Genomic DNA, 55411 nt, shown 5'->3' with positions numbered 1-55411 from the left:
TCGAAGGGGCCTTCCTTCTGCTCGATGATCTTCTGGGCGATCTGGATCATCGCCGCGTCGGGCTTCTTGTCGGGGATGGAGTCGAAGTAGCTGGCGGCGTCGCGGACCTCGCGGCGCGAGCGCAGCGACCAGGCGACCATGCCCTCGTCGCGCGGCTCGATGGCCAGCAGGCGCTCGCGCTGGTGCATGACCACGCGGCCCAGCGCGACCTGACCCTCCTTGGTCATGGCCTCGCGGATCACGCCATAGGCCTCGGCCGCCAGCTTGCCGTCGGGGACCAGGAAGTAGGGATTGTCCCAGTAGAGCCGGTCGATCTCGGCGGCGGGCACGAAGCGCTCGATGTCGATGGTGCGGGTGCTTTCCAGCCGCACGCTGTCGATCTCGTCCTGGGTGATGACGACGTACTCGCCCTTCTCGTACTCGTAGCCCTTGACGATGTCCGAGCGCTCGATGGGCCCCAGGTCCGGATCGGTCGGGATCATCCGGATCCGGTTGTGCGTCTTCTTGTGCAGCATGTTGAAGTGCACGTCGCCGCGCGCGTCGGTGGCGGTGTAGAGCGCGACGGGGCAGGTCACGAGCGACAGGCGCAGGTGGCCCTGCCAGGTGGGACGTCCGGCGGCCATGGGCGGTTCTCCGTTAGCGCCGACTCAACGACCCCTGGCCGCAGCCGTTCCCTAAGCGGCTTGGTACGAGGCCTTGGCCGCCTCCAGGAAGCGGATCACCGCCAGCTCGAAGGCGCGCTCGGACCGACCCGGCTTCAGCGGCAGTACGCCTTGCTGATAGGCCTCCAGCACCAGCGGATGGATGTAGGAGCCCCGGCAGACGGCGGCCGTGTTGCCCAGCAGGCCCGCGACCGCCTTCACGCAGGTGTTGACGTTGCGCTTGGCCTCGGTGGCGCTGCCGGCCTTGGGAATCAGGCACAGGGCGCGGGCGGCGGCCAGCGTGCCGGCCCAGGTGCGGAAGTCCTTGGCGGAGAAGTCCTCACCGATCGCGGCTCGGATATAGGCGTTGACGTCGGCGCTCTCGATCGAGCGCCGCTGGCCGTCGTCGTCGAGGTACTGGAACAGGCGCTGGCCCGGCACGTCCTGGCAGGCCTTGACGATCCTGGCCAGGCGCCGGTCGCGGAAGCCGGTCTTGTGGACCTTGCCGCTCTTGCCGCGAAACTCGAACACGCCGCCCAGGCTGGACAGCTTGGCGTGGCGATCGCGCAGGGTGGTGAGGCCGAAGCTCTTGTTGGCCTGGGCGTATTCCTCATTGCCGACCCGGATCAGGGTCAGCTCCATCAGGCGGATGACGGCGGCGACCACCTTCTCGCGGGGCAGGCCGCGCCGGGCCATGTCGGCCTCGACCCGCGCGCGCAGGCGGGGCAGGGCGCGGCCGAAGGCGATCATGCGGGTGAACTTCAGCCCGTCGCGGTCGCGTCGCCAGGCGTCGTGATAGCGGTACTGCTTGCGCCCCTTCTGATCGCGGCCGGTGGCCTGGATGTGGCCGCGCGCCGAGGGGCAGATCCAGACCTCGGTCCAGGCCGGCGGGATCGCCAGGGCGCGGATGCGGTCGAGGGTCTCGGCGTCCTTGACCGCGCGGCCGGCGGGGTCGCGATAGGCGAAGCCGTCGCCGGCCGCTACGCGGCCTATGCCGGGATCGTCGTCATTGACGTAGGCGAGGCCGGAGGTCTCCGGCTGAAGCTCGATCGTGTCGCGCGGCATGACGCCAGCCCTCGTCGCAGGTCCGTTGGCGGATCAACGGGGCGCGAGAGCGGCGGGTTCCGAGGGGCGTGGCGGCTAGCCTAGGGCGCTTCGTCGTCCACCATGGCGCGGACCAGGTCGACGACCCGTCGGCGCAGGCGGCGGTCTTCCAGGCGCGGGAACAGGCCGGCCAGCTCCAGGCCCTCCGGCGTCGAGACGAATTCGGTCATGCGCTGGGCGAAGCCGTCGTCCATGCCGCCGTCGGTCTCTTCGAGGCCCTCGTAGAAGTAGGACACCGGGGCCTGCAGCAGCTTGGCGGCGTCATAGAGCTTGCTGGCGCTGATGCGGTTTGCGCCGCGCTCGTACTTCTGGATCTGCTGGAAGGTGATGCCGAGGGCGTCGGCGACCTGGGTCTGGCTGAGGCCCATCAGCTTCCGACGAATTCTCAGCCGCGCGCCCACGTACAGGTCGACGGGGTGGGCCTGCTCGGCCACGGGGCGATCGTTCATCCGACTCAAATCCCTCAACGCCGCGACGCGGCTTAAATGCGAGTATTAACGGTATAGACCGAGCGTCGCGGAGTCGTCACGTCCGCCCGTACACGGAACGGGTCTGTCACGACATTATGGCTTCGCCCGGACTTGACGTAGACGACACGGGGAGGTGTTTGCCCCCAATGTATTCTGAAAAAGGCGCAAAAATCGCGGTGGCCGGCGCCGGGGCCTTCGGCTTGGCGGTGGCGTTACGTCTGGCGCGAGCCGGACGCTCCGTGACAGTGTTCGATCCGGCGCCGCCCGGTGACAACGCTTCGGGCGTCGCGGCCGGCATGCTGGCCCCGGTCAGCGAGGCGCTGTTCGATCCCGCCTCGCGCGACCACCTTCCGCTGATGCGCCGGGCGCGAGACCTTTGGCCCGACTTCGCGCGAGACCTGGACATCCCGCTGTCGCGGGCCGGCGTGCGCATCGAAGGGTCTGACGCCTGGCGGGCCGAGGTGGCCCAGCGGCTGGAGCGCCTCGGAGTCACGGACGACGGGACCATCCTCGAGGACTGGCGGCTGGAGGCCCGCTCGGCCTTGATGACGCTGCGCGCCGCGGCGGAAGAGGCTGGCGTGGTTTTCGAGACGGGTGCGGTCACGGGGTTCGAGCCCGGCGTCCTGAGCCTGGTCGACGGCCGGCGCGAACCCTTCGACGTGTTGGTGCTGGCGACCGGCCCGGGCGTCCGCGAGGGCCGTATCGCGCCGGAGACGGCGGCCCTGGCGCCGATCAAGGGCCAGCTCCTGCGCGTGACGGCGCTCGATGACGATCCGGCGGTGGTGCGCGGCGAAGGGGTCTACCTGGCGCCGGGCGAAGCCCTGGCCGTCGGCGCGACCATGGAGGCCGGCCGTGACGACCTCGCGCCCGACGCCTCGGCGACCGAGGCTCTGCGCCGGGCCGCAAAGGCCCTGCGTCCGGCCTTGGATCTCGACGCGGCGAAGGTCGAGGTCGGCGTGCGGGCCACCACGCCCGACGGCCTGCCGCTGGTTGGCTGGAGCCAGGCGCCCGGCGTCATGCTGGCGGTCGGGGCCCGACGTAACGGATGGCTGTTCGCGCCGCTTGTGGCGGCTATGGTGGCGGCTTATCTGACGGGCGATAACCCAGGCCCCGAGGCCGCCGCCTTCGACGCGCGGCGCTTCGAGAAGGCCTAAAGGGACGACGCACAGCGCAGGGGAGTGGACTGGATGTCCGGATTCTGGTTGACCGAAGAGCAGGAAGCCATTCGCGAGGGCGTCGCCAAGGTGTGCGCGGCCTTCGACGACGAGTATTGGCGGCGCACCGACGAGACCGGCAATTTCCCCGAGGAGTTCGTCGCCGCCATCGCCGAGGGCGGCTGGCTGGGCGTGGCCATGCCCGAAAGCGTCGGCGGCGCGGGCCTGGGCCTGACCGAGGCGGCGATCATGATGCAGACCGTGGCCCAGTCGGGCGCGGGCTTCTCGGGCGCTTCGGCCATCCACCTCAACATCTTCGGCCCGATGCCGCTGGTGAAGTTCGGGTCTGACGCGCAGCGCGAGCGCCTGCTGCCCCGGATCATCTCGGGCGAGGACAAGATGTGCTTCGCCGTGACCGAGCCGAACTCGGGCCTCGACACCTCCAGCCTCGAGACCCGGGCAGAGAAGATCGACGGCGGCTATCGGCTCAACGGCCGGAAAATCTGGACCACCGGCGCCCAGCGCGCCAACAAGATCCTGATCATCGCCCGCACGACGCCCAAGGATCAGTGCGCCAAGCCGACCCAGGGCCTCAGCCTGTTCTACACCGACCGCGAGAAGATCGAGGCCAAGCCGATCCCGAAGATGGGCCGCAAGGCCGTCGAATGTAACATGCTCTTCATCGAGGACCTGTTCGTCCCGGCCGAGGATCTGGTCGGCGAGGAGGGCAAGGGCTTCCAGTACCTGCTGCACGGCCTCAATCCCGAGCGCGTGCTGTTCGCCGCCGAGGCCATCGGCCTGGGCCGCGCCGCCCTGGCCAAGGCTTCGACCTACGCCAAGGAGCGCGTGGTGTTCGGCCGGCCGATCGGCCAGAACCAGGGCGTGGCCCATCCGCTGGCCAAGTCGTGGGCCGAGCTGGAGGCCGCCAACCTCCTGGCCTTCAAGGCCGCCGCCCTCTACGACGCGGGCCAGGAATGCGGTGCGGAAGCCAACGCCGCCAAGTATCTGGGCGCCGAGGCCGGTTTCCATGCCTGCGAGGCCTCGGTGCTGGCGCACGGCGGCATGGGCTACGCCAAGGAATACGACGTCGAGCGCTACTTCCGCGAGGCGATGATCGCCCGCATCGCGCCGATCAGCCGCGAAATGATCCTCAATTACATCGCAGAGCGCGTGCTGGGCCTGCCCAAGAGCTACTAGGTCTAATCAAGGGGGATGGCCGGGCCGCTGGAAGGCGCGACCCGGCCGCCGGTTCAACGCCGGAGGAGGGCTGTCAGCCCGCGTTGAACCGGATCGGGATGCTGACGGTGGCGCCGTCGATCGGCTCGCCGTTCTCCATCTGCGGCTTCATCTTGAAGAAGCGCGAAATCTTCAGGGCCGCGGCGCCGAAGCCTTGGCCGGTCGGCGTCTCCGAGATCACCGAGCAGTCGCGCACCGTCCCGTTCACCGCCACCGTGCAGCTCAGCGTCGCCGAGCCCGAGACGCCCAGCTGCTGCGGCCTTTCCGGATAGTAGCGCGCCATCTCGTCGCCCGAAGGAATGCGCAGCCAGTTCGCGCGGGTGATCACCTTGGGCTGTGGCCCCGGCGGCGTTGTCGGCGCGGCCGGAGCCGTCGGCAGGACGACCGGTCCTGGCTGGGGCGGCCCCTCGACGTCCACCGGCTTGATCGGCAGCGGCTCGGGCGTCGGCTGGGCCGTCGGCGCGGGCGTGTGCAGCCGAAGCTGATTCTTCGGGGGCGCGCTCTGCGGCGGCGGGGGAGGCGGCGGCTTGGGCGTATAGACCTGCTCGATAACGAACGGGTTTTCGGGTTCGGCCGGGGGCAGCGGCTGCGTCCACTTCTGATAGGCCAGATAGCCGATCAGCATCAGGTGCGCGGCGGCCGAGACGCCGAGGCCGAGGATCAGCACGCGGGACGGCTTGCGCGGCGCTTCGTCGAGGCCGGGAATGCCGGAGCCATTGGGATTCAGGGCCAGAGCCATAACGATCTCCCTAATGAATTTACATTCGTAGGATCAGATCAGCACGCGGCTCGGCCTCTGTAAATTGACAATCGTAATCCTGAGTGAAATTTCTCTTACGCCTGTAAGATCGCCTGCGGCGTCTTGTCTCCGGACGCGCGGCGCGGAACGTGGTTAATTGGGAATTAACCATGATCGCCGAGTCATGAGACCCATGCCCGCCGTAGGTTCCATTCGCAGCGTCGTCGAGTCGGCGATCCAGCGCGCCTCAAACGCGACGGGCGTCGACTTCTCGTTCCTGATGGGCGCCGCCAAGCGCGAGAGCGGGTTCAACCCCGCCGCCAAGGCGCGGACCTCGTCGGCCTCGGGCTTGTTCCAGTTCGTCGACCAGACCTGGCTGGCCACGCTGAAGAAGCACGGCTCGAAGTACGGCTATGACCGTTACGCCAACCTGATCAGCCAGGGTTCGGACGGCCGCTACCGCGTCGAGGGCGACGAGGCCCGCAAGGCCGTGCTGGGCCTGAAGATGGATCCGCACGCCGCGTCGCTTATGGCGGGTGAGCTGACCTCGGACCACGCCTCCTATCTGCGGGGGCGGGTGGGGCGTTCGCCCACGGCCGGCGAGCTTTACGCCGCTCACTTCCTGGGTCCGCAGGGCTCGGCCAGGCTCATCCAGGCGGCGAACAGCTCGCCCGGCGCCAATGCGGCGGCGATGTTCCCGGAGGCGGCCCAGGCCAACCGCTCGATCTTCTATCGCGAAGGCCGGCCTGCGACGGTGGGCGAGCTCTACGCCAACCTGACCAAGACCGGCGGCGCGAACCCGGTCGCCGATCCGGCCCCGTCGCGCGCGGACGGGGAACAGGGCTTCGTGCAGTACGCCAGCAGCCGTCGCCTCGAGCACATCCAGCAGCAGGAAGCGGTGATGAATCTGATCCTGCGCGGTTCGCAGGATGTCGGCGACCCCTTCGGCGGGACCGGCGGCGCGTCCGGCGTAGGCGCGGGCCAGCGCCTGGCCAGTTCGATGTTCTCGGCCGAGATGCTGCGCGTGCTCGCCGACGCCAACGACAAGGTCAAGCGGACCTGACCACCGTCAGCGCGGCCACCTTTTCCGCGTCCCAACCCAGTTCGCGAAACACGGCCGCCGTGTCGGCGCCCAGCGCGGGGGCCGGGCCGCGCGGCCCATCCTCCGCGCCCGGAAAACGCGCGGGCGCGGCTGGAGCTCGAAAGGTCCCGCCGCGCCCGTCCGGCGTCTCGACGAAGCAGCCAGCCGCCTCGGCCTGGGGGTCTTCGGCCAGCTCGCGCGGCGTCTGGTAAGGGGCCCAGGTGATATCGCCGGCGTCGAGCACCTGCGCCGCCTCGTCATAGGTCATCGCCCCGAAGGCGGCGTCCAGGATGTCGACCAGCGCCTCGCCGTGCTCGCGCCGGGCCTTGGCGGAGGCGAAGCGCGGGTCGTCGACCAGTTCGGGTCGGCCAGCGGCGGCGGCGATCCGCGGCCAGTCCACCGAGCCCTGGCGCGGTAACAGGCAGATCCAGCGGCCGTCGGCGGTCTTGTAGAAGTTGGCGAGGGGCTGAACGGCCTCACGCCGGCCGCGGGTGGAGGCCAATTTTCCCAGCCGCAACTGGATCGCCATGTCCGATCCGATCGCATAGACGCCGGTCCGTAGCAGGGAGGTCTCGACCAGACGGCCGACGCCGGTGCGGTGGCGCTCGTGGACCGCCGCCAGGATCGCCGAGACGGTCGCCAGCGAGGTCACGTGGTCGCCCATGCCGGTGCGGATCGGGAAGGGCTCGGCGCCCTTCGGCGCGGTGATCGCCCCGACGCCCGCGCGCGACCAGAAGGCGGCGACGTCCATGCCCGGCTTGTCGGCGTCCGGACCCGTCAGGCCGTAGCCGGTCAGGCTGGCGTAGATCAGGCGCGGATTGACGGCCTTCAGAGCCTCATAGTCGAGGCCCGCGCGCGCCAGGGCGGCAGGACGGACATTGGTCAGGAAGATGTCGGCCGTGGCGACCAGCGCCTTCAGCGCCTCGCGACCCAGGTCGCTGCGGATATCCAGCACCACGGCCCGCTTGCCGCGATTGTCGAGTTCGAACACCGGATTGGCGTCCTGGTCCGAGCCGATGGTGTCGAAGAACCGCCGCATCGGATCGCCCTCCGGCGACTCGACCTTGATCACGTCCGCGCCCCAGTCGGCCATGATCCCCGCCGCCCCCGGCGCGGCGATATAGGTCGCCAGCTCAACGACCCGCAGACCTTCCAGCATCGCGTCCTCCCATCATGTTCTTTTGACGAACCATGGGGGAGGGCGGCGGACCGTGAAAGGCTTACCTTACGGCAGATCTGTGCAGGCCGCTGCGGACACGGCCCGGGCGGCGGCGCTGAGCTGCGGCGAAACGCCCAGACGCGCCGCGCTACGGCGGATCGTTAATTCCTGGCTTAAAGGTGCAAACAATCGTTAAGCCTAACAACTGATGATCGTGACTCGCGACGCTCTCGAAAGGGGGCTCGCGCAGACGCACGACGGGTTTCGACACACACACGCAACGGTCCGGATGGACGCCCCATGGCCATGACGCGCGCAGCCCTGACGGAAGCCGATCTTCGGATGCTCGTGAAGGGCCCGACGGCGGACGAGCGCGCCATGGCGGCCTACAAGCTCTGCCGCAGCATCGACCGCGAGGACCTCAGCGAAGAGGACCGCCAGGTCGCTCACGACATCTTGCGGGTGATGGCCGCCGACGCGGCTGAACTGGTGCGTCGGGCGCTGGCGGTCACGCTGAAGGGCTCGAAGATCGTCCCGCACGACGTCGCCATGCGGCTGGCGCGTGACGTCGAGACGGTCAGCCTGCCGATCATCAGCTTCTCGCCGGTGTTCACCGACGCCGACCTGGCCGAGATCCTCCGCGTGGGCGGTCCCGCCCGCCAGTTGGCGGTCGCTCAGCGGCCCAAGCTGTCCAGCCGGATCACCACGCAGCTCGTCGAGGAGGCCGGGGAGGAGGCGGTCGCCATCGCCTGCGCCAACGATAACGCTCGCTTTTCCGAGGTGTCGCTGAAGAAGGCCCTGTCCCGGTTCGCCAAGTCCGAGCAGGTGCTGCAGGCTGTGGCCTATCGCGCCGCCCTGCCGCTGGCGGTGGCCGAGCGCCTGGTCGACATGGTGGGCGACCAGCTGCGCGACCATATCCTGACCCATCATGCCCTGTCGGCTGAGCTCACGCTCGAGCTGATCGTCGACGCCAAGGAGCGGGCGACGGTCGACCTGGTCGACCAGGCTGGTCGGACCGCCGACCCCAAGGCTTTCGTCGCGCACCTGCACAGCGCCGGCCGCCTGACGCCCTCGCTGCTGCTGCGCGCCCTGGCGCACGGGCACATGACCTTCTTCGAGTGGGGCGTGGCCGAGCTGGCGGGTATCCCACATCACCGCGCCTGGCTGATGGTCCACGACGCCGGTCCCCTGGGCCTGAAGGCCATCTGCGAGCGCGCCGGCTTGCCGCCGCGGCTCTACTCGGCCTTTCGGGCCGGGGTGGATGCGTTCCACAGCCTCGAATTCGACGGCGGCGACCACGACCGCGAGCGTTTCCAGGAGCACATGATCCAGCGCTTCCTGACCTCGCCGCATGCCGCGTCGCGTGACGACACCGACTACCTGCTGGAACGCATGGATCGCAGCGCCGAGAAACGGCGACGATCTGCCTCAGCCTGAGATCGAACAGTCGTTCGAAATCGATCTGGCGGCGACCTGTGGCTGGCGCCAAAGTGCAAGGATGTCCGACTCCTCAAACGGCGAGATCCGCCCCGCCGCCACCATACTGCTGCTTCGAGACGCCCCCGATTTCGAAGTCCTGATGGTCAAGCGCCATCATCAGATCGACTTCGCGGCCGGCGCCCTCGTATTTCCCGGCGGCAAGAGCCACCAGGGCGACAGCGATCCGCGCTGGCGAGACCACGCCCTGGGGTTCGATGGCGTCCAGGCGGGCGACGCGGCCTTGCGGATCGCGGCCATTCGCGAGGCCTATGAAGAGGCCGGGGTGCTGCTGGCCCGCGACCCCGACGGGGCGTTCTATGCGGGCGAGGCGGCCAAGGATATCCGGGCCGCTGTCGCGGACGACAAGGTCCCGTTTCTCGAGGTCGTGGCGGACCTGGGCCTGCGCCTAGACCTTGCGGCCCTGACCGTCTTCGCGCGCTGGATCACGCCGAAGCTGATGCCCAAGCGGTTCGACACCTGGTTCTACGTCGCCCACGCGCCGCTGGCGCAGCAGGCGATCTGCGACGGGCACGAGGCGGTCGACGCCGAGTGGATCGCGCCGCGCCGCGCGCTGGAGCTGGCGGCTTCCGGCGCGCGCAAGGTGATCTTCCCCACGCGGATGAATCTGCAGCTGCTGGCCGAGAGCGTCGATCCGGCGGACGCCGTCCAGCGCGCGGCGGAGCGGCCGCTGGTCACGGTCGAGCCCTGGGTGGACGGCGCCGTCCTGCGTATCCCGCCGGAGGCGGGCTATGGGCCCGTGACCGAGCCCTTGGCCGCGCTCAGCTAGCGATCGCCGGCCCGGCCGCGTTGGCCCAGGCGACGATCTCGCCCAGGACCTTGGCGACGGCCTTGTCATAGGCGGGCACGATCGCCGAGACGCGGTTGTCGGCGGCCTTGACGCGGGCCTCGAAGACTTGGTCGCCGACCAGGGCCCGATCGCTGTTGCGGGTCATCACGCCGCGCACCCGCACGACGACTTCCGGCGCGGCCTTGGGGCCGTTGACGTAGTCGGTCTCGAAGGTGCGGACCTCGAGCCGCAGCACGAGATCGGCCTTGCCCACCTCGCCGCGACCGATCAGGCGCGCGCGGCCAGGATCGTTTTCGAAAGCGCGGGCCACCGCCTCCTCGAACAGCACGAAGGCCGGCGAGACCCAGCGGGCGTCGGCGATGTAGGCCATCTGGCCGTCCGTGCTGGTCAGGATCCGGTCGCTGGCGGCGGCGCGGGTGAAGGTCGAGGGGGCCTTCAGCACGCCGATCATGCCGCCGGGCGGTCCCTTGGGCGCGCTGACCTCGGCCTCGCCGAAGCGATAGAGGCCCACGGGCTTGGTCTTCGGGAAGACGCTGATGCAGGCCGAGAGGCCCATGGCGAGCGCAGCGACCGCCGTGAGGCGGGCGAGGTTGCGGATGCGGCTCATGGTTTGACCTCCACTTCCTTGGCGGGCGCCTTGCTGAACGCGCCGCGGGGGTTCTGTTCGACCTCGCCGACCAGGCGGTCCAGCGACTCGGCGGCCGACTGCAGGGTGACGATGGCCGCCGACAGCTGCGGCAGGCCGGTGGCCGCGAAGTCGCTGGTCGGGCCCTCGAGCTTTCCGACCATGCCGCGGGCGTCCTTGGCGGCGGCCTTCAGCTCGGCGGCCGCGTCGCCCAGCTCCTTCAGCGTGCGCTTGGCGTCGCCGTTGACCACGCCGTCCGCGCTGTTGGCCAGCTGGGTGATCGACTGGGCGGTCTGGTCGATGCTCTGCAGCGCCTTCTGGGCGTCGGCGATCACTTCCTTGCGCTCGCGCAGCTCGGCGGTGACGGCCTGGACGTCGGTCAGCGTGGCGCTGAAGGTCTTGATGTTCTTGTCGGACAGCACGCGGTTGACGCGGTCCAGCGCCTCGATCGTGCGCGTCAACACCGTGCCGCCGCCTTCCAGAAGGTCGGAGAGGGCGCTGCGCTGGCTGCGCAGGACCGGCACGTGGCCGCCCTTGACGGTGTCCTTCAAGAGCTCCTTGTTCGGCGAGCCGGCGGTGATCTGGATGTAGTTGACCCCGGTGATGCCCTGCGGCTCCAGCGTCGCGTAGCTGTCGACCTTGATCGGCACGTCCGAGGTGACGCGGATCCGGGCGATCACGCGGTTGGGGTCGCTCTTGTCGAGCTCGATGCGCGTGACCTCGCCGACCTTGATGCCGTTGAAATGGGCCTCGCCGCCCTGCGACAGGCCGCGCACCGGACCGACGAACAGCACGTCGTAGAGGTCGTAGTCGCGATTGAAGCTGATCTTGGCCAGCCAGACAGCGAAGACGATCAGCCCCATGAACAGGGCCAGCGTGACCGCGCCGACCACCGCGTAGTTGGCGTTTCTTTCCATCAGTCGATCCTCGCCTCGGCCAGGGACTCGGCGGACGCGGCGGCGCGTCCTCGCGGGCCCAGGAAGTACTTCTTGATCCAGGGATGATCCGAACGCTCCAGTTCGTGAACCGGCGCCACGGCGACCACCTTCTTGTCGGCCAGCACCGCCACGCGATCGGTGATCGCATAGAGGCTGTCCAGATCGTGGGTGATCATGAAAACGGTCAGGTCCAGGCTCTCGGACAGGTCCTTGATCAGCTCGTCGAACGCCGCGGCGCTGATCGGATCGAGGCCGGCGGTCGGCTCGTCCAGGAACAGGAGCTCCGGATCCATGGCCAGGGCTCGCGCCAGGCCGGCGCGCTTGCGCATGCCGCCGGACAGTTCGGCCGGCTTCAGCAAGGCGGCGTGGGCGGCAAGGCCGACCATGGCGATCTTCAGGTCGGCGATCTCGTCGATCTCGCGGCGGGGCAACTCGGTGTGCTCGTGCAGCGGCGCGGCGACGTTCTCGCGAACCGTCAGGTTCGAGAACAGGGCCCCCTGCTGGAACAGCACCCCCCAACGGCGCTCGATCGAGGACCAGCGGCGGCGCGAGGCCGTGCGCATGTCGCCGCCAAACAGCCGCACGTGTCCGCCGTCCGGCGCCTTCAGGCCAATGACGGTGTTGAGCAGCACCGACTTGCCGGTGCCCGAGCCGCCGACCACGCCCAGCACCTCGCCGCGCTCGACCTTCAGGTCCAAGCCGTCGTGGACGACATGCTCGCCGAATCGCGAGACCAGGCCTCGCACCTCGATCGGGTACTTTTCGCTGTCGGCCGTCTCGACGGCGGGAGGATCAATAGCGGGCCCGGTCATATGTCCAGCTTCATGTAGAGCAGGGCGAACACCGCATCGATCAGGATGATCGCGAAGATGGCGTGCACCACCGCGGCGGTGACGCGACGGCCCAGCGCCTCGACGTCCTGGCCGACCTCCATGCCCTGGCGGCAGCCGATGGCGGCGATCACCGCGGCCATGACCGGCGCCTTGGACATGCCGATCCAGAAATGGGTGGCGCCGACATAGTCGACGATCCGCTGCAGGAAGAAGGTGGGCGACAGGTCCAAGACGATCCAGACGACAAGGATGCCGCCCGCCAGGCCCGCGATGGTGGCCACGAAGGTCAGGATGGGGATGGTCAGCAGCAGGGCGGCGAACCTTGGCAGCACCAGCGCTTCGTAGGGATCGACGCCCATGACCTGCATGGCGTCGATCTCCTGGTTCATCTTCATCGAGCCGATCTCGGCCGCGAAGCTGGAGGCCGAGCGGCCGGCCAGCAGGATTGCGGTGATCAGGATGTTGAACTCGCGCATCACCGAGATGCCGATCAGCTCGACCGAATAGACCTGGGCCCCGAAGTCGGTGAGCATGTTGGCGCCCAGCAGGGCCACCACCGCGCCGATGAAGAAGGTCGTGGTCGCCACGATCGGCATGGCGTCCAGGCCGGCGCGCTCGGAGAGGGCGACGATCGGCGCCCAGCGGATTCGCTTGGGGTTGACGAGGCTGCGGCCAAAGGCGGTCAGCAGATGGCCCAGGAAGACCATGGTGCTGTAAGCGTCGGAGAACAGGCCGAAGACGCCGCGGCCGATCCGCTCCAGCAGGGCCTTGAAGCCGCCGGGGCGCACGGTCGGCTCGGTCTGGACCTTGATGGCGGCCGAGACCAGCTCAAGCAGGCGCAGCACGCCCTGCCGGGCCTGGACGTCCACCCGCTGCAGGTCGTCGCCGGCGGCGCGCAGGATCGCATAGGCGCCGGCGGTGTCGCAGCGATTGACGCCGGTCAGGTCGAACAGGGGGCGCTCGACCCCATCCAGGGCCTTGGCCAGGCGCAGGCCGGCGTCGAGCAGGCCGCGAGCCGTCCAGTCCCCCGACAGCACCGCCGTCGGGCGGCCATCCTGGTCGGCCAAGGTGAAGTCCGCAGGAAGCGCCATGGGGTCCTTGAGGGTGTGCTCTCGGCTATATCCAAGCCCCGCCATGGACCTGACAAGTGCAAAACGCGCCAAGGCGCAGCTTGTTTCGCACGGGCGTGAAGTCGTAGGCGGCTGCGGGCTAAATCCCTCGATCCGGGAACCGGATTCAAGTCCCGAGGGGTTAGCCGCCGTTGCGGTTTTCGCCGCGCCGGCCGTCGAAAGGATCCCCTAGCGGGGCGGCGGGGCGGTGGAGGCGCGATGGATCAGCTCGAACGGCAGGAGGATGTCCTGCGGACGCTCTGCGGGCTCGCTGGACCGGGCCTGGGAGATCAGCAGCCGGGCCGCGACCGAGGACATCTCGGCCACCGGTTGGCGGACGGTGGTGAGCTGCGGCCGGCTGAAACGGGCGCTGGGGCTGTCGTCGAACCCGGCGACGGAGATGTCCCCGGGGGTCATCAGCCCCGCCTCGGCGATCGCGGCCACGCAGCCAAGCGCCATGTCGTCGTTGCTGGCGAAGATCGCGGTGGGCCGGTCGGGCAAGGCCAGCAGCGCCTTGGCCTCGGCCATGCCGGACTGGAACGTGAAGTCGCCCTGGCGCACCCAGCCGTCGGACACCGGCAGGCCGCGCGCCTTCATGGCGTCCAGATAGCCCTCGCGACGGGCCTGGCTGGCGCCGTAGCGCGGCTCGCCGACGATGAAGCCGATCCGCTGGTGTCCAAGGCCGATCAGGTGCTCGGTCATCTCGCGGGCGGCGGCGACGTCGTCCATGTGGACGCGGGGGCCAAGGCCCTCGGGGCGTTCGGGGCCAACCCGGACATAGGGCGTGCGCGAGCTGGCCAGCAGTTCCAGCACCACCGCATTGTCCGAGGAGGGCGGCGTCAGGATCACGCCGTCGGGCTTTAGCGCCGCCAGCAGCGCCGCGACCTCCTGCCGGACCTGGGGCGCTTCATGGTCGATCAGCTCGACTAGCAGGTGATAGCCTTCCTGGCGGCACTCGAGCGTGGCGCCCAGCTGGATCCGGCTGAGATAGTCCGCGCCGCGCTCGCTGCGCCAGTGGTCGATCGTCAGGGCCGCGTCGACGAACACCGCGATGACGAAGGAGCGCGAGCCGGCCAGGCTGCGGGCCGACAGGTTGGGGCTGTAGCCCAGCTCGCCGGCAGCCTGCAGGACGCGGTCGCGCATGGCGGGCCGGACGTTCGGCTCCTTGTTCATCACCCGCGAGACCGTCTTGATCGAGACGCCCGCGCGGGCGGCGACGTCATAGATCGTCACCGAAGCCATGTTTTGTCCCGCCCCTCGAGAGACTCACGCCAATTCCCGCACCCTAGAGCTTGCCGCCGCGGAATGGAAACCTCTGGACGACAGCAGGGTGGCCCTTGTGCGGCAAGGCGGCCCCGGCCACTGTGCGGACAAACGCGGCATAGACCGCGGGGCTCCGCCCGGGCCCTGATCAATAAGGGCCGAGCGGAGGAATACCGTCGGCTAGGGGGAGAGTGGATTATGCGGCCAGACGACAGGGCCCGGCCCAAGGAGCCGGTGCGCGCCGGCTTCATCGCCGCCTACACCTTGGCGCAGATCGGGGCGTTCGTATCCTTCCAGCCGCTGCTTCAGGTCCTGCTGCCCCTGAAAGCCCAGGCTATCGATCCGGCCGGCAAGGCGGTGGTGCTCAGCCAGGTGGCCTTCTACGGCGCGATCGTCGCCAGCATCGCCAATCTGCTCGCGGGCGCCATCAGCGATCGGACGACCTCGCGGTTCGGCCGTCGACGGCCCTGGATCGTGGTGGGGGCGGTGGGGGCGTCCCTGGCCTATCTGGCGATCATGCGCGCCACGACGCCGATGGCGCTGGTCGGCGGCATGATCCTGTTCCAGCTCACCTTCAACCTCTGTTTCTCGGCCCTGGTCGCCGTGATGCCCGATCGGGTGCCAGACGGCCAGAAGGGCCTGGTGGCCGCGTTCCAGAGCCTGGGCAATCCGCTGGGCACGGCCGCGGGCGCGGTGCTGATCGGCGGCGTCCTGGTCGTCGAGGGCCAGCGCTATGCGGCGATCTCGGCGGCGCTGCTGCTCGGGCTGCTGCCGCTGGTGGTCAGTCTGCGCGACCCGCCCTTGCCCAAGGGCAGCGTGCCGCCGTTCAAGCTGGGCGCCTTCCTGTCGGGGCTTTGGGTGAACCCGCGGCGACATCCGGACTTCGCCTTCGCCTGGGCCGGGCGGTTCATGGTGCTGGTCGCCCTGTGCCTGACCCAGAACTACATGCTCTACTTCCTGCAGGACGTGCTGGACTATCCGCGCCTGTTCCCCGGTCATCGGGCGGAGGAGGGGCTGGCGATCCTGACGACGGTGTCCACCCTCTCGAACGTCGCCTTCGCCCTGCTGGGCGGCGTGCTGTCGGATCGGCTGAAGCGGCGCAAGCTGTTCGCCCTGGGCGCGGCCCTGATGATCGCCTTGACCATGGCCGTGTTCTCGCTGTCGCCGAGCTGGCCGCTGCTGCTGGCGACCTATGTGGTGCTGGGCTGCGGCGCGGGCTGCTACTACGCGGTCGACATCGCCCTGGTCACCCAGGTGCTGCCGTCGCAGCGCGACGCGGGCAAGGACCTGGGCGTCATCAACCTGGCCAACACGCTGCCGCAAGCGCTGGCGCCCGGCCTGGCGGTCTGGGCCCTGGGCCCCAGCCAGATGAACTACCAGGTCTTCTTCCTGACGGCGGCGGCGCTGGCCTTGGCTGGCGGTCTGGCGATCCTGCCGATACGAGGGGTTCGCTAACCCACGTCGAGGCCGCCTTGCCAGAGTTCCGCGTCGTCACCGATCCCGACGATCCCGCCGTCGCTCCGTTCCGCGCGATCAAGGAGCGCGATCTGGTCGGGCGCGAGGGCCTGTTCATCGCCGAGGGCGAGACGGTGCTGCGGGCCTTCGTGCGCGATGCGCCGGGCCGCGTGGTCTCGCTGCTGATCGACCCCAAGCGTCGGGACAAGCTGGAGGACGTCTTCGCGGGGCTACCCGAGGACGTCCCGGTCTACTTCGCCGACCAGGCCGTGGTCGACGCCATCGCCGGCTTCCACCTGCACCGCGGGGTGCTGGCGGTGGGACGCAAGCCCGCGCCGGTCGCGGCGGCGGATATGCTGGCCAAGCTGCCGGCCCGCGCGGTGGTGCTGGTGCTGTGCGGCGTCGCCAACCACGACAACATCGGCGGCATCTACCGCAACGCCGCCGCCTTCGGCGCCGACGCGGTCATCCTGGACGCCGACTGCTGCGATCCTCTGTACCGCAAGGCCATCCGCGTCTCGGTCGGCGCGGCGCTGTCGGTCCCGACCGCGCGGCTCGACCGTGGCGAGGACATCGCCGACCTGCTGGCGGGGGCGGGCTTCGAGGCCCTGGCGCTCAGCCCTTCGGCGCCCGAGGTCCTGGCGCGCCTGAGGCCGGCGCCGCGCACCGCCGTGCTGCTGGGGGCGGAGGGGCCCGGCCTGTCGCCGCAGGTGATGGCGCGCGCCCGGACGGTCGGCATCCCGATGGCGAATGGCTTCGACTCGCTGAACGTCGCCACCACCAGCGGGATCGTGCTGCATCACCTGCGGTTCGCCGACGCCTAATCCAGGCTGGAAACCGGTTTCCAAATCGCCGCAAGCCGCTTTAGGGTCCCGCCACAACATCCCGTCAGAAGGCTTCGATCCCATGCTGAACCGTCGCGGCGCCCTTGCGGCCTTTGTCACTGGCGTCCTGGGATCCCTGGCGGCGCGAAGGACGGAGGCGGCGGTCGTGGAACAGCCCAAGTCGGCGCCGGCCGATCCCACCGAGGTCATCATCCTTTGGCCGAACGGCGCGCCGGGCGGGGAGGGCGTCACGGCCGAGGAGCAGATCATCGACCGCACCGCGACCGGCGGCCCGCGCGACCGGGCCCAGGTCCACACGCGCAAGCCGACCCTAGTGGTCTTCCGCCCGAAGAAGCCCAACGGCGCGGCGGTGCTGCTGATCCCCGGTGGCGGCTACGAGCGGGTGGTGCTGGACAAGGAAGGTTACGAGACCGCCCGGCGGCTGAACGACAGCGGCTACACCTGCTTTGTCCTATTCTATCGGATGCCCGGCGACGGCTGGACGGCGGGCGGCGACGCGCCGCTGCAGGACGCCCAGCGGGCCATCCGCCTGATCCGCGCCAAGGCCGCCGCCATGGGCTTCTCCGCCGACCGCGTGGCGATCATGGGCTTCTCGGCCGGCGGCCACCTGGCGGCCAATCTGACGGTGCGGTTCGATGCGCCGACCTATGCGCCGATCGACGCCGCCGACCAGCTGCCGGCCAAGCCGAACCTCTCGGCCCTGATCTATCCAGTCATCAGCCTCGACACCGCGATCGCTCACGGCGGCTCGCGCAAGCAGCTGCTGACCCGCGACGCCTCGCCCGAGCGCGAAGCCGTCCTGTCCCCGGAAAAGCAGGTGCGCGAAGGCCTGTCGCCGGTGTTCCTGCTGCACGCGGCCGACGACAAGACCGTGCCGGTCGCCAATTCCCTGGCCATGTTCACGGCGCTGAAGGCCAAGGCCGTCCCGGCCGAGTTGCACGTCTTTGAAGAGGGCGGCCACGGCTTTGGCCTGCGCTTCACGCCGGACAAGCCGGTCGCCGCCTGGCCCCGCCTGTTCGAGGCCTTCGCCAAACGGCACGGGATCTAGGGCGACTTCAAGCTGGATAGTTCTGAGAACGAGCCTCAAATCCGTGTCATCCCGGAAGCCTCGCAGAGGCTATCCGGGACCTAGGGGCTAGCGGCAGTGCGGTTGCCCCTGGGTCCCGGCTCTTCCCCCGGCTCAAGGCCGGGGTTCGGCCGGGATGACACGAGAGGAGGCGATGAAGCAGTCCAGGCGCTCGCTCAGCAGGCTTCTTTTTGCCGGGCGTTCCAGGCGGCGATCTCGGCGTCGCGGAACTTGATCCACTCGGCCCGCAGCACCGCCGGCCGCTTGCCGTGGCGCTCGTCCAGGAACTCGGCGCCGACCACCCGGTCGGTGCGGAAGGTGCGGAACGCCTCGCGCAACTCGCACCAGGCGATGATCATGCGGATGGTCTCGCGATAGCCGACCGTCACCGGCCAGATCACCCGGTTGCTGACCGCGCCGGCCTCGTCGCTGTAGTCGAGGCGGATCTTGCGGCCGGCGTGGATCCAGGCGCGGACCTGAGCGACGTCGATGCGGTCGGTCTGCGGCTTCCAGGCGGGCGCGGCGGCCGCCGCCGGCTCCAGCACATAGGGCCGCAGGCGATCGGGCACGGCCGAGGCGATCTTGCTGATCAGGTCCTTGGCGGCCTTGGCGAGCACTGGATCGCCGCGGCCAGCCACCCATTGGGCGCCCAGCACCGCCGCCTCGATCTCGTCGGGCGTCAGCATCAGCGGCGGCATGTCGAAGCCGGCCTCAAGGACATAACCGACGCCGGCCTCGCCACGGATCGGCGCGCGCTGTCCCACCAGGGCGGCGATGTCGCGATAGACGCTGCGCTTGGAGGTCTCCAGCTCGGCGGCGATGGCGTCGGCCGTCACCGGCGCGCGGCTGCGGCGCAGGATCTGGATGATCTGGAAAAGGCGTTCGGCGCGTCTCATGACCTCAGCTATCGGCGATCGCTACTGACAGCATGCTGGCAGTAGGGTGGCGGTAGCAAGTGGTCATCACGACATTCGGGATCGGAGAGGGACCATGATCACGCTGTTCGCCGCCGGAGCCGGGTTCGGGCTGCCCGAGATCAGCCCCTATGTAACCAAGACCGAGGTCCAGCTGATGATGGCGGGTCTCGACTATCGCAAGACGGTCGGCAGCCGCGAGACCGCGCCGAAGGGCCAGCTCCCGTGGATCGAGGACGCCGCCCAGGCGATCGGCGACTCCACCTTCATCCGCGCCCACATCGAGCAGAAGTACGGCGTCGATCTGGACATGGGCCTGACAGGCAAGGAGCGGGCGCAGGCCTGGGCGATCGAGCGCATGGTCGAGAACCAGCTGGGCTGGGTGTCCAGCTATTTCCGCTTCCTGGAGCCCGCCAACTTCGCCAAGGGGCCGGCGCGCTGGTTCGACCAGGCGCCCGAACACCTGCGCGAGGGTCTCCGAAAGGGACTGCTGGAGGCGGTGAGCGCCAATGTGCGCGCCGTCGGCGTCGGGCGTCACCTGCGCGAGGAGGTCGCCTGGCTGGGCGGCCTGTCTCTGCGCTCGCTGGACGAACTGCTGGAGGACAAGACCTACCTGATGCGTGACAGCCATCCGGTCGGCGTGGACGCGATCGCCTTTTCCATGCTGGCGGCGATCCTGACGCCGTTCTTCGACTCGCCGCTGCGGCGCGAGGCCGAAAGTTATCCGCGCCTGGTCGCCTATGTCGGCCGCATGATGGCCCAGTTCTATCCGGCCCATCCCTGGGGGCTGCGGCAGGCGGCGTGAGGAGCTTACCTATCCTTAGCGCCTTCTAGACTAAGCCTCGCCAGGTGACGATCAGCCGTCGCAGCGCATCTCGATCTGACGTTGTTGACGGCCTTTGACCTTGCTTTGGCGCGATCATTGGCCGCACGTGTCCGGGTCTTGCCCCTCGCCGGGAGCGTGTGCTGTTTTGCGGCCTTTAATGCAGGGGGTTTTGGATGTCTGAGAAACTGGCGCCGGTGGGCGTTGAAACGGTGCTGGAGGCGATCTCGGCCGAGATGTCGATCGCGGCGGTGGCGTGCGGACATCTGGACGTGGCGCTGGGCAAGATCCTGGAAGTCGTGGCGGCCGAGCATCGTCTGGCGGTGATGCACGAACTGCACACCGTCGACCTCCTGGCCCAGCACATCACCGCCATCACCGACTTCACCGGCCGCGTGCTGCACGAAAGCCACCACACCGGCCAGCTCGAGGTCAATGACGCCCTGTCGGCGATCACCCTCGGCGACGTCGCCGCCCGCCTGCGCGCGGCCCTGGAGCCGAAGGCCGAGTAGGCCCGCCCCGTCTTCAATGCGAGGGCCGGACGGCGTCCGCGGACACCGCGTGCGCCGACGGCCGGCCGGCCTCGACATCGGCCAGATTGCCGAGCGTCGTCTCCGCGATCGCGATCAGGGCCTCTTCCGTCAGGAAGGCCTGGTGGCCGGTCACCAGCACGTTCGGGAAGGTCAGCAGGCGCTGGAACAGGTCGTCTTGGATGATCTCGTTCGACAGGTCCTCGAAGAACAGGTCCGCCTCCTGCTCGTAGACGTCAAGCGCCACGCCGCCCACCTGCCGTGACTTCAGGCCGGCGATCAGGGCGGTGGTGTCGATCAGCGCGCCGCGGCTGGTGTTGACGATCAGGACGCCGGGCTTGGCCGCCGCGATCGCCGCCTCGTCGATCAGGTGACGCGTCTCGGGCGTCAGCGGGCAGTGCAGCGAGATGAGTTCGGCCTCGCGCAGCAAGGTTTTGACCGGAACATAGCGCACGCCCGCGGCGACCAGCGCCGGGTCCTGGACCACGTCGCTGGCCAGCACCTCGCAGCCGAAGCCCAGGCGCAGCATTCGCGCCACCAACGCGCCGATGCGGCCCGTGCCGACGACGCCGGCCGTGCGTCCGGCCAGGTTGCGCCCGATCAGGCCGTCGAGGGCGAAGTTGTTTTCGCGGACCCGGGCGTAGGCGCGGGGAATGTTGCGGTCCAGCGCCAGCAGGAGGCCCAGGGTGAACTCCGCCACCGCCTCGGGCGAGTAGGCCGGGACGCGCACGACAGTGACGCCCAGCCGTTGCGCCGCCGCCAGGTCGACATTGTTGAAGCCGGCGCAGCGCAAGGCCACGGCGTGGGTGCCGCCGGTCGCCAGCGCCTCGAGGGTGGCGGCGTCCAGGCGATCGTTCACGAAGACGCATACCGCCGGATAGCCGGCCGCCAGAGGGGCGGAGGAGGCGTCGAGGCGGGCCTCGAAATAGTCGATGCGGTGGCCGAACGCGCCGTTGGCGCTGTCGAAGAACCGCTTGTCGTAGGCCTTGGCCGAGAACATCGCCACGCGCATGCCCGCTCCTCCATGATCGCCGCAGCGGTAGCAGATCGGGGGCGGCGCGCGCAGCGCGGGCGGCTACGGAGGTTCAGCCCGCCCTCACCAGGGTATGGGCGCGCCGTCGTAGTCGAAGAAGCCGCCGCTGTCGGCCGCCTCCAGCCGGTGCACGACCTTCAGGAGCTTGGCGGCGGCGTCCCGGGGCGCGGCGACGGGCCGGCCGCCGCGCGCGAACGGCGCGCTCAGGGGCGTATCGACCGTGCCCGGGTGCAGGGCGGCGCAGACGGCCAGCGGGCGTTCCCGCGACAGCTCGATCGCCTGGCAACGGATCAGCATGTTCAGCGCCGCCTTGCTGGCGCGATAGGCGTGCCAGCCGCCCAGCCGGTTGTCGCCGACGCTGCCGACCCGGGCGGAGAGGGCGGCGATCACGCTGCGCTCGTGGCGGGGCAGCAGCGGCGCCAGATGCTTGCAGACCAGGGCCGGCAGGACGGCGTTGACCTCGAACAGGCGCGCCAGGCTGGCCCCCGTCACCGCCTTCATGGCCTTCTCGGGCGCCAGGTCCGGCGCATGCAGCAGGCCCGTGGCGATCAGGATCAGGCCGGGTCGACCAAGCTCTGTGATGTCGGTCGCCAGGCCGGCCAAGGCGTCTTCGTCCAGCAGGTCGGCCGTCAGGAAGGGCTGGCGCGGGGCCTCGGGCCAGTCGGCGGGGCGGCGGCGACCGACCCCGACCACCTGGGCCCAGCCGGGCTCGGTGCGGAGCTCCTCGACGAAGGCGCGGCCCAAGCCGCCGCCCGCGCCGACCACAATGGCGAGGCGGCGGCCAGGCGTTTCATCGGGCTCCATCTCAGCCGCCCGCCGCGGCGGCGCCGATCACAAGGCCCACGCAGGCGATGGCGGTCAGCGGCAGGCGCAGCTGGCGGTACCAGTCCGGCAGGGCGCTGGAGGTGACGTCCCAAACGCCTTGAGCGACCAGGGCGGCGGCCATACCCAGGAGGGCGTTCGCCGCTAGTCCGGGGTTGCTCTGGCCCATGACGCCGATGGCGGCGAGCGTCCAGCCGACCAGGGGAGGGGCCATGGCCAGCACCAGGGTGCTACGGCGGCAGTCGTCGCTGAAGACCGCCTGGGCGGCGCGCACCCCGCCCAGGAACGACAGGATGGCGGCGGCGTAGACGATCTGCAGGCTGCTCCAGGCCAGCAGGGGCTCGAACCAGTCGATCCGCAGCACCGGCGGCGTCAGGAACGGGATAAGGCCCAAGCCGCCAAGCCAGGTCATCAACGGGGCCTGGGATCGCCCCTGGCCGATTTCCTGCGCGCGCGACATGCTTCCGCTCCCGTGCCGAGCGCTGTCGACGCGCTCGGCGTCCGATACGCGGCGCTTGGGCGAACGGATGCGACGATCGAGCCGATTGAGCGTGATCAGTAGGAGCGCGGCAGCCCCAGGACATGCTCGGCCACATAGGCCAGGATCAGGTTCGTCGAGATCGGCGCCACCTGGTAGAGGCGCGTCTCGCGGAACTTGCGCTCGATGTCGTACTCCTCGGCGAAGCCGAAGCCGCCGTGGGTCTGCAGGCACATGTCGGCGGCGGCCCACGAGGCCTCCGAGGCCAGCATCTTGCCGATATTGGCCTGCTCGCCGCACGGCTGGCCCGCGTCGTAGCGGGCCGCGGCGTCGTAGATCGTCAGGCGGGCGGCGTGGGCCTGGGCGTAGGCCCGCGCGATCGGGAACTGCACGCCCTGGTTCTGGCCGATCGGGCGACCGAACACCACGCGGCTGGACGCATAGTCCCGGGCCTTGCCGATCAGCCAGGCGGCGTCGCCCAGGCACTCGGCCCCGATCAGGATCCGCTCGGCGTTCATGCCGTCGAGGATGTAGCGGAAGCCCTGGCCTTCCTGGCCGATCAGGCTGTTGGCCGGGATGACGAGGTTGTCGAAGAAGATCTCGGTCGTGGCGTGGTTCAGCATGGTGGCGATCGGCTTGATCGTCATGCCGTTCCCCTTGGCCGCGCGCATGTCGACCAGGAAGACCGAGAGGCCGTCGGCCTTGCGCGCCACCTCGGCCTTGGGCGTGGTGCGGGCCAGCAGGACCATCAGGTCGGAGTGCTCCGCCCGGCTGGTCCAGACCTTCTGGCCGTTGATCACATAGGTGTCCCCCTCGCGCCGGGCGAAGGTCGAGATCGAGGTGGTGTCCGTGCCCGCCGTCGGCTCGGTGACGCCGAAGGCCTGCAGCCGGATCGAGCCGTCGGCGATCCTGGGCAGCCAGGTCTCTTTCTGCGTCTGGGAGCCGTGCCGCAGGACCGTGCCCATGGTGTACATCTGGGCGTGCAGGGCCGCCGCGTTGCCGCCGCTGGCGTGGACCTCCTCCAGGATCGCCGCGGCCGCCGTCAATCCAAGGCCGCCGCCGCCGTAGTCCTCCGGGATCAGCACGCCGAGCAGGCCCGCCTGGGTCATCGCCGCGACGAACGCGGTCGGATAGGCCTTTTCGCGATCGAGGCCGCGCCAATAGGCGGGGGGGAAGTCGCGGCAGAGCGCCCGCACCGTCTGGCGCAAGGCTTCGATCAGTTCGGGGTCGGCGAGGGCGGGCATGGGGCCAGCTTCGAGCCTGGTGTTCGCCGCGTCCAGCCTCCCCTTAAGTCAGCGCCTCGGGCTGTCGCGAAAGGCTGAGCAAGACAAAGGCGCCGCCCCGGGGGCGGGGCGGCGCGGGTCTAGGCCAGGTGAGGAGGCGCGGCCTAGAAGTTGTAGCGCAGGCCAACGATGAACTGGCGGCCGCTGTGGGTGTAGACGTTCAGCCGGTTGCTATCGCCGACGTACTGGTCGTTGAACTCGTCGGTCAGGTTCACGCCCTCGACCGAGAGCTTGAGGTTGTCGCGGATGTTCCAGCTGGCCTGCATGTCGACGTTCAGGGTCTCATTGGTGCCCTGGATGGTGTTGCCGTCGCTGCCGGGGACCTGGGTCAGGTAGCCGTCGCGATAGGCCAGCGAGCCGCGCACGCTCCACTTGGGGGTCTCGTAGTAAAGCGTCAGGTTGGCGGCGTTCTTCGACAGGCCGACCAGGGTGGCGTTGACGGTCGGCGCGCCTGGCGCGGTCGAGGTCAGGTACTCGATCTTGGAGTCGACATAGGTGTAGTTGGCGATCACGCCGAAGTGGCTCAGCCAGCCGGGCAGGAAAGTGAACGGCTGCTGGACGTTCAGCTCGAAGCCCTTCAGGTCGCCGCCGTCGGAGTTCACCGGCTGGGTGACCTGGAACACCTGGTCGGGCGTCGCGCCGGTGCCGGTCAGCAGCGAGTCTGGCAGGCCCAGCGTGCTGTAGACCGCCTCGCGCCGCAGGGGCGCGACGAAGGTGTCGATGCGCTTGAAGAAGAAGCCGGCCGCCAGCATCGTGCCCGAGGCCGGATACCATTCCAGCGACACGTCCAGGTTCTTGGACTGCGTGGGCTTCAGGAACGGGTTGCCGGAGCTGTAGTTGCGGTTGGCGCCTTGGACCGAGACGTCGCCGCCGGGCGACAGCGAGCCGATGCCCGGGCGGGCGATGGTCTTGGCGGCGCTGAAGCGGGCGACGAAGGTGTCGGTGACGTCGGCGGCGATGTTGAACGAGGGCAGGGTCAGGTCGTAGTCGCGCTTGACCTCGACGCGCTGGATCGCGCCCGCGACGGCGGCGTAGCCCGCCGACTCCTGCTGGGTGTGGACGCGGCGCACGCCCGCATCGCCCCGGAAGGGCAGGCCGAACGCCTGGAAGCGGAAGTCGGCCTGCACATAGCCGCCAGTGTCCTGCTCCTCGACCGCGCCGTACTGGCCGCGCGCGGAGCTGTTGTTGGTGTTGCTCAGGGCGTAGATGCCGGTGTTGCTGTAGATGTTCAGCAGGGCGGCGTACTTGTCGATGTCGGGGACCAGCCAGGCGGTGAAGTTGCCCGCCGGCAGGTTCATCCCCTTGCCGAGCCCGCTGAACACCTTGGAGACCGAGGCCAGTTCGCCGGCGGTGAGGGTCTGGCTGACCGTCTCGCTGGTCCGGTACTGGCCGTAGCTGTCGTACTCGAACTTGCGCCAGTCGAGCCCGGCCTTGATCTTCAGGTTCGGGTTGGCCTCCCACTCGCCATAGACCTTGGCGGTCGAGAACTGGTTCTCGACGAACTGGGGGCGGATGCGGACTTCGGATGTGCCGTTGATGGCCGACCAGTTGGCCGGATCGGTCGCGTCGAAGTTCAGCAGGATCTGCGGCGCGCGGCCCTTGCGGAAGTCGTAGACGTAGTTCTGGCTGTTGGCGCGGTCGAAGGTGACGATCGTCGAGACCGGCTGGGTGAAGGTCGAGTCCGCGTAGCCAGCCAGGGCGCCCACGACCAGGCGGTCGCCGAAGTTGTGCTTGGCCGACAGGGTGAACTGCTTGAACTCGGTGTTTAGCTCGTCATAGGCCGACTGGGTGCGCAGATCGACATTGTCCATCCGGGCGTAGACGAGGTTGTTGTTCTCCACGACGCCGTCGCGGATGATCGTCTGCGGCTTGCCCACGCCGGCGCGCGACAGGCCGATGGCCTGCAACTGGGCTTCCTTCCGGATTCCGTGCAGATAGGCGTAGAGCGTATCGAGCGTGATCTCGGTGTCGGCGTCGGGCTTGAACTGCAGCGAGCCCGCCAGGCCCAGGCGCTTGTTGTTGATGTCGTAGCTGACATAGGCCGGGATGCGCGGCGCGAAGATGCCGGTCGTCGGGTCGGTGTTGTTGATCTGGGCGATCGTGTAGCCGGGCACCGTGGAGGCGGCGTTGAAGCCGCCATTGCTGCCGCCATAGGTCCAGCGCGTGATATTGGCGCCTTCTTCCTTCAGGTGGCGCTCTTCGTAGGCGGCCGAGAGCAGCACGCCCAGCTTGCCGTCCAGGAAGGTGCGGCTGGCCAGGGCCGACACGCGCGGCGTCGTCTTTTCCGACAGGTCGTTGTAGCTGCCGCCCGCCGACAGGACGAGCTGAGGCTTGCGTGCGTCGAAGGCCCGCGAGGTGGTCAGGTCGACCGTGGCGCCCAGCGAGCCTTCCTCGACGTCGGCCGAGGCGGTCTTGCGCACGGCGATGCTGTTGAAGAGGTCCGAGGCGAAGACGTTGAAGTCGAAGCCGCGCCCGCGGTTGGTGCCGCCGCTGTTGGCCGTGCCGCCGGTCGTGGAGATGGCCTCCATGCCGTTGATGCGAACGCGGGTGTATTCCGAGCCCAGGCCCCGCACGGTGATCTGGCGGCCTTCGCCGTTGATGCGCGAGATCGAGACGCCGGGGATGCGTTGCAGCGACTCGGCCAGGTTCAGGTCGGGAAACTGGGCGATGTCCTCGGCCTTGATGGCGTCGACGACGCCGGTTTCGTTGCGCTTGAGGTTCATCGCGCTCTGCAGGCTGGCGCGGAAGCCGGTCACGACGACGGCCTCGACCTCGTCGGTGGCCGGTGAGGGGGCGGCCTGCCGCGCGGCGGCCCCGCTGGCCAGCGTCAAGGCCAAGGCGGACGCGCTCAGCGCAAGGGCGGCCCGCACGACGGGTTTCTGAGTGGTTGACATGATCCCTCCCTACGCCCGCCTTCGCGGGTCCTTTCGTGGTGAAGGCGCTCGATACCGGCCCCTTCTCATTAGGGGCAGGATAGGAGCGGCTTCTCTTCGAGGGCCAATCTCAATCGGGTATGGACCAATGCGCGTTCGGCACGGATCGGGCAGGGAAATCGGTGACCCCGCCCTTTTTCTGTTGGCGGACCAAGTTTCCAGGCGGGCGACGAACCCGTTTTCGGCCGAAAGCACGCTCTCGCCCCACCCAAGCGGTCCGATCCATGTCGGCAGTGGATCGGTCCATAGGCGAATTGACTTAGACCTTCCCCGCGGGCGCCTCTAGCGTCGCCTGACGAACGCCGACGCAGATCGGCCCAGGCGAGGGAAGGGACGCGCATGACCGATTCCACGAAGCGCACGCGCGTGCGCTGGCTGATCATCACCGTCCTGTTCCTGATCACGACCATCAACTACGCCGACCGGGCGACCTTCTCGATCGCCGGCCAGTCGGCGGCCAAGGAGCTCGGCCTGGATCCCGTGGCCATGGGCTACATCCTGTCGGCCTTCGCCTGGGCCTATGTGTTGGGGCAGATCCCGGGCGGCGCCCTGCTGGACCGCTTCGGCTCCAAGAAGATCTACCTGATCTCGCTGGTCGTCTGGTCGTTGTTCACCGCCCTGCAGGGCTTCGCCGGCTTCTTCACCGGGTTGAGCGCGGCCCTCGTGCTGTTCGCCATGCGCTTCGCCGTGGGCCTGGGCGAGTCGCCGTCGTTCCCCGCCAACGCCCGCATCGTCGCGGCCTGGTTTCCGGGGGCGGAGCGCGGCACGGCCTCGGCGATCTTCAACTCGGCGCAGTACTTCTCGCTGGTCGCCTTCGCGCCCCTGATGGGCTGGCTGGCCCACAGCTTCGGCTGGCGTTCGGTGTTCTGGGTGATGGGGGCGGTCGGCGTCGTGGCGGCGGTGTTCTTCGCCAGGCTGATCCACGCCCCCACCGTCCACCCCTGGATCAACAAGGCCGAGTTCGATCACATCGAGGCCGGCGGCGGCCTTGTGCGGATGGAGGACGCCGCCGCCTCGAACGGTGCGGCCTTCACCTGGGCCAACGTCAAGCAGGTGCTGTCCAGCCGGATGTTGCTGGGAGTCTATCTGGGCCAATACTGCATCAACGTGCTGACCTATTTCTTCGTCACGTGGTTCCCGATCTACCTGGTCAAGGCGCGCGGCATGTCGATCATGGAGGCGGGCTTCACGGCCGCCGCGCCGGCCCTGGCCGGCTTCGTCGGCGGCGTGTTCGGCGGGGTGATCTCCGACTACCTCCTCAAGCGCACCGGCTCGCTGGACATCGCCCGCAAGACGCCGCTGCTGCTGGGCATGATCCTGGCCACCTCGATCATCGCCTGCGTCTGGATCCAGCAGGAGTGGCTGGTCGTGGTGGTCATGGCCCTGGCCTTCTTCGGCAAGGGCGTGGCGTCGCTGGGCTGGGCGGTGGTGTCCGACACCTCGCCCAAGGAGATGGCCGGCGTCACCGGTGGCGTCTTCAACACCTTCGGCAATACGGCGGGCATCGTGACCCCGATCGTCATCGGCTACATCGTCAAGGCGACCGGATCGTTCGACGGAGCCCTGATCTTCGTCGGCGTCCACTGCGTGATCACCATCCTGGCCTATTTCCTGATCGTCGGGAAAATCCAGCGCCTGGAACTGAAGGCGGCGTGAGCGGCATGACGACCCGACGTTCCGTCCTGGCCGGCGCCTCGGCCCTGGCCTTCACCGCCCTGGCGCGAGGGGCCAGGGCGGCGCCGATCGCCACGATCTCGACGCCGATGGCGCCGCCCGAGTGGGCGCTGCTGCAGCGGGAACTGCTGAAGGCCAACGAGGAGGCCTGCGCGGCCTTTTTCGCGCGCTACTTCGACGACCGGGGCTGGCTGCGGGCCGTCGCCCGCTGGGGCGCCAATGACGGGCCCGACGACGCGATCGAGAACGTCAACGACTGGCCGACCCTTCACGCGCTGGGCGCGGGCGACCGAGTTCTCGCCATGGCCAAGACGGCCTTCGAGGGCAATGTCGCCCAGTACACTGAGGCCCGGACGAAGGACGTGCCGTTCGCGCGCGAGGGCATGTACTTCCGCGAGTTCCCGGTCATGACCGACTGGCAGCACCTGTCCGAAGGGCTGTCGGTGTTCAACCTGCTGGGCCTGTCGGATCCTAACGACGCTCGCTATCGCGACCGCGTGAAGCGCTTCTCGGGGTTCTATACGGGCGAGGATCCGACCGTCCCGAACTACGATCCCAAGCTCAGGATCATCCGCAGCATGATCACGGGCAGCAAGGGACCGATGCTGCGGACCGCCACACCGCTGGACTGGGCCGGCGATCGCTTCGATCCGACCCACTTCTTCATGGAGCACGGCGAGACCACCTACGAAGAGACGCTGCGTCACTACGAGGAATATGGCGACGTGGTCGGCGACTCGCCGCTGAACCTGCAGGCCACCAGCCTGGTCATGAACGCCTACATGCTGGACCAGGAGCCGAGGTACCGGGAGTGGATCGTCTCCTATGTCGACGCCTGGATCGAGCGGGCCCGCGCCAATGGCGACATCCTGCCCAGCAAGATCGGCCTTGATGGCAAGATCGGCGGCCCCAAGGGCCAGTGGTGGGGCGGGACCTATGGCTGGGGCTTCAGTCCGGTGGCGCCGCATACCGGCAAGCGCGAGGATCGCAACCGGGTCCCCCGCGCGGTGGTCGGCTTCCTCAACGCCTATCTGCTGACGGGCGACGACAAGTATCTCGACGTCTGGCGCCGCCAGAACGACGTGATCAACGCCCAGAAGAAGATCGTCGACGGCAAGGTCATGACCCCGCGCATGTACGGCCCCAAGGGCTGGTACGGCTATGCGCCGGGCGAGTACCGGCTGAACGGGCTTGAGATCTGGTACATGTCGCAGAAGGCCAGCGACCGCGCCCGCGCCGCCGACCACCCGTGGGTCTCGTATCTGGAAGGCAAGGACGCCGGCTATCCGGTCAAGGCGCTGCGCGCCGACCTCGAGCGGGTGCGCGCTCGCGCCCAGGCCCAGCGCGACGACAAGACGACCGCCGACACGCGCCTGGCCGACGCCACGCTGAACATCAACCCCGCCAGCGTCACGGCCCTGATCCACCTGATGGAGGGCGGCATCCACATCGCCCGGCCGCCCTGGTCGCCGAGCTCTCCGGCCCAGGGCGGCGCGCTACGCTATGCGCGCCTGCGCTGGTTCGATCCCGAGCGCCGCCGCGCGGGCATCCCGCCGGACGTCGCCGCCCTGGTCGAGCGCCTGTCGGACGACCAGGCGGTGGTGACCGTGGTCAACACCAACCAGGTCGTGACGCGAACCGTGACGGTCCAGGCCGGCGCCTATGCCGAGCACCAGTTCCTGGGCGTGGCGATCGGCGATGGTCCCGCCGCGGCCTTGGACGCTTCTTCCCATACGCTGCGCCTCGATCCGGGCGCCGGCGCGCGGCTGACCTTCAAGATGAAGCGCCACGTCAACCCGCCGACGCTTAGCTTCCCTTGGGAGCGGATCTAGGTCCCTTCCTTCAGGAACGGAGCGGCCGAGAACAGCTCGCGCTCCTCCTTGCGGGGGTCGTCGACCATCCTCGAGGTCTCATTGATCACCAGGGTCGGCCGGCGGGGCAGGGTGTATTTCTCCCAGGCCGGGATCGCCGCGCAGTTCGGATCGCCCGTCCGCGCGAAGCTGACGAAGGCCGCGCTCATCTGGTCGCGCACCTTCCGCGCCGCCTCGCCGGTCCCGGTCATCGAGCCCTTGGCCGCCAGCGTGCCGAACACCAGGGCGATGTCGTAGCTGTGATAGGCCCCCATCCTCGGATCTGTCTGGGCGCCGAAGTCCAGCTGGTACATCCAGGCGGGCGCGCCGATCTGCGCCCGCCGCTCGGCCTGGATCAGATGGCCCGGCCAAGACCGGCCCGCCGTCGTCGCCGCGAAGAACACGTCCGAGGGGCCGTAATCCGGATAGAGCTCGCGATAGCGGGCGATGATGTGCTCGGGGGCGAGGTCGAGGACCAGCTCGTTCTCCATCCGGCCGGGCAACTCTTCCCAGGTCAGGGCGAAGTTCTTCGGATCGCCGCCCAGGAACGCCTTGGTCTCGTCGTGGGTGTTGCCGATGATCATCGGGATGTGGCCGCTTTCGCGCGGGGCGTCCGGATAGAACGGGTGGCGCTTCAGCCCGCGGTGGTCCAGCACGGACCAGAAGACGATCCCGCCCTTGCGTTCCAGCGGATCGCGCATCCTCAGCGCCTCGACCAGCTGGCCGGCGGGGAGGGTCTTCAGGGCCTCGGTCTGGTCGGGCTTGAGGCCGAGCCTTTCCATGAACGCGCGGGCGCGGATCGTGGCGTGGATCGGCCCCATCGCGGTGACGTGCTGGCCGCTCATCGTGGCGACCTTGTGATAGAGGCCCGCCGCTTGGGGCATGGCCATCAGGGTCACCAGCTTGGCGCCGCCGCCCGACTGGCCAAAGGTCATGACATTGCCAGGATCGCCGCCGAACGCGGCGATGTTGTCGCGCACCCACCGCAGGGCCAGGATCAGGTCCAGATTGCCGACATTGCCGCTGTCGGCCAGCTCCGGCCCGCCCAGCCGCGCCAGATAGGCGTAGCCGAAGCAATTCAGGCGGTGGTTCACGGTCACCACCACGACGTCATGGGTCTTGGCCAGCCAAGTCCCGTCATAGAGCGGGCTTGAGCCCGAGCCGTTGGCGTGGGCCCCGCCGTGGACATAGACCATGACCGGCCGCGCCTTGCCGTCCGCCAGGCCCGGCGTCCAGACGTTCAGGAACAGGCAGTCCTCGCTGGTCGGCTCATCGGCCTTGAGCTGCAGTGAGGCCGGGCCGTAGGCGAGGGCGTCGGCGATCCCCTTCCAGGGCTGGGCGGCCTGCGCGGGCTGGAAGCGGCGTGAAGCTGTGTCCGCGCCATAGCGCACGCCCTTGAAGACCTTGACCCCGTCGATCTCCGCGCCCCGCACCCGCCCGGCCGTCGTGGTGGCGATGGGCGCGGCGCGGCCGCCGGCGTTGACGCGCGGGGCGGCGGCGAGGGCGGCGGTTCCCGCCAGCACGGCGCGACGGTCGATGGGCATGGGGTCTCTCCCGGTTTTTTCGTTGGGCGTTAGCCCCCACGCGGAGAGACGGCGCGACCTAGCGCGCGGCCTGCTCCGTGGGCGAGGCCTCGGCCAGGCAAAGGTCGATGAAGGTCCGCAGGATCGGGCTCTCGTTGTCCTTGCGCCACGCCATGTAGAGCTCGACGGGGCGGTCGGGCGTGGTCTCGACGGGCCGGAACTGGACGTCGTCGAAGTTCAGGCTCATCGCCGCTTCGGGCACGATCGCCGCGCCGAGGCCGGCATGGACCAAGGCCAGCATCGAGTGGATCTGGGTGACGTGCTGGACGTAGGTCGGGGCCACGCCGTTAGCGTCGAACAGCGTGGTCAGCATGTTGTAGAAATAGCCCGCGCCCTCGGGCGAATACATGATCAGCGGGGCCGCGTCGAAGTCGGCGAGGGTCAGGGACGCCTTGGCCAGGCGCGGGTCGCCGGTCGGCAGGGCCGCGACGAGCGGTTCGGAGAGAACCCGCGCGGTGGCGAACTCGACCCGCTCCATCGGCGGGCGGACCAGGCCGATATCGATGCGGCCGGTCAGCAGGGCCTCGACCTGCTCGCGGGTGACCATCTCGCGAAGGGTCAGATCGGCGTTGGGCAGGCGCGCCTTGGACAGGATCACCAGCTGCGGCAGGAAGTTGTAGCCCGAGGCGGCCGTGAAGCCGATGGCGATCTGGCCCGCGTCGCCGCTGGCGATGCGGCGGGTGGCCAGGGCCGCGCTCTCGGCCAGGCGCAGGATGCGGCGGGCCTCCAGCAGAAACGCCCGGCCGGCCGGGGTCAGGCGCACCGACCGGCTGGTGCGGTCCAGCAGGGTGACGCCCAGGATCCGCTCCAGCAGCTGCACCTGTCGGCTCAGCGGCGGCTGGGTCATGTTGAGCCGCTGGGCGGCCCGGCCGAAATGGAGTTCCTCGGCCGTGGCCACGAAGCAGCGCAGCTGACTCAGCTCGAACATCGGAAACCGCCCGTCCACGACCCCTTGGAGGCGCGAAGCTAGACGCTCGTTCGGTCCGATCGCCAGCGTCTTCTTGCCAGGAAGGGCCGCGAAGGCGTTCATGCGCTGGGCTGGACGCGGGCGATCAGGCCTTGCAACTCGGCGAATTCGGTGGGCGTCAGGTCGGTCAGCGGCAGGCGGACCGGGCCCGCGTCGCGGCCGATCGCCTTCATGCCGGCCTTGACGATCGAGACCGCGTAGCCCTTTCCGCGGTTGCGCAGGGCGATGTAGGGCAGGACGAAATCGCGCAGGCCGGCCATGACGGTGTCGCGATCGCGGGCGCGGACGGCCTTGTAGAAGTCCAGGGCCCACTCCGGCAGGAAGTTGAAGATCGCCGACGAATAGGTCGTCACGCCCATTTCCAGGTAGGGCAGGGCGAAGGTCTCGGCCGTCGGCAGGCCGCCGATATAGGTCAGCCGGTCACCCATGCGGGCATAGACCCGCATCATCAGCTCCAGGTCGCCCACGCCGTCCTTGAAGCCGACGAGGTTGGGGTTGCGATCGCACAGCCGCTCGAGGGTGTCCTCGGTGATCACCGCGTTGTCGCGGTTATAGACGATGACGCCGAGCTTGGTGGACCGGCACACGGCCTCGATATGGCCGGCCAGGCCGTCCTGCGTCGCGTTGGTCAGGTAGGGCGGCAGCAGCAGCACGCCGTCCGCGCCGGCGGCCTCGGCGTCTCGGGCCAGGTCGGTGGCGATCGCCGTGCCGTAGCCGACGCCGGCGATGACCGGGATCTTGCCGTTGGTCTCGGCGACCGCGGCGCGAACGACCCGTCCGACTTCCTCGGGGCGCAGCGAGAAGAACTCGCCCGTGCCGCCGGCGGCGAACAGACCCGCCAGGTCACGTTGCAACATCCAGCCGCAGTGCTCCCGGTAGGGCGCTTCCTGGAACTGGTGGTCGCCGTCGAAGTGCGTGACCGGAAAAGACAGCAAGCCGCCGCCCAGTTGGCGGGCCATTTCGATCGGCGACATACGGCTCATGCAATCCTCTCCGAACGGGCGGCCTGCATCCTGAGGTTTGTCGCAGGCCGCGTAGTGACCGTCACGCTAGAGAGGCGCCGCGGCGCGGTCTAAGCCAAAGGCGCTATCGACCGATGCGGAAATTGGCTTGATGGCCAGCGACTAAGGCCGGTCGTCGTCCGCGTCTTCTCCGGCGCCGACCGCGGCATGGACGATCTCTGGGGCAGGCCGGTCAGTCCGGCTGGGCGCCGACGGCGCTGCTTGGCCGCGCGGCATGAAGTCACGCAGCACAAGGCTGCGCCTCCTCAGCGAAAGAGCGCCTACCAACAGTATTCCAGGGGAGTTTCAGGGGCGGCGCCCAAGTCGGCCTCAGCGGAAGGCCAGGTTCTCCAAGAGGAGAATGGTGGGTGTACAAGGATTCGAACCTTGGACCCGCTGATTAAGAGTCAGCTGCTCTACCAACTGAGCTATACACCCATTCGACGATCCGAAGCACTTGCGAGCCCCGGCGGCGAGGCGCGGAACATACGCAATGATTTTGGGAGCGCAAGAGCTTTTTTCATGGCGAGGCGAGATAATAGCGAAGTTATGGATTTCGCTTACCTGGAGGGGTTCGCGGCGGGGGATTTCGCGGTGGTCGACGAGGTGCTGGCGCTGTTCCGCCAGCAGGCCGCGCTGTGGGCCCCGAGGCTCGATTCCGGCCACCCCGGCTGGCGGGACGCCGTTCATACGGTGAAGGGGGCGGCGCGCGGGGTGGGGGCCTTCGCCCTGGGTGAGGTCTGCGACCGCTGCGAGGCGGGGCAGGCGGACCTGGAGGCCGTTCGCGACGCGCTGGAGGCGGCGCTGGCGGATATCGCCGCCTATGTCGAGGATCGCGCGGCCCGTTCTTGAAGGGCTCGCCAATCTGACCCAGCTGTAATTGGCGCCGTCGCCGCGGTCTGGCTAGAACGGCGTCCTGGATAAGAGGAGACGTCCATGCCCCCCAGCCCCTGGAGCCATCAGCGCAACGCCAACGTCGCTGACGACATCGATTTCGAGATCAAGGGCGACGACCTTCAGTTCGTCGAGATCGAACTGGATCCGGGCGAGAGCGCGGTGGCCGAGGCCGGCGCCTTCGTCTGGAAGGACGCCAGCGTGCAGATGACCACCATCTTCGGCGACGGCTCGGCCGACCAGGGCGGCGGCTTCATGGGCAAGCTGCTGGGCGCGGGCAAGCGCCTGGTGACCGGCGAGAGCCTGTTCACGACCGTCTTCACCCATACGGGCTCGGGCAAGGCGCGCGTGGCCTTCGCCTCGCCGACCCCCGGCTCGATCCTGCCGCTGAACCTCGCCCAGCTGGGCGGAACGCTGATCTGCCAGAAGGACAGCTTCCTGGCGGCGGCGCGCGGCGTGTCGATCGGCCTGCACTTCCAGCGGCGGGTGATGACCGGCCTGTTCGGCGGCGAGGGCTTCATTATGCAGCGCCTCGAAGGCGACGGCTGGGTGTTCGTGCAGATGGGCGGCGCCCTGGTCGAGCGCGAGCTGGCGCCCGGCGAGGAGCTGCACATCGATACCGGCTGCCTGGCCGCCTATACGCCTGGCGTCGACTTCGACCTCGTCATGGCCGGCGGCGTGAAGAGCGTGCTGTTCGGCGGCGAGGGCCTGTTCTTCGCCCGCCTGCGTGGTCCGGGGAAGGTGTGGATCCAGTCGCTGCCGTTCGCGCGCCTGGCCGGCCGCATGCTGCAGGCCGCCAACCACCAGGGCGGCAACCAGGGCGAAGGCTCGATCCTGGGCGGCCTGGGGCGGATGATCGACGGGAACTAGAAAGTGTCCTTCTCCCCTTGCGGGAGAAGGTGTCGCCCCGACGGGGCGACGGATGAGGGGTTTCTCGGCGTCGCCGTGCGACCCCTCACCCGACCCTTCGGGTCACCCTCTCCCGCAAGGGGAGAGGGAAGATCTTACGACCCCTTCGTCCGGTCCCAGCTGTCGTATTCGTAGGCGATGCAGCGGTCGATCAGGGTGCGCCAGACCGGCTCTGCGATGGCTTCCGACAGGCCGGAGGCGCGGGCGGCGGCCTTGACCTTGTCGACTACGTCCTCGATCCGCGCGCGGTCGAAGACCTTGGAGCGGTCGGCCTTGATGCGGGCGGCCGCGTCCATGAAGGCCTGGCGTTCGGTCAGGAGCTGGACCAGGGCCCGGTCCAGGGCGTCCACGCCCTGGCGCACATCGGCCATGGTCTGGCAGTCGGCGGGAGCAAGATGCTCGTCGACGTTGAGAGTCGTGATTTTCATGGGCCCCTTAAAGCGGTTTCCGGCGGCGGAAACCAGAGCGCCGACTGTTAAATCCCGGCGCCGTTGTCCATCGTCCGCAGCGCCGCCTCGTGGGCCTCTGCCTCGGCCTTCAGCCAGGTGACGAACGCCTTGACCTGGGGCAGGCGGCCCTTGGCCTTGGGGTGGACGACGTAATAGGCGAAGTCCACGGCCGTCGAGGCCTCGAACGGGATGACCAGACGCCCGGAGTCGAGATCGGCCTGGGCCAGGGTGCGCTTGGCCAGGGCGATGCCGCGGCCGTTGGCGGCCGCCTCGATCACCAGGCTGGACTGGTTGAAGCGCGGTCCGCGCGCGCCGTCGACGCCCTTGATCCCGCGCGCCGCCAGCCACATCGCCCAGTCGGGGCAGCTGTCGTCGGCGTCGGGCGAGCCGTCGTGCAGCAGGATGTGGTGCTGCAGGTCCTCGGGACGCTCCAGGGCGTTCTGTTCCAGCAGTTCGGGGCTGGCGACCGGCACCACCGATTCCTGCATCAGGCGGATGACTTCCAGGCCCGGATAGCGGCCCGAGCCGTAGCGGATGGCCATGTCGACCTCGCCGGTCGCGAAGTCGACGACCTCCATGCCGGCCGACAGCCAGACGTCGACCTGCGGATGGGCCTGCTCGAACTTGCCCAGGCGCGGCACCAGCCACTTGGCGGCGAAGGACGGGGCCGCGGTCAGGGTCAGGCGTCGGCCGTCGACGGCGGCCGTCAGCAGGCTGGCGGCCTCGGCCAGGCGGTCGAAGGCCTCGCGCAGGGCGGGCAGGGCGGTCTGGGCCGCGTCGGTCAGCAGCAGGCCCTTGGGCGTGCGCTTGAACAGGGCCGCGCCGACATAGTCCTCGAGATTCTGGATCTGCTGGCTGACCGCGCCCGGGGTCACCGACAGCTCGTCGGCGGCGCGGCTGAAATTCAGGTGCCGCGCGGCGGCCTCGAACGCGCGCAGGGCGTTCAGGGGCGGCAGGCGGCGGCGCTCGTTGGGTCTTTCCATAGTTTTACTGAACGCCCCGGCAGAAGTCCTTGTTTGCGAATTGGCCTCTTCGGGCCGAGTTTGCAAGCGTTCGCTGGCGGATTGGCCCTTTTCGACAGCGGACACGAGCGGGGCTGTCCTTAGGGCGGCCCCGTCTTGCGTTCCACCGTCTTATTCCAAGCGCGTTGATAGAGGTTCTAAAGCTCATGGCACGCCAGCCGGCTCGAAGCAGGAAGCCTGGCCTCGTCGTGATCGGCGGGACGCGGGCCCAGCGCGCCCTCGGCGCGGTGTGGCTGGTCGGCGCCGGTCCGGGCGATCCGGACCTGCTGACCTTCCGCGCGTTCAACGCCCTGCGCGGCGCCGACGTCGTGGTCCACGACGGCCTGGTCTCCGAAGAGATTCTCGATCTCGCGCCCAGCCGGGCCCGCCGGATCAACGTGGCCAAGCGCAAGTCGCGCCACACCCTGCCGCAGGACGACATCAACCAGCTGATCGTGGCCCTGGCCCTGGACGGGCTGAATGTGGTGCGGCTCAAGGGCGGCGATCCGTTCCTGTTCGGCCGCGGCGGCGAGGAGCTGGCCGCCTGCCGCGCGGCGGGCGTCGAGTGCCACGTCGTGCCCGGCGTCACCGCCGCCCTGGCCGCCAGCGCCAGCGCCGGCGCGCCGCTGACCCATCGCGGCAGCGCCCAGGCGGTCACCTTCGTCACCGGCCACGCCGCCCATGGCGAGCCGGACCTGGACTGGACCTCGCTGGCCCGTCCCAACCAGACCGTCGTCGTCTATATGGGCGTCTCGACGGCCGGCCTGATCGCCGAGCGCCTGGTCGCCGCCGGCCGCGCCGGTTCGACCCCGGCCCTGATCGTCGAGAACGCCAGCCGCGCCGACGAGCGCCGCGTCCTGACCACGCTGGCGAGCCTGGCGGAGGCCGCTCAGAGCGTGAAGGGCCCAGCGCTGCTCATGGTCGGCGAGGCGATGGCCATGGCTGAAGTTCAGTCTCCGCCCTCGTTCGAGGGAAGGGGAGACCGCGAAGCGGCGGACGCCGCGCTTCGCCGGGGAGGAGAGTTCAAGTGAAAGCGATCACCGCCAACCGCCTGATCGACGGCGAGGTCGTGTTCTGGAAGTCGGGCCAGTGGGTGGCCCGCTTCGGCGACGCCCAGCTGTTCGACGAGCATCACACCGCCGACCTGGAGGCCGGCGTCGCGACCGGCAAGAGCCAGCCGACCGTCGTGGTCGATGTCTATCCGATCGACCTCGTGCAGTCCGACGGCCGCTGGGCCCCGCTCAGCTATCGCGAGCGCATCCGGGCCCTCGGACCCACCAACGAACCCACGCACGGCAAGCAGGCCGAGGGCGGCGACGTCGTCGAGGCCCTGCGCCAGGCGTCGGGCGCGGCCCGCTCGACCGGCCGCGTCGATCTGATCCGCAGGAAGTAGGGCGGCATGTACCAGTACGATCTCATCGACAAGGAATTCCTGGCCGACCGTTCGGCCGAGTTCCGGGGACAGGTCGCCCGCCGCCTGTCCGGCGAGCTGACCGAGGACCAGTTCAAGCCGTTGCGGCTGATGAACGGCCTTTACCTGCAGTTGCACGCCTACATGCTGCGCGTGGCGATCCCCTATGGCTCGCTGAACCCGACCCAGGCCCGCCGCCTGGCCCAGATCGCCCGCGACTACGACAAGGGCTATGGCCACTTCACCACGCGCCAGAACATCCAGTTCAACTGGATCAAGCTGAAGGACGCGCCGGAGATCCTGGACAAGCTGGCCGAGGTTGACCTCCACGCCATCCAGACCAGCGGCAACTGCATCCGCAACACGACCTCCGACCCCTATGCCGGCGCCACGGCCGAGGAGGTCGACGACCCGCGCGTCTGGTGCGAGGTGATCCGCCAGTGGTCGACCCTGCACCCGGAATTCTCGTTCCTGCCGCGCAAGTTCAAGATCGCCATCACCGCCTCGGCCAAGGACCGCACGGCGGCCAAGGTGCACGACATCGGTCTGTTGCTACGTCAGGGCCGCGACGGCCAACAGGGCTTCGAGGTGATCGTCGGCGGCGGGCAGGGGCGCACGCCCTATGTCGGCCCGACCATCAAGCAGTTCCTGCCGACCGACCGGTTGCTGAGCTATCTGGAAGCGATCCTGCGCGTCTACAATCGCCACGGCCGCCGCGACAATATCTACAAGGCTCGGATCAAGATCCTGGTCGCCGCGCTGGGCGCCGAGGAATTCGCCCGCCAGGTCGAGGAAGAGTGGAGCAAGATCGACGCCGCCCGCGCCGACCTGCCGGCGTCCGAGCTGGCCCGCATCCGCGCCGCTTTCGCCAAGACGCCGTTCGAGACCCTGCCGGCGCGTTCGGAGGCGTTCGAGACCGCCAAGGCCAACGACAGCGCCTTCGCCCGCTTCGTCCGCAACAATGTCCGCGCTCATAAGCAGCCGGGCTATGCGATCGTCGAGATCTCGCTGAAGGCCCAGGAGCAGACGCCGGGCGACGCCTCGGCCGACCAGTTGGACGTGGTCGCCGATCTGGCCGAGCGCTACGGCTTCTCGGACCTGCGGGTGACCCACGCCCAGAACCTCGTGTTGCCGCACGTCAAGCTGGACGACCTGCCGACCGTGTTCGCGGCGCTGCAGGCGGCGAACCTGGCCACGCCCAACATCGACCTGGTCAGCGACATCATCGCCTGCCCGGGCCTCGACTATTGCGCCCTGGCCAACGCCCGCGCGATCCCGATCGCCCAGGACATCGCCCGCCAGTTCGCCGATCTGGATCGCGCCGAACAGGTCGGCGAGCTGAAGATCAAGATCAGCGGCTGCATCAACGCCTGCGGCCACCACCACGTGGCCCACATCGGCATCCTGGGCGTCGATAAGAAGGGCGAGGAATTCTATCAGCTGTCGCTGGGCGGATCGGGCGCCGAAGACGCCACGATCGGCAAGATCCTCGGTCCGGCGCTTCCCGCGGATAAGGTCGCGACGGCCGTCGACCAGCTGGTCGGCGCCTATCTCGCCGTCCGCGCCGATGGCGAGCGCTTCCTCGACACCTATCGCCGCGTCGGCCTTGAGCCCTTCAAGGAGGCTGTCTATGCCCAAGCTGATTGAGCTCGTTGAGGGGCAGGCCCGCTGGGCCGACGACGCTTTCGTCCTCGTGGCCGACGAGGACGCGATCCCGGAGAGCGGCGATGTGATCCTGTCGCTGGCCCGCTTCGAAGCCGAGGGCGACGCCTTGCTCTCCTCGAACAGCCGCCGCGTCGGCGTGCGCATCGAGCCGGATCAGGAGGTCGAGGCCCTGGCCTATGACCTGCCGCGCATCGCGGTGGTGGCCCTGGCCTTCCCGAAGTACCGCGACGGCCGGGCCTACACCTCGGCCCGGCTGCTGCGCGAGCGGTTTGGCTATCAAGGCCAGATCCGCGCCGTGGGTGACGTGCTGCGCGAGCAGGCGGGGTTCATGGTCCGCTGCGGCTTCGACGCGTTCGAGCCGGCGGACGGGGCGACGCCCGAGGCTTGGAGCCAGGCCGCCCAGCGCTTCCGCCACGTCTATCAGCGGGCCGCCGACGCCCGCGCCGTCGCCTTCGAGGAAAGGGCCTCCTGATGGCCTATGACGAGAGCGGAGGGACCGCCGCGGGGCTCGCCGCGCGGCTGGACGCCGAGCTGCGGGAGGCCCACCCCACGACCGTGCTGCGCGCGGCGTACGAGCAGTTCGGGCCACGCCTGGCCCTGGTCTCGTCGTTCGGGGCGGAGTCGGCCGTGCTGCTGCATCTGGCGGCCCAGGTCTCGTCCCGCATCCCCGTCCTGTTCCTGGACACCGGCATGCTGTTTGGCCAGACGCTGGACTACCGCAAGAACCTGGCCGCCCAGCTGGGCCTGGCCGATGTGCGCGACCTGCGCCCGGCCTATGCGGATCTCGCCACCCAGGACCCGCAGTCCAACCTTTGGCGCACCAGCGTCGACGCCTGCTGCAACATCCGCAAGGTGCTGCCGCTGGATCGCGCCCTGGGCGGCTTCGACGCCTGGATCACCGGGCGCAAGCGCTTCCACGGCGGCGACCGCCTGAGCCTGCCGGTGGTCGAGGCGGCCGACGGCAAGGTGAAGTTCAATCCCCTGGCCAACTGGGGTAAGACCGAGCTCGACGCATACGTCGCCGAGCACCAGCTGCCGGCCCATCCCCTGGTCGCCCAGGGCTACGCCTCGATCGGCTGCTGGCCCTGCACCCAGCCGTCGGAAGACGGGCGGTCGGGCCGCTGGGCGGGGCAGGAAAAGACCGAGTGCGGCATCCACGTCGCCCGCGCGCCGGGCGTCGCGCCGAACGTGGGCGGGGATATTTAGAAACCCAAGTCCTCCCCCTAGAGGGGGAGGTGGCGCGGAGCGCCGGTGGGGGAAGTCCTGCTGATCCTGGCTGTTCCCCCTCCGTCGTCTCTTCGAGCCGACACCTCCCCCGCTGGGGGGAGGATTTTGAGCCTCACGCCCCCGGGCGGTACGTCTTCACCGCGTGCTTCTTCACGTCCTCGGGATAGAAATAGACGTCCCGCAGGTTCCCCAGGCTGTAGCGCACAGCCTGGTCGTTGAAGTGCGGCGAGGCCGGGTCGCCGCTCTCGCCGCCGGCCGAGACGGCGCGGGCGCGGACCTTGTCGCCGAACTGCACGACGGCCACGAAGCTGTTGCCCAGCGTGCCGTAGTATTTCTTGGTCCCCGGCCAGCGCTTGGCCCCGAACGAGGCCAGCGAGCCCCACTGGGCCGAGGTGAAGGGCACCGGTATGCTGGGCTTCTTGTCATCGAAGGTCTGGACGATCGCGCCGTCGTTGCGCTGGAAGCGGTTGATCTCTCCCCACGGCGTCTTCCACGACCCGAAGTCGGCCGCCAGGCGGTCCGAAGCCTCTGCAAGCGCGGCGAGCTTTTCCGCCGCCGTCAGCTTGTCGGCCATATAGTCATAGGTGTTGAGCCCAGCCGCCTTCGCCGCCGGCGCGGCCTTGGCCCACATGGCCTCGCCCCAGAACACGGCCAGGGACGTCTCGGTCGAGCGGGCCGACCATTTACGGTCCCAGGCGCCGAGCGCCTTGACCTGCTCGGAGACCTTCGCCTTCAGTGGATCGCTGTCGGGCGTGGCGGCGTAGGCGGCCTCCAGCGTCGGGATCAGCCTCGCGAAGGCGGTCAGGTACGGGTCGTAGGCCTTCTCGATCAGGCCGCCCAGGGTGAGGTTCTTGACGTCCTTGAGCACCAGCTCGGCGTGGAGGCCGCGCGGGTTCTCGCCGAAGGTGTCCATGTACTTCGGGAAGTCCGCCTTCTTGGGGCTGTAGGGGCCGGCGGCGGTCCAGGGCCAGTTGTTGGTGTTGAAGGCCCAGCCGGTCGCCGGGTTCACCGCCTGAGGCGTCTTGTCGAGCGGCGTCAGCCCCTTCCAGTCGGTGGCGGGATCAGACCCGTCCACGGGCTTCGTATAATCGAAGCGGTCGTCGCGGATGGGGATGAACTGCGGGTGCAGATAGGCGATCTCGCCCTTGCTGTCGGCGAACAGGGTGTTGTTCGATGAATTGGCCTTCAGCTCGGCGACCTGCATGAAGCTCTTCAGGTCGGTGGCCTTGGTGCGCAGGAACGACTGCTGCAGCGCCTCCACCGGCCTGTTCATCAGGGCGACGCTGATCCACTTGCCGTCGGCCTCGCGGACGATCGGGCCGTGGTGGGTCTTGAAGACGGTGAAGCGCTTTTCCGCCTTCGACCCGTCGGCGGCGCGATAGGCGACGGTTATCACCTCGGTCTTCAGGGGGCGCAGTTCGGAGCCGTACCTGTAGAACCGCTTTCCGTCCTTCTCGACGATCGTCTCGGCGAACTCGTCGACCACGTCGACGCCGCTGGAGGTGTGCATCCAGCCGGCCTTGGCGTTGAAGCCCTGGTAGATGAAGAACTGGCCCCAGGTCGTGGCGCCATAGGCGTTGAGGCCCTGGTCGCTGGAGACCTGCATCTCCGAGCGGAAGAAGAAGCTGGTGTGCGGGTTGATCAGCAGCATCGCATGACCCTCCAGCGTGTTCTTCGGCGCGATGGCGATCCCGTTCGAGCCCTTGGGCTCCTTGAACAGCAGGCCCTTCTCGTCGGCGGTCATGGCCAGTTGGCGTTGGCCATAGAAGCTCTCCAGCTGGGTGAGGGCCACCCGCTCGATGTCGCCGCCGATGCTGCCTTCCGAGAAGCTGAGCGCCATCCAGGGCTCGAAGCGCGTGATGACCTTGGGCTTCACGTCCGGGTGGGTGGCCAGGTAGTAGTTCAGGCCGTCGGCCCAGCCGTTCATCAGGGCTTTGAGCCACGCGGGGCTCCTGGCGTAGTCGGCCTTCAGCACCACTGGGTCGATGAACAGCTTCTGGCGGAGGTCCGCCCAGATCGTCTTCTCGCCCTCGGCTTCGGCCGTGCGGCCGAGCGCGGTCATGAAGTTGGTCTCGACGCGGTTGAAGTCATCCTCGGCCTGGGCGTAGGCCATGCCGAACACCGCATCGGCGTCGGTCTTGCCGTGGATATGGGCGATGCCCCAGTCGTCGCGGGTGATCGAGACGGCGGCCGCGCGGGCCTTCAGGCGGGGGACGTCGTCAGCGGCGCGAGCCGGGGTCGTGGCGAGCGCGGCGCCCAAGGCCAGGGCCAGGACGCTGACAGACAGATTTCGCATGATCTTCCCCAAACGCGCTTGTCGCGAGCCTCGCGATCCAAGCCGAGTCCGGAGAGAAATTCCAGTCCGCGTGAAGCGCGGACGCGCCAGTTAGCGCGGGGGGCAGCCCTTGAATTCGCCGACCTTGCTGACCGACAGGCTGGAAAGGTCCAGCGCGCCCAGGGCCTTCATGGACGCCGCGCCAAAGCCGCTGAACAGATCCAGCTTCAAGCCCTTGATGGCGCCGCCGATATCGGAGGCGTACCAGTAGCCGTCGTGCTTGCTGCCGTCGGGCATCGGCAGGCCGACGGTTTCCTTGATGAAGATCACGGTGCGGCGCGGGATCACGTTGGGGTCCACGGCCACGGTGCGCATGGCGGCGACCTTGCACCCCAAGGAGTCGAACGCGCGAATGCCCTTGGCCCCGGCGTGATACATGGTCGCGCGCATCTTGTACTCGACCGACCCGGGCAGGGCGCCCCCGCCCAAGGCGGTGCTGATCAGCTCGCCCAACGGATCGACGCGCGGCGCGTTGGCGGACGCGGAGTCCTGATCCGGAGCGGCGTTGGCGAGAGCGGGAGCGGCGAATGCGGAGATGACCGCGGTGGCCAAAATTCCGGCGAGCTTGCGTCGCATCGAGGGGAACCTCTTATCGGCGTATCTGTCGGGCGAGGCTTGGATAGTCCGATCACGGCGCTGTGACAACCCTTAACGCCGCCCGGGGCGGGTGCGCATTCCCTCGATGGGCGAAAAACGCGCATGGATTCAGTGGCTTGAAACTGTGCGATTTTGCCGCGATTTTCGCCGCTTCGGAAGCGTCACAGAAGGAACCGGCGGGGTGATGCGTATCTATGGCGACTCGATTTCGGGCAACTGTCTCAAGGTGAAGTGGGTCGCGGCGCACCTTCGCCTGCCATTTGACTGGATCGAGACCAGCGTGCTGACGGGCGAGACCCGGACGCCGGCGTTCCTGGCGATGAACCCGGCCGGTCAGGTTCCGCTGATCGTCCTCGACGATGGCCGCGCGCTGGCCCAGTCCAACGCCATCATCCTGCACCTGGCCGAAGGATCGGCCTTGATCCCCGAAGATCCCTACGAGCGCGCCAAGATGCTGGAGTGGATGTTCTGGGAGCAGTACAGCCACGAGCCCTACGTCGCCGTGGCGCGGTTCCAGATGCTTTACCTGGGTAAGCCGCGCGAAGCGCTCGAGGCGCGGCTGGTGGAGCGTGGCGGCCAGGCCCTGGCGCGTCTCGAAACACAGCTGCAACAATCGCCATTTCTGGTCGGCGAGCGGGTCACCCTGGCGGATGTCGCCCTGGTGGCTTACACCCGCGTGGCGCACGAAGGCGGGTTCGACCTTGCGCTCTATCCAGCCGTGAAGGCCTGGGTGGGGCGCACCGAAGCCGCGCTCGGCATTATCTGATCCTGGAGTTTCGTCCCTTGCGTCTGTCGACCAGCCTGAAAGTCCTCGCCCTGGCCGCCGCCGTGTCCGCGCCGGCGCAATCGGCGCTCGCCTGGGGGGCGTCGGGCCACCGGGTGGTCGGCGTCGTCGGCGCCGCGACCCTGCCCGCGGACGTGCCGGCCTTCCTGCGCACGCCCCAGGCCATCGCCGCCATCGGCGAGTACGCCCGCGAGCCGGACCGCTGGAAGGGCTCGGGCAAGATCCACGACACCGATCGCGACGCCGCCCACTTCCTGGACGTCGACGACCAGGGCCGCATGTACGGCGGTCCGGCCTTCACCGTGGAGACCCTGCCGCCCACCCGCGCCGACTACGAAAAGGCGCTGCAGGCCGCCGGCGTCGACAGCTGGAAGGCCGGCTACCTGCCTTATGCGATCATCGACGGCTATCAGCAGCTGGTGAAGGACTTCACCTACTGGCGCATCCTGAGCGCGGTGGTCAAACGCGAGAAGGATCCGACCCGGCTGGCCTACTACAAGGCCGACCTGAAGCGCCGCGAGGACCTGCTGCTGCGCGACCTGGGCGTCTGGGCGCACTATGTCGGCGACGGCAGCCAGCCGCTGCACCTGTCGGTGCACTACAACGGCTGGGGCGACTATCCCAATCCGAACGGCTACACCCAGGCCCGCTCGACCCACTTCCAGTTCGAAGGCCCCTTGGCCCAGGCCGCCGCGGACGAGGCGTCGATCAAGGCGCTGGTGCCGGCCTACAAGGCTTGCGAATGCTCGATCGAGACGCGGGTCGTCGGCTACCTGACGGACACCTGGAAGCAGGTGGAGCCGCTGTATCAGCTGGAAAAGGCCGGCGGCATGGTCGAGACCGACCCTCGCGGCAAGGCGTTCGTCCAGGCCCGCGTGGCGGCCGGCGCGACCGCCCTGCGCGACCTCGTCACCGACGCCTGGCGCGAAAGCGCCAACGGCAAGATCGGCTATCGTCCCGAGATCAGCGTGGCGGACGTCGAGTCCGGCAAGGCCGATCCGTGGCTTGATCTCTACGGCAAGGACTAGGCGACGTGCTCAGGTTTGGCTCGCCCGTCGCGGGGCTGACCTATCTGGACCGGCGGGCGGCGTTCGGCGTGGCCGAAAACGCCCAAGGCCAGATCGCGCTGGCCCAGGTGACCAAGCCCGGCAAGGCGCCGTACTTCGATCTGCCGGGCGGGGCGGTGGACGGCGAGGAGACCGAGGAGGAGGCCGTCGCGCGCGAGTTCGGCGAAGAGACCGGGCTCGTCGTCGAGGCGGTTCGCCTGATCGACACGGTCTCCCAGCATTTCCTGAAGTCGAATGGTCAGCCGGTCCGCAACCACGGCGGCGTCTATGTCGTGAAACTGCTCGGCCAACAGCCGGACCTCAAGATCGAGGACGACCACGCGCTGGTCTGGCTGGACCCGCGCGACGCCGTGGTCGCCTTGCGCCATGACGCCCATGCCTGGGCGGTGGCGGCCTGGATGCGGCGAGGCTAGGGCCGCGTTACGGCTTTTGAAGCCGCGCCGTCCTAGTTCGTCGCCAGCTTGATGTTGGCGCCGGCGCGCTGGGCGATCACCAGGTCGGAGACCTGCTTTTCGCTGAGAGCGGCCTGCAGGTCCTCATTGAAGTCCATCAGGCAGGCGCGCAGCGACAGGCCGCGCAGGCTTTGATCGCCACAGGCGCGCTTGGCCGCCAGCTGGGCGCGGCGGGTGAACTCGCGCGCGTCGGCGGGATTGGAAAGGCGCAGGTCGCCGACCGGAATACGCGAAACGACCTGCTGGCTTTCGGCGGCGTGGGCGGCGGTGAGGCCGATAATCGGGGTGGCCGCGAGGGCCAGGGCGGCGACGGCGGCGACGCGGCTTACGATCTTGCTCATGACGTGTTCCCTCTCTTCGATCCGACCGCGTGGCGCGGCCTGTTGAGTAGAGGTGTAGTCCTGGCGGGCGCCGAACACCCGTTAAGACGGCGTCATGACATCGATTTAAGCTTCTGACGGGAAAGTAATATTTCAGCCTTTTGTCTAGGCCGCGACGAAGTTTCGGGGAAGCCCGTGTTCGCTCTGGCGCAGCGGCAGGGCGAAGCTAACCGTCGTGCCTTCGCCGGGCGTGGAGGCCATGTCCAGCACGCCTTCGTGCATGCTGATCAGCGACTTGGTCAGGGCCAGGCCAAGGCCGGTGCCCTGGGTGGTCTTGGAGAACTGGCTTTCCACCTGCTCGAAGGGCCGGGCCAGGCGCGCCAGGTCTTCCTTGGCGATGCCGATGCCGGTGTCGGCGACCGACACCCGGACCATGTCGCCGAACGGATCGCGCCGGATCTCGGCGCTCAGGGTGATCATGCCGGCCCGCGGGGTGAACTTGATCGCGTTGGACAACAGGTTCAGCAGCACCTGCTTGATCGCGCGATAGTCGGCCTCGATCTCGGGCAGGGGCGGGAAGTCGATGCGCAGGACAAGCCCGGCGGCCTCGGCCCGGTTGCGCACCAGCCGCACGGCGTCCTCGGCGACGTCCTCCATGTGCATCGGCTCGAACCGCAGGTTCATCTTGCCGGCCTCGATCTTCGACATGTCGAGGATGTCGTTGATCAGGGCCAGCAGGTGCTGGCCGGACGAATGGATGTCCTGGCTGTAGCCGCGATAGCGCTCGTCGCCCAGCGGACCGAACATCTCGTTCATCATGATTTCGGAGAAGCCGTTGATGGCGTTCAGCGGCGTGCGCAGCTCGTGGGACATGTTGGCGAGGAACTCGCTCTTGGCCCGATTGGCGCTTTCGGCGCGCACCTTCTCGGTCTCGTACTTGCGGGCCAGCTCGGCCAGCTGCTCCTGGCTGCGCTCAAGGCCGGCGACGGCGCTTTGCAGCTGCTCCTCGTTGAGGCGGCGGGCCTCGTCCTGGGTCTTGATCGCCGTGATGTCGGCCGCCGTCATCACCAAGCCGCCTTCGGCCGTGCGGCGTTCGCTGATCTGGATCCAGCGGCCGTCCTTCAGCTCGACCTCGCGCACGCCCTTGGCGCCCTCCGGGGGGGCATGGCTCTGCCGGATGGCGAGGGCCGCGTGGCGGTTGACCTCGGCCCGCGACGCGCCTGGCTTCAGCAGGGCGGGGTCGAGGGAGAAGACGTTCCGGTAGCTGTGGTTGCACATCAGCAGCCGGCCATAGCGGTCCCACAGCACGAAGGCCTCGGAGACGCTCTCGATGGCGTCGCGCAGCCGGCTCTCGGCCGCCTGGGCGCGGGCCTGGGCGACGCGCTCCTCGGTGACGTCCAGCGCCACGCCGATGATGCGGGCGTAGCCGTCGGCCCGCGGCTTTCCAAAGGCCTGGCCGCGCGCGTCGATCCATAGCGACCGCCGTCCTTCGGCGGAGGCCGGCACGCGGAACGAAAAGTCGAAGGCGCCATTCACGGCGGCGTTGACCAGCGCCTGCCTCAGCCGGTCGCGGTGGTCCGGCGCGATGCGGTCGAGCAGCTCCTGGCCCGAGACCACGCCGCCGCCGCCCCAGCCCAGCATCGCGCCCGTCACGTCCGACAGGAACACCTGGTCGGCGTTCAGGTCCCACTCCCAGATTCCGCAACGCGCCGCTTCCACCGCCCGGCGGAAGCGCTGCTCGCTGTCGATGAACTCGCGCTGCGCCACCTCGGACTTCCGGCTCTGGATCACCAGGATCAGGGCCAGGGCGATGGCGGCGGCCAGCGGGATCAGCAGGTTCAGGGCGCTTTTCTCGGCCGCGACGCCGACGTCGGGAACCGCGAAGAGCACGGCCAGAGCGCCGCCGGCCACGGGCGTCACGGCGATGTCCAGCGGCGCGCCGTCCCCCGCGCGGCCCTTCAGGTCGCTGCGGGCGCGCCGCAGATCCGCCGGCTTCAGGGCGAAGGCCTGGCTCAGCCCGCGCGCACCCTGGCCAAGGCCACGCCCGGCGACCAGCGCGCCGTCGGCCAGGGCCAGCGCGCTGCTTTCGCCGGCCGGCGGCGCGTCGAGAAGACGGGCGGGGGCGCTGCTGGCGACCAGCATGACGGGGGTCGGGCCAAGCCAGGCGCGCCTGGCGAGGTACAGCCGTCCGGGCGCGCCGACGGCGCCCGTCCAGGCGGGCTGGCCCGAGGCCTGGGCCGCCCGGGCGGCCGCCAGCCAGTCGGCCGCTCCGTCCTGTCCGGCGACGGCGAGGATCTCCTCAGGGCTGACGACGGCCACGGCGAGGGCCTCGCCGCCGGCGGCGCGCAGGGCGACGCCCGCGGCGACCGCGGTGGCGGCGGGATCGTGCGCCAGCAGGTCCGAGGCGGCCGACAGGCCGGCGCGCTGCGCGGCGAGACTTGTTTCCAGCCGGCCGGCGATCAGGCCGGCCTTGGCGGCGGGCGACAGCGCGCCGGGCTGGGCGCGGTCGAAATCCTCCTGGATCCGCTTAAGGCCAAAGCCCGTATAGACGGCCAACAGGACCAGGGCCGACAGGATCGCGATCCGGATGAAGGCCTGGGAGGGCGCGTGGGCGCGACGCACCCTCAAGGCTGCGGGTGCGGTTGGTCCGGCCCTGGCCGTCCCCCCGTGTCTCGCCCCGCCTGCACTCAAACGCACGACTCCCGTGGACCATCCCCGGCGAGTCACTTCGCCAGACGATGAATCTAGCTTACGGGCCAGGGGGCCGTCACCGCCGAACCGTCAAATCCGGCGGCGTGGGCGTATTGGTCGCAACAACGTCGCGTTTCGCCGTTCGCTGATCTTAGGTCAGGGACTTGGTGACCAGTTCCAGAACGTTTTTCGACAGGTCTGGATGAGCCGCGATGCGCTCCAGTTCTTGCCGCATCAGCGCGCCCAACTCGGGCTTGAATCGCCGCCAGGCCCCCAGAGGCTCGACCAGGCGCGCCGCCGTCATCGGGTTGAACCGGTCCACAGCCAGGATCTGGTCGGCCAGGAAGCGGTAGCCGGCGCCGCTGGGATCGTGGAAGCGCGCGGGATTGAAGTTGGCCAGGGTCGAGACCAGGGCCCGCAGCCGGTTGGGGTTGGTGGGTTCGAACGCCGGGTGGGCGGTCAGGGCGATCACCCGATCCAGGACGTCGGGGTTCGGGTCCCGCGCCTGGATCGAGAACCACTTGTCGAGCACCAGCGGTTCGGTGGCCCAGGCCGTATAGAAGCTGGACAGCGCCCGCTCGCGCGCCTCGCCGCCCACGCAGACCAGCGGATAGAGGCCGCCGATCATGTCGGTCATGTTGCGCGAGGCCTTGTAGTGGCCCTCCAGGCGCGAGAGGTTTTCGTCGTGCGGATCGGCCGCCAGCGTGTCGGCGCAGGCGTTGCGCAGCGCGCGCCGGCCGGCGGCCTCGGCGTCGGCGGAGAACGCCTCGCCGCTCTGCATCTCGCCATGCAGCCGGCGCAGCAGGTCGCCCAGGTGCACGGCGATCCGCAGGCGCAGGGCGTCGCGCGCCGCGTGCAGGGCCAGGGGATCGGCCGGTTCGGCCATCAGCGTCAGGTCGGGCTCCGAGGGCAGGCTAAGCAGCAGGGCCTTGAACGCCGGCTCGGCGGCGTCATCGACCAGGGCCTGGCCCAGGGCCTGCGCGTAGCGCTCCTCGCCGACCTCGTCGGGCGATCCGCCGGCCCGGGCCAGGATCAGGTCGCGCGCCAGGGTCTGGCCGGCTTCCCACCGGTTGAACAGGTCCGGATCGGCGCCGAACAGCACGTAGCGGTCCGAGGGGCGCGCGTCCGTGGTCAGGTTGACCGGCGCCGAGAAGCCGCGCAGGGCCGACAGGACGGGCGTCTCGGCCACGCCCTCCCAGCGCACCGTCATCTCCTCGCGGTCCAGCAGCACGACCTCGGTGTCCCGCAGGCTCTGGCCCTCGTGCGAGAGCAGGCCGATGGCGACCGGGATCGGCAGGGGGCGCTTGCTGGGCTGGCCCGGGGTCGGCGCCGTCGACTGGCGGAGGGTCAGGGTCAGCGCCTTCGCCTCGGCGTCATAGTCGCTGGCGATCGTCACCGAGGGCGTGCCGGCCTGTTCGTACCAGGCGAAGAACTGCGACAGATCCCGGGCCGACGCCTCGGCGAAGCAGGCGATGAAGGCTTCGACCGTGGTCGCTTCACCATCGTGGCGCGAGAAATAGAGATCGCAGCCCTGGCGGAACGCCTTGGCCCCCAGGATGGTCTTCAGCATCCGGATGATCTCCGAGCCCTTCTCGTAGATCGTCGCGGTGTAGAAGTTGTCGATCTTCAGATAGCTGGACGGGCGGACCGGATGGGCCAGGGGACCGGCGTCCTCGGCGAACTGCCGCGCGCGGAGGGCGCGGACGTCCTTGATCCGCTGCACCGCCGCCCCGCGCATGTCGGCGCTGAAGCTCTGGTCGCGGAAGACCGTGAAGCCTTCCTTCAGGCACAGCTGGAACCAGTCGCGGCAGGTGATGCGGTTGCCGGTCCAGTTATGGAAGTACTCGTGGGCGACCACGGCCTCGATCCGCTCGAAGTCGGCGTCGGTGGCGGTCTTGGCGTCGGCCAGCAGCAGGGAGCTGTTGAAGATGTTCAGCCCCTTGTTCTCCATCGCCCCGAAGTTGAAGTCGCGCACGGCGACGATCATGAACAGGTCGAGGTCGTACTCGCGGCCAAAGGCTTCCTCGTCCCACGTCATGGCGCGCTTGAGGCTGTCCAGCGCATAGGCCGCGCGGGCGGCTTGGCCGGGGTCGACGAAGATCTTCAGCGTCACCTGGCGACCGCTCATGGTCACGAAGTGATCGCTCACCACGTCGAGGTCGCCGGCCACCAGGGCGAACAGGTAAGAGGGCTTGGGGAAGGGATCGACCCACTCGGCGAAGTGGCGCGCGCCTTCCAGCGAACCTTGCGCCACGGGATTGCCGTTGCTCAGCAGGTGCGGCAGGTGGCCGTCGGCCTCGATCCGAACGCTAAAGCGGCTCAGGACGTCGGGGCGGTCGGGGAAGTAGGTGATGGTGCGGAAGCCCTCGGCCTCGCACTGGGTGCAGAAGCGGCCGCCGGACATGTAGAGGCCGGTCAGCGCCTTGTTCGCCTGCGGATCGATCTCGACCTCGGTCGTCAGCACGAACTGGTCGGGCGTCTCGGGGATCGTCAGGTGCTCGGCGTCCGCCAGGTACTGGTTGGCGCTCAGCGGCTGGCCGTCGATCGCCACGGAGAGCAGCTTCAGCCGCTCGCCGTTCAGCACCAGCGGCTCGCCCCCGGCGCCCGTCCGGCGCACCGCCAGCTCGGCCCGCACGCGGGTCGCCGAGGGATGCAGGTCAAACTCCAGCCGCGTCGTCTCGATCGCGAACGGGAAGGGGCGATAGTCAGCCAACCGGATGGGCTGAGGCGTGTCGGTGCGCATGTTTCCTAGCTAAGCCTCCGGGACCGTTTTCGCCAGCATCCCGCATGGCGAGAACGGTCGAATTGATCAAATCCGGACTGGGGCGGCGACCCCGCCTCCCGCGCCGAGCGCCCGCAAATTCTTGACGCCGGGGCAAGCTTTCCCTTCGCGTGAACGTCGTTCAGTGTGCTCCCGAGGCCGGCCGAAAGAGCCCGGTCCAGGGAGGATCCAGTGGATTTCGACTATTCGGACGACCAGAAGTTCCTGAAGGACGAGGCGCGCAAGTTCCTCGCCGCCCATTGCGACGTCGCCGTCGTGCGCGGCGTGCTCGACAATCCCGAACGCGCCTTCGACGAGAAGCTCTGGAAGGGCGTGGCCGAGCAGGGCTGGCTGGGCGCCTCGATCCCGGAAGAGTTCGGGGGGCTTGGCCTGGGTCGCGTCGAACTGTGCGCCATCGCCGAGGAGCTGGGCCGCGCCGTCGCGCCGATCCCGTTCGCCTCGACCGTCTATGTCCTGGCCGAAGGGATCATGGCGTTCGGCTCGGACGCCCAGAAGGCGTCGATCCTGCCGCGCGTGGCCGCCGGCGAGCTGATCGGCTGCCTCGCGACCTCGGAAGGGCCCGGCGTGGTGGGGCCCGCCACGCTTCAATGCCGCGTCGAGGGCGGCAAGCTCACCGGAACCAAGATCCCGGTCACCGACGGCGACGTCGCGGGCGTCGCCCTGGTGCTGGCCAGCGAGGGCGGCCGCCCGGGCCTGTTCCTCGTCGACCTGACCGGCGCGGGCGTCACCCGCGAGACGCTGAAGAGCCTCGACCCGACCCGCAGCGTCGCCAAGCTGACCTTCGCCGGCGCGGCCGCCGAGCGGGTGGGCGACGCGGGCGCGGGCTTCGAGGTCGTCCAGGCGATCCTCGATCGCGCCGCCGTGCTACTGGCCTTCGAGCAACTGGGCGGCGCCGACCGCTGCCTGGAGATGGCGCGCGAATACGCCCTGGGCCGCTACGCCTTCGGCCGCGTGATCGCCGGCTACCAGGCCATCAAGCACAAGCTGGCCGACATGTACGTCAAGAACGAGGTCGCCCGCTCCAACGCCTATTACGGCGCCTGGGCCCTGAACGACGACGCGCCGGAGTTGCCGATCGCGGCGTCGGCGGCGCGGATCGCCGCGTCCGAGGCCTTCTGGTTCGCCAGCAAGGAGAACATCCAGGTCCACGGCGGCATGGGCTTCACCTGGGACGTCGACTGCCACCTCTACTACCGCCGCTCGCGGCAGCTCAGCCTGGTCGCCGGCGCGCCCAAGGTCTGGAAGGAACGGCTGGTATCGGAGCTGGAGCGCAAGAACGCCGCCTAGAGTTTCCCTCTCCCCCTGCGGGAGAGGGTGGCCCGGAGGGCCGGGTGAGGGGTCTCTCAGACCTTTCCGGATCGGCCTTTCAACCCCTCATCCGTCAGCTTCGCTGACACCTTCTCCCGCAAGGGGAGAAGGAAGGAGACCGAAGATGGACTTCAACGACTCCCCGGAAGAAGCGGCCTATCGCGAAAAGGCCCGCGCCTGGCTGGCCGAGAACGCCGCCGCTCACCGCGCCAAGTGGGGCGAGGTCAAGCCGAACACGCCCGAGCACATGGCCGCCGCCAAGGACTGGCAGGCGACCAAGGCCTCGGCGGGCTATGCCTGCATTACCTGGCCGGCGGCCATCGGCGGGGGCGGCGGCACGCCGATCCAGTCGGTGATCTTCGGCCAGGAAGAGACCAAGGCCGGCCTCGGCTATGGCTACTTCACGATCGGCCTGGGCATGTGCGTGCCGACGGTCATGGCCTTCGCCGACGGCGAGACCAAGAAGCGCTTCGTCGGCCCGGCCGTGCGCGGCGAGGAGATCTGGTGCCAGCTGTTCTCCGAACCGGCCGGCGGCTCGGATGTGGCCGCGCTGCGCACCCGCGCCGTCAAGGACGGCGACGAGTGGGTGATCAACGGCCAGAAGGTCTGGACCACCGGCGCTCACTATTGCGACTACGGCATCCTGCTGACCCGGACGGACCCCGACGTGCCCAAGCACAAGGGCCTGACCATGTTCTGGATCGACATGCGCGACGCCGCCGTCGAGTGCCGGCCGATCCACCAGATGTCCGGCGGCCGCGAGTTCAACGAGGTCTATTTCACCGACCTGCGCGTCAAGGACAGCCAACGGCTGGGCGAGGTCGGCGACGGCTGGAAGGTGGCCCTGGTCACCCTGATGAACGAGCGCCTGGCGGTCGGCGGCTCGGCCGGCCCGAACTATCGCGAGATCATGAAGCTGGCGCGCGAGCTGTCGGGCGTCGCCGGTCCGGCCCTGAAGGACCAGGGCTTCCGCGACAAGCTCGCTGACTGGTACGTCCAGTCCGAGGGGCTGAAGTTCACCCGCTTCCGCACCATGACCGCCCTGTCGCGCGGCCAGACTCCGGGGCCGGAAAGCTCGATCGGCAAGATCATCTCGGCCAATCAGCTGCAGGACCTGGCCAACACCGCCGTCGAGATGGAGGACCAGTACGGCATCCTCGTCGATCCCGACCAGGCCCCGGCCGAGGCGGCCTTCCAGCAGAGCCTGATGTGGGCCCCGGGCCTGCGGATCGCCGGCGGCACCGACGAGATCCTCAAGAACATCATCGCCGAACGGGTCCTGGGCCTGCCGGGCGACGTCCGCGTCGACAAGGACGTGGCGTTCAAGGACATGCCGACGGGGCGGTGAGGGGCGGCCGAGGGCGGAAGGCGTGCGCGCTCCTTCTTCCCCCTCCGGGGGAGGAGCGCCCCCCGGGTCGCGCGAAGCGCGCGCCCGAGGGCAGGCTCCAGCGCGGAGGGGGCAAGTACGAGCGTTCGCGGCGCTCCATCATCCGCGTAGACGGAATCGAACCGAACGATTTCAACGGCTTCTCACTTTTACACGTCGCTGGATCATCCGCGTTCAAACCCCGCCCATACTGATCTCACCCGATGGCTTGGAAGGGACGTCCGGCCGGCGATCGT

General features: G+C 69.0%; 50 protein-coding genes, 1 tRNA gene and 1 pseudogene (1 of these 52 cut by a window edge). 25 read left to right on the top strand and 27 right to left on the bottom strand.

The features are described 5' to 3' along the window. The 3 genes from DI526_RS01155 to DI526_RS01145 all read right to left on the bottom strand — a co-directional run. Positions 1–623: the 5' portion of a Ku protein gene (locus DI526_RS01155; protein ID WP_304273062.1), read on the bottom strand. It extends 247 nt beyond the left edge of the window; 623 of the gene's 870 nt are visible here — the first part of the coding sequence; its start codon is at positions 621–623; its stop codon lies off the left edge, out of view. A gap of 51 nt (positions 624–674) precedes the next feature. After that, entirely contained in the window at positions 675–1706 is a 1032-nt protein-coding gene (locus DI526_RS01150) for a DNA topoisomerase IB (RefSeq protein WP_304273059.1), read from the bottom strand. An 80-nt stretch (positions 1707–1786) separates the two neighbouring features. Next, complete coding sequence (locus DI526_RS01145; protein WP_304273056.1) at positions 1787–2194, bottom strand: helix-turn-helix domain-containing protein; 408 nt, start codon at positions 2192–2194, stop codon at positions 1787–1789. Positions 2195–2361: 167 nt separating this feature from the next. Between DI526_RS01145 and DI526_RS01140 the strand changes: the two genes are divergently transcribed. Both DI526_RS01140 and DI526_RS01135 read left to right on the top strand, forming a co-directional pair. Next, entirely contained in the window at positions 2362–3369 is a 1008-nt protein-coding gene (locus tag DI526_RS01140; protein ID WP_304273053.1) for an FAD-binding oxidoreductase, read from the top strand. 33 nt (positions 3370–3402) lie between these two features. Next, entirely contained in the window at positions 3403–4566 is a 1164-nt protein-coding gene (locus tag DI526_RS01135; protein WP_304273050.1) for an acyl-CoA dehydrogenase family protein, read from the top strand. Positions 4567–4639: 73 nt separating this feature from the next. On the opposite strand, the gene DI526_RS01130 is transcribed toward DI526_RS01135, so the two are convergent. Continuing rightward, the gene (locus DI526_RS01130) at positions 4640–5344 is read right to left on the bottom strand and encodes an energy transducer TonB (RefSeq protein WP_304273047.1); all 705 of its coding nucleotides are present in this window, start codon (positions 5342–5344) and stop codon (positions 4640–4642) included. A gap of 193 nt (positions 5345–5537) precedes the next feature. On the opposite strand from DI526_RS01130, the gene DI526_RS01125 reads away from it, so the two are divergent. Further along, on the top strand, positions 5538–6407 hold the full coding sequence (locus DI526_RS01125) for a transglycosylase SLT domain-containing protein (RefSeq protein ID WP_304273044.1): 870 nt from the start codon (positions 5538–5540) through the stop codon (positions 6405–6407). Here the strand turns inward: DI526_RS01125 and DI526_RS01120 are convergent. Further along, positions 6394–7584, bottom strand: coding sequence for a CaiB/BaiF CoA-transferase family protein (locus tag DI526_RS01120; RefSeq protein ID WP_304273042.1), 1191 nt, complete (start codon positions 7582–7584; stop codon positions 6394–6396). The genes DI526_RS01125 and DI526_RS01120 overlap by 14 nt on opposite strands. A 300-nt stretch (positions 7585–7884) precedes the next feature. Between DI526_RS01120 and spbR the strand changes: the two genes are divergently transcribed. Beyond that, positions 7885–9021, top strand: coding sequence for a pole-localized protein SpbR (spbR, locus tag DI526_RS01115; RefSeq protein ID WP_304273039.1), 1137 nt, complete (start codon positions 7885–7887; stop codon positions 9019–9021). Between the two features lie 61 nt (positions 9022–9082). Next, positions 9083–9850 (top strand): NUDIX domain-containing protein, encoded by a 768-nt coding sequence (locus tag DI526_RS01110; RefSeq protein ID WP_304273037.1) that lies wholly within the window; start codon positions 9083–9085, stop codon positions 9848–9850. Here DI526_RS01110 and DI526_RS01105 read toward each other — a convergent pair. The 5 genes from DI526_RS01105 to DI526_RS01085 form a co-directional block, all read right to left on the bottom strand. After that, positions 9843–10478: an ABC-type transport auxiliary lipoprotein family protein gene (locus DI526_RS01105; protein ID WP_304273034.1), complete on the bottom strand. Its 636-nt coding sequence runs from the start codon at positions 10476–10478 to the stop codon at positions 9843–9845. The two genes, DI526_RS01110 and DI526_RS01105, sit on opposite strands and share 8 nt — an antisense overlap. Continuing rightward, entirely contained in the window at positions 10475–11413 is a 939-nt protein-coding gene (locus tag DI526_RS01100) for an MlaD family protein (RefSeq protein ID WP_304273032.1), read from the bottom strand. Before DI526_RS01100 ends, DI526_RS01105 begins: the two co-directional genes overlap by 4 nt. Continuing rightward, entirely contained in the window at positions 11413–12246 is an 834-nt protein-coding gene (locus DI526_RS01095; protein WP_304273031.1) for an ABC transporter ATP-binding protein, read from the bottom strand. The genes DI526_RS01100 and DI526_RS01095 overlap by 1 nt, the downstream gene beginning before the upstream one ends. Beyond that, on the bottom strand, positions 12243–13358 hold the full coding sequence (locus tag DI526_RS01090) for an ABC transporter permease (protein ID WP_304273029.1): 1116 nt from the start codon (positions 13356–13358) through the stop codon (positions 12243–12245). Before DI526_RS01090 ends, DI526_RS01095 begins: the two co-directional genes overlap by 4 nt. A gap of 207 nt (positions 13359–13565) precedes the next feature. Further along, positions 13566–14618, bottom strand: coding sequence for a LacI family DNA-binding transcriptional regulator (locus DI526_RS01085; RefSeq protein ID WP_304273025.1), 1053 nt, complete (start codon positions 14616–14618; stop codon positions 13566–13568). A gap of 219 nt (positions 14619–14837) precedes the next feature. Between DI526_RS01085 and DI526_RS01080 the strand changes: the two genes are divergently transcribed. The 4 genes and pseudogenes from DI526_RS01080 to DI526_RS01065 form a co-directional block, all read left to right on the top strand. Beyond that, a complete protein-coding gene (locus tag DI526_RS01080) occupies positions 14838–16094 on the top strand; it encodes an MFS transporter (protein WP_304273023.1) in 1257 nt (418 codons plus the stop codon). A 17-nt stretch (positions 16095–16111) separates the two neighbouring features. After that, positions 16112–16918 (top strand): RNA methyltransferase, encoded by an 807-nt coding sequence (locus DI526_RS01075; RefSeq protein ID WP_304273020.1) that lies wholly within the window; start codon positions 16112–16114, stop codon positions 16916–16918. Positions 16919–17000: 82 nt separating this feature from the next. Then, positions 17001–17987: an alpha/beta hydrolase gene (locus DI526_RS01070; RefSeq protein WP_304273016.1), complete on the top strand. Its 987-nt coding sequence runs from the start codon at positions 17001–17003 to the stop codon at positions 17985–17987. A 43-nt stretch (positions 17988–18030) separates the two neighbouring features. Then, positions 18031–18156: pseudogene (locus DI526_RS01065) on the top strand (hypothetical protein); the annotation flags it as partial. A gap of 25 nt (positions 18157–18181) precedes the next feature. Here the strand turns inward: DI526_RS01065 and DI526_RS01060 are convergent. After that, positions 18182–18901 (bottom strand): YafY family protein, encoded by a 720-nt coding sequence (locus DI526_RS01060; protein WP_304273015.1) that lies wholly within the window; start codon positions 18899–18901, stop codon positions 18182–18184. Positions 18902–18995: 94 nt separating this feature from the next. Between DI526_RS01060 and DI526_RS01055 the strand changes: the two genes are divergently transcribed. Together DI526_RS01055 and DI526_RS01050 are read left to right on the top strand one after the other, a co-directional pair. Next, complete coding sequence (locus DI526_RS01055; protein ID WP_304273013.1) at positions 18996–19724, top strand: glutathione S-transferase family protein; 729 nt, start codon at positions 18996–18998, stop codon at positions 19722–19724. A 194-nt stretch (positions 19725–19918) separates the two neighbouring features. Then, the gene (locus DI526_RS01050) at positions 19919–20254 is read left to right on the top strand and encodes a hypothetical protein (protein WP_304273011.1); all 336 of its coding nucleotides are present in this window, start codon (positions 19919–19921) and stop codon (positions 20252–20254) included. 13 nt (positions 20255–20267) lie between these two features. Here the strand turns inward: DI526_RS01050 and DI526_RS01045 are convergent, their stop codons facing one another. The 5 genes from DI526_RS01045 to DI526_RS01025 form a co-directional block, all read right to left on the bottom strand. After that, the gene (locus tag DI526_RS01045; RefSeq protein ID WP_304273008.1) at positions 20268–21284 is read right to left on the bottom strand and encodes a 2-hydroxyacid dehydrogenase; all 1017 of its coding nucleotides are present in this window, start codon (positions 21282–21284) and stop codon (positions 20268–20270) included. A gap of 84 nt (positions 21285–21368) precedes the next feature. After that, positions 21369–22109 (bottom strand): SDR family NAD(P)-dependent oxidoreductase, encoded by a 741-nt coding sequence (locus DI526_RS01040; RefSeq protein ID WP_304273005.1) that lies wholly within the window; start codon positions 22107–22109, stop codon positions 21369–21371. A gap of 1 nt (position 22110) precedes the next feature. Next, positions 22111–22587, bottom strand: a complete 477-nt coding sequence (locus DI526_RS01035; protein WP_304273003.1) for a DUF3429 domain-containing protein — start codon at positions 22585–22587, stop codon at positions 22111–22113. Between the two features lie 95 nt (positions 22588–22682). Beyond that, a complete protein-coding gene (locus tag DI526_RS01030) occupies positions 22683–23849 on the bottom strand; it encodes an acyl-CoA dehydrogenase family protein (protein WP_304273000.1) in 1167 nt (388 codons plus the stop codon). 143 nt (positions 23850–23992) lie between these two features. Continuing rightward, the gene (locus tag DI526_RS01025) at positions 23993–26782 is read right to left on the bottom strand and encodes a TonB-dependent receptor (protein ID WP_304272997.1); all 2790 of its coding nucleotides are present in this window, start codon (positions 26780–26782) and stop codon (positions 23993–23995) included. Between the two features lie 378 nt (positions 26783–27160). On the opposite strand from DI526_RS01025, the gene DI526_RS01020 reads away from it, so the two are divergent. Both DI526_RS01020 and DI526_RS01015 read left to right on the top strand, forming a co-directional pair. Further along, positions 27161–28477, top strand: a complete 1317-nt coding sequence (locus DI526_RS01020; protein WP_304272994.1) for an MFS transporter — start codon at positions 27161–27163, stop codon at positions 28475–28477. A 5-nt stretch (positions 28478–28482) separates the two neighbouring features. Then, the gene (locus tag DI526_RS01015; protein ID WP_304272991.1) at positions 28483–30327 is read left to right on the top strand and encodes a hypothetical protein; all 1845 of its coding nucleotides are present in this window, start codon (positions 28483–28485) and stop codon (positions 30325–30327) included. On the opposite strand, the gene DI526_RS01010 is transcribed toward DI526_RS01015, so the two are convergent. From DI526_RS01010 to DI526_RS00995, 4 genes are all read right to left on the bottom strand, one after another. Further along, entirely contained in the window at positions 30324–31889 is a 1566-nt protein-coding gene (locus DI526_RS01010) for a carboxylesterase/lipase family protein (RefSeq protein ID WP_304272988.1), read from the bottom strand. The two genes, DI526_RS01015 and DI526_RS01010, sit on opposite strands and share 4 nt — an antisense overlap. Before the next feature lie 58 nt (positions 31890–31947). Further along, positions 31948–32856, bottom strand: a complete 909-nt coding sequence (locus tag DI526_RS01005) for a LysR substrate-binding domain-containing protein (RefSeq protein ID WP_304272986.1) — start codon at positions 32854–32856, stop codon at positions 31948–31950. A 98-nt stretch (positions 32857–32954) separates the two neighbouring features. Beyond that, positions 32955–33878: a 5-dehydro-4-deoxyglucarate dehydratase gene (kdgD, locus tag DI526_RS01000; protein ID WP_304272983.1), complete on the bottom strand. Its 924-nt coding sequence runs from the start codon at positions 33876–33878 to the stop codon at positions 32955–32957. Between the two features lie 380 nt (positions 33879–34258). Beyond that, positions 34259–34334 (bottom strand) — tRNA-Lys (locus DI526_RS00995). A gap of 84 nt (positions 34335–34418) precedes the next feature. On the opposite strand from DI526_RS00995, the gene DI526_RS00990 reads away from it, so the two are divergent. Next, the gene (locus DI526_RS00990) at positions 34419–34748 is read left to right on the top strand and encodes an Hpt domain-containing protein (protein WP_304272978.1); all 330 of its coding nucleotides are present in this window, start codon (positions 34419–34421) and stop codon (positions 34746–34748) included. A gap of 84 nt (positions 34749–34832) precedes the next feature. Further along, entirely contained in the window at positions 34833–35660 is an 828-nt protein-coding gene (locus DI526_RS00985) for a TIGR00266 family protein (protein WP_304272976.1), read from the top strand. A 134-nt stretch (positions 35661–35794) separates the two neighbouring features. Here DI526_RS00985 and DI526_RS00980 read toward each other — a convergent pair whose 3' ends face one another. Further along, positions 35795–36127, bottom strand: coding sequence for a chorismate mutase (locus DI526_RS00980; RefSeq protein ID WP_066682822.1), 333 nt, complete (start codon positions 36125–36127; stop codon positions 35795–35797). 47 nt (positions 36128–36174) lie between these two features. Then, positions 36175–37131: a transcriptional regulator GcvA gene (gene gcvA, locus DI526_RS00975; RefSeq protein WP_304272971.1), complete on the bottom strand. Its 957-nt coding sequence runs from the start codon at positions 37129–37131 to the stop codon at positions 36175–36177. A 185-nt stretch (positions 37132–37316) separates the two neighbouring features. On the opposite strand from gcvA, the gene cobA reads away from it, so the two are divergent. The 5 genes from cobA to DI526_RS00950 are packed head-to-tail and all read left to right on the top strand — an operon-like array spanning position 37317 to position 41431. Further along, positions 37317–38180 (top strand): uroporphyrinogen-III C-methyltransferase, encoded by an 864-nt coding sequence (cobA, locus tag DI526_RS00970; protein ID WP_304272969.1) that lies wholly within the window; start codon positions 37317–37319, stop codon positions 38178–38180. After that, positions 38177–38542, top strand: a complete 366-nt coding sequence (locus DI526_RS00965; RefSeq protein WP_304272966.1) for a DUF2849 domain-containing protein — start codon at positions 38177–38179, stop codon at positions 38540–38542. The genes cobA and DI526_RS00965 overlap by 4 nt, the downstream gene beginning before the upstream one ends. A 6-nt stretch (positions 38543–38548) precedes the next feature. Beyond that, positions 38549–40207, top strand: coding sequence for a nitrite/sulfite reductase (locus tag DI526_RS00960; protein WP_304272964.1), 1659 nt, complete (start codon positions 38549–38551; stop codon positions 40205–40207). Beyond that, the gene (locus DI526_RS00955; protein ID WP_304272960.1) at positions 40191–40697 is read left to right on the top strand and encodes a DUF934 domain-containing protein; all 507 of its coding nucleotides are present in this window, start codon (positions 40191–40193) and stop codon (positions 40695–40697) included. The genes DI526_RS00960 and DI526_RS00955 overlap by 17 nt, the downstream gene beginning before the upstream one ends. Continuing rightward, a complete protein-coding gene (locus tag DI526_RS00950; protein ID WP_304272956.1) occupies positions 40697–41431 on the top strand; it encodes a phosphoadenylyl-sulfate reductase in 735 nt (244 codons plus the stop codon). Before DI526_RS00955 ends, DI526_RS00950 begins: the two co-directional genes overlap by 1 nt. A gap of 133 nt (positions 41432–41564) precedes the next feature. On the opposite strand, the gene DI526_RS00945 is transcribed toward DI526_RS00950, so the two are convergent. Next, the gene (locus tag DI526_RS00945; RefSeq protein WP_304272953.1) at positions 41565–43748 is read right to left on the bottom strand and encodes an acylase; all 2184 of its coding nucleotides are present in this window, start codon (positions 43746–43748) and stop codon (positions 41565–41567) included. 90 nt (positions 43749–43838) lie between these two features. Continuing rightward, positions 43839–44363, bottom strand: a complete 525-nt coding sequence (locus DI526_RS00940) for a 3D domain-containing protein (protein ID WP_304272951.1) — start codon at positions 44361–44363, stop codon at positions 43839–43841. 205 nt (positions 44364–44568) lie between these two features. On the opposite strand from DI526_RS00940, the gene DI526_RS00935 reads away from it, so the two are divergent. From DI526_RS00935 to DI526_RS00925, 3 genes are read left to right on the top strand one after another with little or no spacing between them, the layout of a single operon-like run. Continuing rightward, complete coding sequence (locus tag DI526_RS00935; RefSeq protein WP_304272950.1) at positions 44569–45150, top strand: glutathione S-transferase family protein; 582 nt, start codon at positions 44569–44571, stop codon at positions 45148–45150. A gap of 17 nt (positions 45151–45167) precedes the next feature. Continuing rightward, entirely contained in the window at positions 45168–46196 is a 1029-nt protein-coding gene (locus DI526_RS00930; RefSeq protein WP_304272947.1) for a S1/P1 Nuclease, read from the top strand. Between the two features lie 5 nt (positions 46197–46201). After that, complete coding sequence (locus tag DI526_RS00925) at positions 46202–46648, top strand: NUDIX domain-containing protein (RefSeq protein ID WP_304272945.1); 447 nt, start codon at positions 46202–46204, stop codon at positions 46646–46648. Positions 46649–46680: 32 nt separating this feature from the next. Here DI526_RS00925 and DI526_RS00920 read toward each other — a convergent pair whose 3' ends face one another. The 3 genes from DI526_RS00920 to pepN all read right to left on the bottom strand — a co-directional run bounded on the left by DI526_RS00920 (position 46681) and on the right by pepN (position 52441). Beyond that, on the bottom strand, positions 46681–47028 hold the full coding sequence (locus DI526_RS00920; RefSeq protein ID WP_304272942.1) for a UrcA family protein: 348 nt from the start codon (positions 47026–47028) through the stop codon (positions 46681–46683). Positions 47029–47172: 144 nt separating this feature from the next. Beyond that, positions 47173–49629 carry an ATP-binding protein gene (locus DI526_RS00915; protein WP_304272939.1) on the bottom strand — a complete coding sequence of 819 codons (2457 nt, stop codon included), beginning with the start codon at positions 49627–49629 and terminating at the stop codon, positions 47173–47175. Positions 49630–49849: 220 nt separating this feature from the next. Further along, on the bottom strand, positions 49850–52441 hold the full coding sequence (pepN, locus tag DI526_RS00910) for an aminopeptidase N (RefSeq protein WP_304272936.1): 2592 nt from the start codon (positions 52439–52441) through the stop codon (positions 49850–49852). Positions 52442–52651: 210 nt separating this feature from the next. Here pepN and DI526_RS00905 point away from each other — a divergent pair, with 210 nt between their 5' ends. Together DI526_RS00905 and DI526_RS00900 are read left to right on the top strand one after the other, a co-directional pair. Continuing rightward, entirely contained in the window at positions 52652–53767 is a 1116-nt protein-coding gene (locus DI526_RS00905) for an acyl-CoA dehydrogenase family protein (RefSeq protein WP_304272934.1), read from the top strand. Between the two features lie 145 nt (positions 53768–53912). Beyond that, positions 53913–55136: an acyl-CoA dehydrogenase family protein gene (locus tag DI526_RS00900; protein ID WP_304272931.1), complete on the top strand. Its 1224-nt coding sequence runs from the start codon at positions 53913–53915 to the stop codon at positions 55134–55136. Positions 55137–55411: the final 275 nt, after the last annotated feature.

This window comes from Caulobacter segnis, assembly GCF_003243465.1.
Classification (GTDB): Bacteria; Pseudomonadota; Alphaproteobacteria; order Caulobacterales; family Caulobacteraceae; genus Caulobacter; species Caulobacter segnis_A.
Note: the sequence above shows the minus strand (reverse complement) of the source record. Positions and strands in the feature narration are given on the sequence as shown.

What these genes read in the sequence shown, in the direction of transcription:
- DI526_RS01150 (WP_304273059.1), bottom strand. Translation starts at nt 1,706, where the DNA reads ATGCCGCGCGACACGATCGAGCTTCAGCCGGAGACCTCCGGCCTCGCC.
- DI526_RS01145 (WP_304273056.1), bottom strand. Translation starts at nt 2,194, where the DNA reads ATGAACGATCGCCCCGTGGCCGAGCAGGCCCACCCCGTCGACCTGTAC.
- DI526_RS01140 (WP_304273053.1), top strand. Translation starts at nt 2,362, where the DNA reads ATGTATTCTGAAAAAGGCGCAAAAATCGCGGTGGCCGGCGCCGGGGCC.
- DI526_RS01135 (WP_304273050.1), top strand. Translation starts at nt 3,403, where the DNA reads ATGTCCGGATTCTGGTTGACCGAAGAGCAGGAAGCCATTCGCGAGGGC.
- DI526_RS01130 (WP_304273047.1), bottom strand. Translation starts at nt 5,344, where the DNA reads ATGGCTCTGGCCCTGAATCCCAATGGCTCCGGCATTCCCGGCCTCGAC.
- DI526_RS01125 (WP_304273044.1), top strand. Translation starts at nt 5,538, where the DNA reads ATGCCCGCCGTAGGTTCCATTCGCAGCGTCGTCGAGTCGGCGATCCAG.
- DI526_RS01120 (WP_304273042.1), bottom strand. Translation starts at nt 7,584, where the DNA reads ATGCTGGAAGGTCTGCGGGTCGTTGAGCTGGCGACCTATATCGCCGCG.
- spbR (WP_304273039.1), top strand. Translation starts at nt 7,885, where the DNA reads ATGGCCATGACGCGCGCAGCCCTGACGGAAGCCGATCTTCGGATGCTC.
- DI526_RS01110 (WP_304273037.1), top strand. Translation starts at nt 9,083, where the DNA reads ATGTCCGACTCCTCAAACGGCGAGATCCGCCCCGCCGCCACCATACTG.
- DI526_RS01105 (WP_304273034.1), bottom strand. Translation starts at nt 10,478, where the DNA reads ATGAGCCGCATCCGCAACCTCGCCCGCCTCACGGCGGTCGCTGCGCTC.
- DI526_RS01100 (WP_304273032.1), bottom strand. Translation starts at nt 11,413, where the DNA reads ATGGAAAGAAACGCCAACTACGCGGTGGTCGGCGCGGTCACGCTGGCC.
- DI526_RS01095 (WP_304273031.1), bottom strand. Translation starts at nt 12,246, where the DNA reads ATGACCGGGCCCGCTATTGATCCTCCCGCCGTCGAGACGGCCGACAGC.
- DI526_RS01090 (WP_304273029.1), bottom strand. Translation starts at nt 13,358, where the DNA reads ATGGCGCTTCCTGCGGACTTCACCTTGGCCGACCAGGATGGCCGCCCG.
- DI526_RS01085 (WP_304273025.1), bottom strand. Translation starts at nt 14,618, where the DNA reads ATGGCTTCGGTGACGATCTATGACGTCGCCGCCCGCGCGGGCGTCTCG.
- DI526_RS01080 (WP_304273023.1), top strand. Translation starts at nt 14,838, where the DNA reads ATGCGGCCAGACGACAGGGCCCGGCCCAAGGAGCCGGTGCGCGCCGGC.
- DI526_RS01070 (WP_304273016.1), top strand. Translation starts at nt 17,001, where the DNA reads ATGCTGAACCGTCGCGGCGCCCTTGCGGCCTTTGTCACTGGCGTCCTG.
- DI526_RS01060 (WP_304273015.1), bottom strand. Translation starts at nt 18,901, where the DNA reads ATGAGACGCGCCGAACGCCTTTTCCAGATCATCCAGATCCTGCGCCGC.
- DI526_RS01055 (WP_304273013.1), top strand. Translation starts at nt 18,996, where the DNA reads ATGATCACGCTGTTCGCCGCCGGAGCCGGGTTCGGGCTGCCCGAGATC.
- DI526_RS01050 (WP_304273011.1), top strand. Translation starts at nt 19,919, where the DNA reads ATGTCTGAGAAACTGGCGCCGGTGGGCGTTGAAACGGTGCTGGAGGCG.
- DI526_RS01045 (WP_304273008.1), bottom strand. Translation starts at nt 21,284, where the DNA reads ATGCGCGTGGCGATGTTCTCGGCCAAGGCCTACGACAAGCGGTTCTTC.
- DI526_RS01040 (WP_304273005.1), bottom strand. Translation starts at nt 22,109, where the DNA reads ATGGAGCCCGATGAAACGCCTGGCCGCCGCCTCGCCATTGTGGTCGGC.
- DI526_RS01035 (WP_304273003.1), bottom strand. Translation starts at nt 22,587, where the DNA reads ATGTCGCGCGCGCAGGAAATCGGCCAGGGGCGATCCCAGGCCCCGTTG.
- DI526_RS01030 (WP_304273000.1), bottom strand. Translation starts at nt 23,849, where the DNA reads ATGCCCGCCCTCGCCGACCCCGAACTGATCGAAGCCTTGCGCCAGACG.
- DI526_RS01025 (WP_304272997.1), bottom strand. Translation starts at nt 26,782, where the DNA reads ATGTCAACCACTCAGAAACCCGTCGTGCGGGCCGCCCTTGCGCTGAGC.
- DI526_RS01020 (WP_304272994.1), top strand. Translation starts at nt 27,161, where the DNA reads ATGACCGATTCCACGAAGCGCACGCGCGTGCGCTGGCTGATCATCACC.
- DI526_RS01015 (WP_304272991.1), top strand. Translation starts at nt 28,483, where the DNA reads ATGACGACCCGACGTTCCGTCCTGGCCGGCGCCTCGGCCCTGGCCTTC.
- DI526_RS01010 (WP_304272988.1), bottom strand. Translation starts at nt 31,889, where the DNA reads ATGCCCATCGACCGTCGCGCCGTGCTGGCGGGAACCGCCGCCCTCGCC.
- DI526_RS01005 (WP_304272986.1), bottom strand. Translation starts at nt 32,856, where the DNA reads ATGTTCGAGCTGAGTCAGCTGCGCTGCTTCGTGGCCACGGCCGAGGAA.
- kdgD (WP_304272983.1), bottom strand. Translation starts at nt 33,878, where the DNA reads ATGAGCCGTATGTCGCCGATCGAAATGGCCCGCCAACTGGGCGGCGGC.
- DI526_RS00990 (WP_304272978.1), top strand. Translation starts at nt 34,419, where the DNA reads ATGGCGAGGCGAGATAATAGCGAAGTTATGGATTTCGCTTACCTGGAG.
- DI526_RS00985 (WP_304272976.1), top strand. Translation starts at nt 34,833, where the DNA reads ATGCCCCCCAGCCCCTGGAGCCATCAGCGCAACGCCAACGTCGCTGAC.
- DI526_RS00980 (WP_066682822.1), bottom strand. Translation starts at nt 36,127, where the DNA reads ATGAAAATCACGACTCTCAACGTCGACGAGCATCTTGCTCCCGCCGAC.
- gcvA (WP_304272971.1), bottom strand. Translation starts at nt 37,131, where the DNA reads ATGGAAAGACCCAACGAGCGCCGCCGCCTGCCGCCCCTGAACGCCCTG.
- cobA (WP_304272969.1), top strand. Translation starts at nt 37,317, where the DNA reads ATGGCACGCCAGCCGGCTCGAAGCAGGAAGCCTGGCCTCGTCGTGATC.
- DI526_RS00960 (WP_304272964.1), top strand. Translation starts at nt 38,549, where the DNA reads ATGTACCAGTACGATCTCATCGACAAGGAATTCCTGGCCGACCGTTCG.
- DI526_RS00955 (WP_304272960.1), top strand. Translation starts at nt 40,191, where the DNA reads ATGCCCAAGCTGATTGAGCTCGTTGAGGGGCAGGCCCGCTGGGCCGAC.
- DI526_RS00950 (WP_304272956.1), top strand. Translation starts at nt 40,697, where the DNA reads ATGGCCTATGACGAGAGCGGAGGGACCGCCGCGGGGCTCGCCGCGCGG.
- DI526_RS00945 (WP_304272953.1), bottom strand. Translation starts at nt 43,748, where the DNA reads ATGCGAAATCTGTCTGTCAGCGTCCTGGCCCTGGCCTTGGGCGCCGCG.
- DI526_RS00940 (WP_304272951.1), bottom strand. Translation starts at nt 44,363, where the DNA reads ATGCGACGCAAGCTCGCCGGAATTTTGGCCACCGCGGTCATCTCCGCA.
- DI526_RS00935 (WP_304272950.1), top strand. Translation starts at nt 44,569, where the DNA reads ATGCGTATCTATGGCGACTCGATTTCGGGCAACTGTCTCAAGGTGAAG.
- DI526_RS00920 (WP_304272942.1), bottom strand. Translation starts at nt 47,028, where the DNA reads ATGAGCAAGATCGTAAGCCGCGTCGCCGCCGTCGCCGCCCTGGCCCTC.
- pepN (WP_304272936.1), bottom strand. Translation starts at nt 52,441, where the DNA reads ATGCGCACCGACACGCCTCAGCCCATCCGGTTGGCTGACTATCGCCCC.
- DI526_RS00900 (WP_304272931.1), top strand. Translation starts at nt 53,913, where the DNA reads ATGGACTTCAACGACTCCCCGGAAGAAGCGGCCTATCGCGAAAAGGCC.